Raw genomic sequence first — 57,671 nt, 5'->3', positions numbered from 1 at the left:
AGACCCCCAGAGTCCTGAGACTTTCGATAAGTGTAAGTTAAACTGGGAAAAACAAACCGAAGGCAAACACAAAATCCTTTGGGAATGGCACCAACATTTGATTCACCTGCGGCGGACAATACCAGCCCTTAAAAAACTCGACAAAAACAGTCTAGAAGTGTCCAGCATTGAAGCGGAAAAAATCTTATTTCTACGTCGTTGGACAGATGACAGCCAGATATTCTGCATTCTAAACTTCAACAGGCAAGAGGTAGCTTTTACGGCTGCACTTCCCCAAGGCAACGGTCACAAAATTTTAGACTCTGCTGATGAAAAATGGATGGGTTCAGGTTCTAGCTTGCCTGAAAAGATAACTTCAGAGCAAAAATTGACCGTTAAACCGCAGAGTTTCGCACTCTACGAATTAGAATAATTAAAAGTCGAGGCAGAGCCTCAAATACAGGCGTTCCTAGGCAGAGCCTAGGAACAAGAAACGGGAGGCAGAGCCTCTCTCATTCCCAGGCATAGCCTGGGAATGCAGTTCAGGAGGCTCTGCCTCATATATTCTTAAAAAAGAAAACCCTAAACAAGCAGGAGTAAAATTAACATGATGAGAATTCCCACAACAACTTATCGGATTCAATTTCATGGAGGTTTTAACTTTGAAGCCGCCAAACAAATCCTTAGCTATCTGGAAGATTTAGGAATTACCGACGTTTACGCTTCACCCATATTTAAAGCCAGAAAAGGCAGCTCTCACGGATACGATGTGGTTGACTCAAATCAGATCAATCCCGATTTGGGAACATCAGAAAATTTTGAAGCCCTCACATACGAAATCAAGAAACGGAACATGGGATGGCTGCAAGATATTGTTCCGAATCACATGGCTTACGATACTCAAAATTTGCTGCTGTTAGACGTATTGGAACACGGGCCAGATTCCGACTATTTTGATTACTTTGATATTGAATGGAATCACGCTTACGAACATCTCAGGGGTCGAGTGCTGGCTCCGCTGCTGGGCAATTTTTATGGAGAGTGTCTGGAAAATGGCGAGATTCAACTCAAATACAGCGAAATTGGGCTGAGTATCAATTATTATAGCTTACAATTGCCAGTAAGAATTGAATCTTATGCTAAATTTATCAGTCAGAATTTGGGGCAGTTAGCCAGAGAATTAGGCAGACGCCATCCAGATTTTATCAAGTTTTTAGGAATTCTTTATTTGATTAAAAATACCCCTTCAGAAACTAAAGGTAAAACCAGATACGATCAGATAGCTTTTGTCAAAGGACTGCTGTGGGAACTCTACAATCAAAATCCCCTTGTACAGGAATTCATAGATGAAAATATCAAAGTTTTTAACGGAGAAAAGGGAAATCCCGAAAGCTTTAATTTGCTAGACGAATTGCTTTCCGAGCAGTTTTACCGTCTGGCTTTCTGGAAAGTGGGGGCCGAAGAAATTAACTACCGAAGGTTTTTTACAGTCAACGAACTTATTTCGGTAAAAGTTGAAGAGATTAAAGTTTTTCACAAAAACCATGCTCTGATATTCGACATGGTTGATGAGGAAAAGTTTACCGGATTGAGAATCGACCACATCGACGGACTGTACGATCCCACAGAATATTTGAAACGGCTCCGGGAGAAAACCCCAGACACTTACATCACTGTTGAAAAGATTCTGGAACACGAAGAAGATTTGCCGTCATATTGGCCGATTGAGGGAACTAGCGGCTACGACTTTTTGAATTACGTAAACGGCGTTTTTTGTCGGTGCGATCGCGAGCAGCAATTTACCGAAATATATCAGAGATTTACTCGCTTGAACGTTCCCTACGAACAGTTGTTTTTAGATAAAAAAGGACTGATTGTTGAGAAAAATTTGGCGGGAGACGTAGACAATCTAGCTCAACTTTTGAAGAATATCTCTGGTCAATCGAGACAGGGAAATGACTTTACTCGTCCCGGTTTGGAAAAAGCATTGGCGGCTGTTTTGACAATTTTTCCAGTCTACCGAACTTATATCAATCAAGACGGTTTGAGAGAGTCCGATCGCACTTACGTAAAATATGCGATCGCCCATGCCAAACAACAAGTACCCCGACTCCTCAAGGAACTTAAATTTATCGAAACGGTGCTGTTACTCGAAGAAGAAGAAACTCTAACACCAGAACAAAAAGAGCAGCGCCGGCACTTTGTAATGAAACTCCAGCAGTTGACAGGCCCATTAATGGCAAAAGGCGTTGAAGACACCCTTTTATACGTCTACTATCGGCTTTTATCCCTCAACGAAGTGGGAGGAAATCCCAGTCAGTTCGGCGTGTCGCTGGTAGATTTTCACGAGTTCAACCAAAAGCAGCAAGTAGCTTGGCCGCACAAAATGAATGCTACAGCTACCCACGATACAAAACGCGGCGAAGATGTGCGAGCCAGAATAAACGTTTTGTCAGAAATTCCCGATGAATGGGAACAGCAAGTCAGGTCTTGGAGAGAGGTAAACTCTTCTAAGAAAGTCAACTTTGTGAATCGAATGGTTCCAGATACTAATGACGAATACTTCCTGTACCAAACTCTGCTAGGCAGTTTTCCCTTTGAGGGAATTGAAAACACTGATTATGTCGATCGCCTGAAAGATTATGTCATTAAAGCTGTCCGCGAAGCAAAAGTTTATACGGCTTGGCTGAGACCGGATAACGACTACGAAGCTGGTTTTATGACCTTTGTCGATAGCGTTCTCGAACCTTCGGAACAAAATCCGTTTCTCAACAAGTTTATACCTTTCTGTAAAAAAGTAGCTAATTACGGAATTTTCAATTCTTTATCTCAAACGCTGCTGAAAATCACGGCTCCGGGCGTTCCCGACATTTATCAAGGGACGGAATTTTGGGATTTAAGCCACGTCGATCCCGATAACCGCCGTCCCGTTGATTATGAGCGCAGAATCGAGGTTTTGCGGGAAATTAAAGAGCAAGCTCAGACGGATATTTTGCAACTGGTTGAAGATTTGATGGCGACGCGAGAAGACGCTAGAATTAAGTTGTTTTTGACGGCAAGAGCGCTAGACGCGAGAAAAAAATACTTGCAAGTTTTTCAATCAGGCGACTATGTGCCCCTGCAAGCAGTTGGCACGTTTAAAGATAATGTTGTTGCCTTTGCCAGAAGCTTTGGAGAGACTACCGTTATTGTCATTGCTCCCCGGTTTTTGACGGGAATTGTCAAACCGGAAGAAATGCCGATCGGCAAACAAATCTGGAAAGATACTAATTTGAAATTATCCGAACAAATGCCGTCGGTTTGGAAAGATGCAATTACAAATCAGGCCGTAGAAAGTAACGGTACGTTGGCAATTGGTGAAGCTCTGAGTTACTTTCCTGCAGCTCTGCTGATCGGTAAAAAATAGCAATTAAAAGCTGGAAAATTCAAGAATTTTCCGAGATTCCCAAGAGGCGGACTTCAGGCTCTGCCTCAACAATATATTCCTTCCGAGGCACAGCCTGGAAGTAAACGAGTAGGGACAGGGCAATGCCCTGTCCCTTTTCAGAATTGATATTAAACCTGATTGGAAGCCAAAAAACCGATCGCCCCTACCAACCAAACAAAATTTATACCACAAAGACGGCAAATACAACACAACGTATACGGTTTGCCACAATACCCGAATCGATCGCACACCGTACATTGGGAAGAGTAAAGAAAAGCAGTCAACAACTGTAGCGGTGCAAGCCTCACGGATGCAACCGTCCCCCAACAGGTTCGGTAAATACCCCTTCATCGCAAGGTCTACCGCCCGCAGTATAGAGATCAGCACCCTATCGAAGACTGTATTAAAGCAGGACTCACTACCCGTAAACCGCGAGGTAAAATGGCAGTCCTGAATAACCAGACTATCGCACAGATAAAACACCAAAATTTTGTAGAGATTGGAGCCGGAACACCCCTATGGGAAAAGTAGTTGGAATTGACTTAGGTACGACAAACTCCTGCGTCGCAGTTATGGAAGGCGGCAAACCCACCGTCATAGCCAACGCCGAGGGGGGTCGCACCACACCTTCTGTAGTAGCATATGCTAAAAATGGGGATCAACTTGTCGGACAAATCGCCAAGCGTCAAGCCGTGATGAACGCCGAAAACACCTTTTACTCAGTAAAACGGTTTATCGGGCGTCGGGTTGATGAAGTAACCCACGAAACCACTGAAGTTTCCTACAAAGTTCTCAAAGTCGGCAACAGCCTCAAACTAGACTGTCCCGCCCGTGGCAAGCAATTTGCCCCAGAAGAAATTTCTGCACAAGTTCTCCGCAAACTCGTAGAAGACGCCAGCAAATACCTCGGCGAAACTGTTACCCAAGCGGTAATTACTGTTCCCGCTTACTTCAACGACTCCCAGCGCCAAGCTACGAAAGACGCAGGAAAAATTGCCGGTATAGAAGTGCTGCGGATTATTAACGAACCTACAGCAGCAGCTTTAGCTTACGGGTTAGATAAAAAGAGCAACGAAACCATCCTCGTATTTGACTTAGGTGGCGGTACTTTCGACGTATCTATTCTCGAAGTGGGCGACGGCGTATTTGAAGTGCTAGCAACTTCTGGAGACACTCACCTCGGCGGTGACGACTTCGACAAAAAAATCGTCGATTACATCGCTAATGAATTCCAAAGAGCCGAAGGAATTGACCTTCGCAAAGACAAACAAGCACTGCAACGCCTGACGGAAGCAGCAGAAAAAGCCAAGATTGAGCTTTCGAGCGTTACCCAAGCAGAAATCAACCTGCCGTTTATTACCGCGACTCAAGACGGGCCAAAACACTTGGACACGACTTTGACGCGGGGCAAGTTTGAAGAACTGTGCTCGGATTTGATCGATCGCTCCCGCATCCCTGTTGAAAATGCGATCCGCGACGCCAAATTAGACAAATCTGCAATTAATGAAGTCGTCTTAGTTGGTGGTTCTACGCGGATTCCTGCGGTGCAAGAACTGGTCAAAAAACTCCTTGGCAAAGACCCCAACCAAACGGTAAACCCGGATGAAGTGGTCGCAGTCGGTGCAGCAATTCAAGCCGGCGTACTCTCCGGCGAAGTGAAAGACATCCTGTTGCTCGACGTTACTCCGCTGTCTCTCGGCGTCGAAACCTTGGGTGGCGTGATGACCAAAATCATTCCCCGCAACACCACTATTCCTACCAAGAAGTCGGAAACTTTTTCGACTGCTGTAGACGGCCAAACAAACGTGGAAATTCACGTTTTGCAAGGCGAACGGGAAATGGCAAATGATAACAAGGATTTGGGAACATTCCGCTTAGATGGAGTTCCACCAGCCCCCCGTGGCGTACCTCAAATTGAAGTTACTTTCGATATCGATGCTAACGGTATTTTGAATGTAGCGGCTAAGGATAAAGGTACTGGTAAGGAGCAATCGATTAGCATTACTGGTGCTTCTACTTTGCCCAGCAATGAAGTCGAGCGCATGGTGAAGGAAGCCGAATCGAATGCGGCTGCTGACAAGGAACGTCGCGAAAGGATCGATCGCAAAAACCAAGGCGATTCTTTAGCCTATCAAATTGAGAAGCAGTTGGCAGAATTGGGTGATAAAGTTCCCGCTGCTGACAAGACTAAGGTTGAAGGCTTGATCAAAGACTTGCGCGATGCGATCGCTACTGAAGATGACGATCGCATCAAAACCCTAACAACAGAGTTGCAGCAAGCATTCTACGCTGTCAGCAGCAACCTGTACCAGCAAGCAGGCGGCCCAACTGACGGCCCTGGCGGCCCTGGTGGCCCTGGTGGCTATGGAGACGGCGGCCCCACTGGCGGCGGCGACGACGTGATTGACGCCGACTTCACAGAAGGCAACAAATAGAAGGCTAAATTAAAAGCCCCCAGCTAGAAGCAAGAAACCCGGTTTTGAACAGAAACCGGGTTTCTGTTCTTTCAAAAACAAACCAAAGTCGATCGACTAAAATTACTAAAAATCTTGCTTGAGGCATAGAGACAAAACTAAAATGCTTCAGTAAATATCATAAACTAGCAGTAATATCCAATCCGTTAGCATCGGAATAGTAAATTCGAGTTCACTGTTGACTGTTTACTGTTCACTGTTCACGGCGTCAACAGTCAACCGTCAACAGTCAACATCATTCCGGTGCAACCGGAATCGATATAATATCGCAATCGAGAGCAATTAAATGTCACGTTCTCCTATACAAAATTCCTCCCCAAATACTCCCAGCCCATCTCATGTTGCATCCTTGCGCCGACTCCGCCGCATCAGCCATTTACTCGACAATGCAATTCCGATTCCCGGCACAAAATACCGCATCGGACTCGATCCGATACTGGGACTTATACCGGGCGGCGGCGATTTAATCAGTTCAATTTTTGCAGGATATGTTGTCTTCAAATCCGCTCAAATGGGAGTGCCACAAGAGACTTTAGTCAAAATGGCCACTAACATCGTATTTGATACAGTTGCCGGTACTGTACCCGTTGCCGGAGACTTGTTAGATGTTACTTGGAAAGCTAATGTCAAGAATATAGAATTGCTGGACGCTCATTTAGGTTCCCCGGAACCTGGGAAAAAAGCCGACTGGTTATTTGTGGCGGCTTTGCTGTTGGGTTTGGTGTTAATTGTCGGAGGCGTGATTTTCTTGAGTGTCATGCTTTTTGGGTGGCTATTCCAAGTAATTACAGGGCGTTAATCTTGGGTTGGATGGGCAAGATAAATCCCTCTCTTTATGTCATTCATAGTGATAGCATATAATCGGGAAAGTTCTCCTTAAAAATCATCTTTGAGGATGATTACGGGCATGGAAAAACATCTGGGTTTAACTACTCGTAGGGGGCGTTGCTTTTTTTTATGCCTCAACAAAGAGGGAAAACCTCACAGATTCGTAGATTACAAACAGGGCGCTTGGAAACGGGAGCATCTCACTTTTGCAGCAAAGCTCGAAATTGGAATTAGGAGTCAGGAGTCAGGAGTCAGGAGGAAAGAAGAAGAAGGAAGAAGGAAGGAGCCATAATAAGTGTTTTTACAAATATGAGATGCTCCCCTTGGAAACAAACCCAACACTTTTTTCGCAGCAATACTTAAGAAAAATAATAGGAGTATTAGCTACAAAAAAAACAGTGGCTGCAATCAATGTTCAATAAATAAATACTAAAGTGTGTCTGGGTTGAAAAATTCAACCAACCCCTACCAATAAAAGTTCTGATCCTCTTACGAAGAAGAGATATGTGGCAGAAATCTGAGATATTGCACCATTCTCAAGAACAGGCAAGATGCCTGTTCCACAAGAAAATTCACTCTGAGTAATAAAAAATATCTCTTAAGGGTATTGACAAATATTATTTAATGTGATTTTCAGTCTAAATATTCTTTTAAACTAGCTATTTACCCGATCGCCCTTGAGTCCGATATAGTGATATAATCCAGACTATAATATCAAATTGATATAAATGCTTGAATTATCAGCCCTTGGACTGCTACAGTTGCAACCCCTCCACGGCTACCGGCTAAAGCAAAAACTGGAGCTGTTTATGAGCAGTTGCATCAGCGTCAACTACGGAGCGATTTACCCGCTGCTGAAGCGCTTGGAAGAGCGGGGGGAGATTTCGGTAATAGCCGAAGAAGCCGGAGATGCGGGCTGTCCGCGCAAAATCTACGGAATTACCCCCAAAGGGCGCGAACTCTGGCGGCAAAAAATGCTCGAACACCCTCAAGAAAGCTGGGTTAACAGTGGTTCCCGGTTCCAAATCAAGTTTTTCTTTTTTGGCGACTTAGAACCGGCAGAACGGCTGAAGCTATTGGAACACCGCTTGCGAGCCTGTTACACCAGGCAAGACTACATCGAAAGCCTCAAGAGCGAATATCCACTAACCGATGACTATCAATTCGCCTCTCGCGATCGCTGCAAGTCAGTGCTGGCGTCAGAGATAGAGTGGTTAACCGAGCAACTAGCCAAGGAAAAAAGCGCGATCGCCGGAGTGCGTGACTCCCCAACCTTCGCTGAATCCGCCGACTCCAAGGGAAAATCCTTCCAACTCACCCACTCAGGTGACTCATAAGTAGGATGTGCAATCTTCCCTGCCATCGTAACTTTTGAGAAATAACAAGAAGCTTTCCTAAAAATAATCACTCCCTGGCTTTGCTAACTGCGATCGGACTAAAGCCCTGCACATACCTCAACCTCATTAAAAAGGTACTTTCCCGATTCCATCCTGTTTAAAATCGCTTGTCCTTATTCCCCCATGTTTGAGGGGAACGCCGGAAAATCAAAGATTTCGCCCAAGTCTCAGTCAGAAGTTAAAAAAAATCTAAGTGGTGCTGCCAATGAGTTATTCTAAATCCCCAGAATCCGTCGTTGAAGCTGAAGAGCAAAAACCTCCCACACCGGAACTGCACCCAACCGATGCCGACAGCGATCGACCAGAGGATTTTCCCCCCGTTGGCGATGATCGCCCTGAATCTGTTGCTAAACCCCGATCGCGCTGGCCTCTAATTGCCGCGATCGCGATCGCCACAGGCGCAGCAGGTTTCGGCTGGTACTCGTGGCAATCGGGTCAGAATCGCCCACCGCAACCGGCAGCAGCAGCCCAACCCCCAGCCATACCAGTCAAGCTCGCCGCCGTAAAAACCAGCTCCGTCGAAGATGCTTCCGAATTTGTTAGCAGCTTAGAAGCCAAGCGTTCAGTAGAAATCAAACCCGAAGCAGAAGGGCTAGTCACGGAGATTTTTGTCAAATCCGGGGACTTCATAAATAAAGGGCAAGCCATCGCCCGCATGAAAAGCGACAGCGCCCAAGCTGACTTGAGGCAATCCCAAGCCAACCTGATCCGCGCTCAATCCCACTTAGCCGAATTGCAAGCAGGAGCCAGGCCCGAAGAAATCGCCCAAGCTCAAGCCCAAGTCGCCCAAGCCCAAGCCAACCTCGCTCAACTGCGATCGGGCTCTCGGCCAGAAGAAATTGGTCAAGCCCAAGCCCGCGTTAGCCAAGCTGAAGCCGACCTCGCCGATGCCGAAACAGGTAGCCTCTTAGAAGAAATCGCCCAAGCAAGAGCGCAAATAGAAGCAAGCACAGCCGAAGCAAAGTTAGCCAGCCAGCAGCTTGCCAGATATCAGGCATTGGCAAAAGAAGGCGCAGAATCCGCGAACACTCTTGAGCAATACACCCAAAAAGAAGGCAGCGCCAAAGCCAATCTCCGAGAAGCTCAAAGGCGGTTCCAGCAGCGACAAAAAAACAGACAAGCCGAGATCGATCGCCGGACAGCAGCCTTGCAACAGCAGCGGCAAGCTTTGCAGCAATTGCAAAAGGGTTCGCGCCCAGAGGAAATAGCCAAAGCCGAAGCAGAAGTCGCACAAGCCAAGAGCAGATTAGCGCAGTTAGCAAATGGTACGCGCCAAGAACAACTCGATCAAGCTGAAGCGCAAGTTGCCGAGGCCGCCGCTCAAGTGCGCGGCTTTGAAGTACAACTACAAGAAACTGCGGTCATCGCGCCCTTCGCGGGAGTCATCGGCGACATACCAGTGAAGGTAGGTGATTACTTGCAAAAAGGTGATGCGATCGCCACCCTGACAGAGAACCAATTGCTAGACTTGCGGTTATCAATTCCTTTGGAACGGCAGCCTCAATTACGCTTAGGGCTGCCAGTACAAATGCTCGACGCTCAAGGTAAGGCGATCGCCCAAGGTCAAATCAGTTTTATCTCCCCGAACGTCAGCGCCAATTCTCAAACAATTTTAGCTAAAGCCACCTTTCCCAACCCCAGCGGCGAACTGCTTAATCTCCAGTTTGTAAAAGCTAAAGTCATCTGGAAACAGAGCCCCGGAATTTTAGTTCCAGTAACAGCAGTCACTCGCTTAGGTGGAGAAACTTTTGTCTTCACAGCTCAAAAGCCACAACAGCCAAAACCTGGAATGCCACCTTTAGTAGCGCGGCAAAAGTCCGTGAAATTGGGAACCATTGAGGGGAATAATTATCAAGTTATCGAAGGTTTGCAAGCCGGCGAAAAAATTGTTACGGCAGGCATCCTTAACCTGACAGACGGCGCTCCCCTTATGGCTCAAGAGGAAGGCAAAGGAGCCGGCGAAAAATTACCAGTAGAAAGCAAAAAATAAGGTATGTTGTTGCGCTTCTTCGCTCTTGATATGTGAATTAAAAGCGCTAAAGCGCAACGACGTACCTTACCTGAAACTACTTGATTGCTCCGCTATAAAAAAGGGGGCTATTTTAATTTTTGACTGAAGTGCAATTAGGAATTACCAATTATCAACTAACAACTACCCATTACCCAAATAATGTTTGCAGATTTCTTTATTAAACGACCAGTCTTTGCTAGCGTCTGCGCCTTAATTATTGTTTTGGTAGGCGCAATCAGCATTCCCACATTGCCGATCGAACGCTTCCCCGACATCAGCCCCACCCAAATCAACGTCACAGCTAACTATAGCGGTGCGAATGCTGAAGTTGTCGAAAATGCGGTAACAAACATCCTAGAAAGGCAAATCAACGGCATTGAAGGACTGAAATATCTAACTTCCAGTAGCACTAACAGTGGAACTAGCACCATTACAGCCACCTTTGATACTTCCCGCGACAAAGATATCGCCGCCGTCGATGTGCAAAATCGAGTTGCAGTTGCTCAACCACAACTGCCAGATGTCGTACAACGCACAGGAGTTACAGTTACAAAACAATCTAACAGCCTGCTGCTGGCTATAGGATTATTCACCGAAAATAAAGAATACGATACCATATTTTTAAGCAACTACGCCGACCTCTATTTAGCAGATACTTTAAAGAGAGTAAAAGGCGTGGGCGACGTGCGAATTTTTGGGGAAAGACGCTATGCTATGCGCCTGTGGATCGACCCCAATAAATTAGCTGCTCGTAATTTAACAATGCAAGATGTAACAAGAGCAATTAATGAACAAAACTTGCAAGTTGGTGTAGGAAGAATTGGTCAAGAACCCGCCCCAGAGGGGCAAATGTATCAGATCGATTTGACTGCAGAAAGTCGTTTAAAAAGCCCCACAGAATTTGAAGACATCGTTATTAAAAGCGAAGCAAATGGAACTTTAGTTAAGTTAAAAGATGTTGGGAGAGCAGAATTAGGAGCAGAAAATTATAACTCTTTCCTGCGGTTCCGAGGTAATGACGCGGTGGGTTTAGGGATTTACCAATTACCCGGAAGTAATGCTCTAAATGTTGCCCAGGCCGTCAAAGCAGAAATGGCAAAATTAGCTAAAAACTTCCCTCCGGGGGTGATACATAGAATCGCACTAGATACGACTCAATTTGTCCAAGAGTCAATGGCAGAAGTAGTCAAAACTCTGTTTGAAGCAGTCTTGCTAGTGGTGATAGTTATTTTTGTGTTTCTGCAAGATTGGCGCACTACGATTATTCCCACCCTCACAATTCCCATTTCCTTAATCGGCACATTTGCCTTTATCAAAGCTTTCGGCTTTACGATTAACAGTTTGTCTCTATTTGGTCTTACCTTAGCAACAGGTTTAGTGGTTGATGACGCTATCATCGTAGTCGAAAATATTGACCGTCTAGTCCGCCAAGGTATGAATGCCCGCCAAGCAGCTTCCGAGTCAATGCGGGAACTTTTTAGTGCTGTAATTGCCACTTCCTTAGTATTGATGGCCGTGTTCGTACCAGTGGCATTTTTCCCAGGGACAACGGGAGCACTCTATAAACAATTTGCCCTAACAATTGCTTTTTCCGTACTGCTTTCTACCTTTATGGCGGTTACTCTTACTCCCTCACTTGCGGCTATATTACTGCGCCCAAGTAAGAAGTTTGGCGGCCCGTTGGGTTGGGTGTTTAACCGGATTAATATTTTTCTGGATTGGACGCAAAAGAAATATAGAGATTCATTAATATTTTTAACACGATTTAAAACCTTTGTTACCCTGTTGTTTATTGCTTCTCTGGGATTCACCGCTTGGCTTTATTTAGCAGTACCGACAGCATTTATCCCAGAGGAAGACCAGGGTTATTTTCTGACAATTATTCAAGGGCCTCAAGGCGTTTCGCTGCAATACACCCAGCAGGTGATGGACAGAGTTGAACAAGAAATCCTCAAACTTCCTGAAGTTGTGGGGACTTTTTCTGTAGGTGGCTTTGGTTTTAGTGGTAACAGTTCCAACCAGGGGATTATATTTACTACACTTAAAGGCTGGGAAGAACGTCACGGAGAAGATCAAACTGTACAAGCGATTATTGGTAAGTTGCGGGGTAAGTTTTTCGCGATTCCAGAAGCTAGGATTTTCCCTGTAAATCCGCCTGCAATTCAAGGTTTAGGTCAATTTGGGGGTTTCCAATTTCAATTGCAAGACCGCAAAGGTAACAGCGGCTTAGACGCCTTAGTCCAGACTATGGGCGGGATTTTAAAGCAGGCAAATCAGACGCCCGGATTGCAGGCGGTATTTAGTACATTTGCAGCGAATACGCCTCAGTTAATTGTGGAAGTTGACCGCAATCGAGCTAAGGCTCTAGATATTCCCATTAATGATGTTTTCAGTACGCTACAAACGGCTCTGGGTGCTCAGTATGTGAACGATTTTAACCTCCAGCAGCGCAATTATCGGGTGTATGTTCAGGCGGATAAACAGTTTCGTGATAACCCTGAAGATATTGGGAAATTGTACGTGCGTTCTGGAAAGAATGAAATGATTTCTTTGAGCAATTTGGTGAAGATAACGCCGGTGGTGGGAGCGCAAAGTGTTAACCACTACAATTTATATAGGTCAATTGAAATTACTGGCACTCCGGCTCCGGGAGCGAGTTCTGGGCAGGCACTAAAATCGATGGAAAAGGTGTCGGCTGAAGTTTTGCCGTCGGGTTTTGGCTATGAATGGTCGGGGAGTTCTTTAGAAGAAATTGAGTCTGGCGGTCAAGCACCGATTATTTTCGGTTTGGGGCTGATTTTTGTGTTTTTGGTTTTGGCGGCTCAGTACGAAAATTATGTCGATCCTTTCATTATTTTGCTATCGGTGCCTCTGGCAATTTTGGGTGCACTTTTAGCTCAGTCGTTGCGGGGTTTGGCGAATGATGTTTATTGCCAGATTGGTTTGGTGATGTTGATTGGATTGGCTAGTAAAAATGCGATTTTAATCGTGGAGTTTGCGAACCAGTTACGGGAGCAGGGATATTCAATTGCTAAGGCTGCAGTTGAGGCTTCTCAAGAGCGTTTACGACCGATTTTGATGACTTCTCTGGCTTTCGTTTTGGGTATTTCTCCTCTGATTAACCCAGAAGGTGCGGGTGCAGCGAGTCGCCGATCGCTAGGGAATGCGATCGCGGGGGGAATGGTTGTTTCTACTGTCTTGAGTTTGTTTATAGTGCCGGTTCTGTATGTGGTGGTTGTCTCGGCTCGCGATCGCTTTAAGAAGCGCGATCGCCCGCAAAATCCGCCGGAGGATGGCACAATTTTGAACGGCAAAACAACTCCCCACGAGGAGATTGAACGCGATAAAGTATCGCCGTTGTAGTTGGTAAGTTGAAAAGGCGATCGTTTTGTGAGTCTCATTGGTGCGATCGCCCAAAACCCGCCAATCCCGCATCAAAACCCCCAAAGTCCCCAGATTAGTCCGGGGATCAATTCTTCAATCCCAAATCCCAAATCCCAAATCTAAAATCTAAAATCTAAAATCTAAAATCGATTGACGGCGGCCCCCATCTGCGGCTACGCTTGGAAGTGAGAGGTTGCTTGCTTGTAGAGGAGGCAGCCCGCGTCGCCCAAAAATCTAGTTGCACTGCCCAAAGCTGTTGGTAGCAGCAATGGACAGCTAACCGCCAAACTGATACCAGCAGTCTGGAGGCTAACGGAGTATCTTAACATCCTCTGTAGCCGCCCTGCTATGTGTTGAACTGCGGGGCGGCTGGGTTTTTGGGTTTTCCTAGAAAACCCAAAACCAGGAGAACATATTATGTCACAGGAATTCGTGCCTGACGACAACAAATCCGTTAGCGAAGCCCTCGAAGAGGATCGCCCAAATGACGACTCAGCAGCAGTATGCGAACAGGAAGTGGTGCTGTTAACCGTTGTCGGTTCGCCCAAGGGTGTCAGGGAAACCATACTCACTTTGTACCGACTAGGATTTGCCCAAGTCGGCGATTGGAGCCCCGTACAACGTGCAGCTAATCCGAAGCAGGTGATGAGCGTGCTGATCCGTCGTTCGCGGGCTAACGGTACACCGCCGAGAAAATCTGGACGGTAAGCTGCGCTGTCATTCTGAGTGAGTAGCTTAGGATTTACGCACGGGTGGTCAGAAACCGGGTTTTTACCAAATCTGCGCGCTGTAACGTGTCTTCTCGCAAAAACCCGGTTTCTTTGGTCGCAGTGCGTAAGTCCTGTATTATTTCTTCTTGTCTTTCCCTCGTAAGACTCGAACTAACTCAGTCATTGCACGGGTCAGAGTAGCGCTTGCACCAGTTAGAGTAGCAACAGCCAAAATTAATTCAGGTAGTGTTACCCAATATTGCGAAAATTGCGGTGTTTCAACTCGCCCAGGCGTTGTTGCAGGTTGCTCACTGTGGGTGATAGGTTGTTGATTTTGAGATTCCATCTTTTGACTACTCCGATATGTGTGATTGCTGGAGAAGTTCAATTGGCGCCAATTTGCTCTCACATCTCTAGAATCTCTGATGTACAAAGGTTTGAGCGTTCTAGTTTTGGCTCATATCTGTCGCTGCCGATCGAACTGAGCCAAAAATGAACCGCCCAAAAGCCATGTTTTGAGTAAAGCTGGTAAAAATCCTGAAATTATCAGGTATGAATCGAATATTTGTGCGGAATGCTTCATTTTAGATAGGTAATAATTTAGATTATTCTGTTAAATTAAATTTATTGAAGCATGGCTGTTTCTCTAAAAGCATCGAAAGAAGGACTAGAAATTGTCGATCGCGAAAGAAGAAAGAAAGGCTGGCAAGCAACAGCAGTTGCTTGGTATAGCGCGGCGAAAACTTCAGAAGCAACCTTGAAGCGATTTAGACGTAAAATACCTATTCAGCAAGATGTATTTGTTGCCATTTGTCAAGCAGTTGGCATAGAAAACTGGGAAGAAATTGTTGATAACACCCCAACTATGCAAACTGCATCATATATGGACTTTAGCGTCTATGACGATGCGTGGGTTGGGCGAGAAAGTCTGATTCAACAGTTGAGCGATCGCGTCACTTCTTCCTGTCGTGTCTTGCTATTGGTTGGCATTACAGGTATCGGTAAAACTGCTTTGGCTGAAAAGTTAGTAGAGGAATTGCGAGGAGATTGGACGGAACTCAGGGATAATTTTGAAGATGATAAAAAAGCTTCAGATTTTGCCAGTGTGGCGCTGGAATGGCTGGAAAAGTGGGGAGAAACTGTCCCAAAGGAGGAGCGTAAACCAGAGCAATTGTTACGGCGGTTAGTCAAACGCTTGCGGGAAAATCGGTATTTAATTCTCATAGATTCTCTTGAGTACCTATTGACAGGAAATGAAGAAGAGGGCTGGGGTGATTTTGCCGATGAGTGGTGGGGTAAGTTTTTTGTGAGTTTGTTGGCAGAATCATCTTGTCAAAGTCGGTTCATTCTTACATCTCAGGATTTGCCAACTAAGTTTGAAGCAGAGTGCGAACGCTACAGAAATCTCTGGTCTTGCCAACTTTTGAAAGGATTAGAAATCCCCGAACAGGTAGCGTTATTTCAAAAAGCTGAACTAGATGGCGATTTGGAATTACCGCATAGTCCCCTGCGAGTAATTGGGGAAGTTTATGATGGACATCCTTTAGCCTTGCGGACAATTGCTGGAGAAATTAAGGGTTCTTATGGAGGGAAAGTCAGGGCTTATTGGAAAGATAACAGTCGTTATATTGAAGAGGTAAAAGAGGCTATTGATGAAGCGCGTAACGAAGGAATAGTTCAAGGAGATGAGGATAGGTGGCAGTTAGCCTCATACACGAAGGTCTTGCGAAGGAAGATCAAAGAACGGATTGAGAAGACATTTGAAAGGCTCAAAAATGACGTTTATGATGCTTATGTTTTGTTTTGTATGGCTTCAATTTATCGATGCGAAGTCAAAGAAAAGTGGTGGGTGATTAATTTAGAAGACGAGGGTTACAGTGAGGAGCGGCAAAAAGCTGCAATGCAAACTTTGCGCGAGCGGTATTTAGTTGAATATGGCGGAATTGACGATGAGGATAATCGGCTGGTGGGACAACATAATTTAATTCGCAGTGTGGCGATAGACCATCGATTAATACTACCATAAGTTAAAAATATAAATTCACAATGACAAATAATGTAACACCATCTGGTGAGTTGGTTTTGAAAAAGTTAGGAATCAATCCTCATAATCTCCGTGCCGATTTTCTTACTCGGGAGCAGAGGCTTCAGTACAGAGCAGTTGTAAACTGGATCACGGATTACAAACCGAAGTCAGATGCTACTAATTTGGAGAAGGTGCGGGGGTATTTGGAAGCCTTTCATCATCTGGGTAAGGTAGAAGATTGGATGCGAAATAGCAAAATTATATCAATTCGACTAGATACACCTACCAAAGAGGAATTGCACCATCAATTATCACTGTGGGGCTACTACAAGGAATTGATTGAGCTTTATAAGCAAATTGTGGGCAAATTAAGCTCTAATCTGGATGCTGTTTTTCTCGCAAATCTGGGCAATGCTTACGATGCGCTAGGAAATTATACCCAAGCTATTGACTATTACCAACATGGTTTAACCATTTTTCGGAAAATTGCAGATCGTAAAGGTGAGGGCCGCGCACTGGGCAATCTGGGAGGCTCTTACCGTTCGCTAGGAAAGTATCTCGCAGCAATTGACTATCATCAACAGAGTTTAACCATTGCACGGGAGATTGGAAATCGCGAAGGGGAGGGAAACGCGCTAGTAAATCTAGGCAATGCTTATAATTCGCTAGGAAATTATCTCCAAGCTATCGACTATTACCAACAGGGTTTAACTATTTTCCAGGAAATTGCAGATCGCAAAGGTGAGGGAAACGCACTGGGCAATTTGGGTAATGCTTGCGATGGGCTAGGAAAATATCTCGCAGCAATTGACTATCATCAACAGAGTTTAACCATTGCACGGGAGATCGGAAATCGCGAAGGGGAGGAAATCGCACTGGGAAATCTGGGTAATGCTTACAATTCGCTAGGAAATTATCTGCAAGCAATTGACTATCACCAACAGAGTTTAACTATTGCACGGGAAATCGGCGATCGCAACGGTGAGGGACGCGCATTGGGAAATCTGGGAGTTGCTTACGATTCGCTAGGAAATTATCCTCAAGCCATCTACTTTCACCAGCAGCATTTAACCATAGCACGGGAGCTCGGAAATCGCAGCGGTGAGGGAAACGCACTGGGAAATTTGGGCAATGCTCACCGTTCGCTAGGAGATTATCCCCAAGCCATCGACTATCTCCAGCAGAGTTTAACCATTATCCAGGAAATTTGCGATCGCAACGGTGAGGGAATTATCCTGGGAAATCTAGGAATTGCTTACGGTCTGTTAGGAGATTATTCCCAAGCCATCCACTATCTCCAACAAAGTTTAACCATTGCAAGAGAAATCGGCGATCGTAACTGTGAGGGGAAGGCACTGACCAATCTGGGAAATACTTACCTTTCGTTAGGAGATTATTCCCCAGCCATCCACTATCTCCAACAAAGTTTAACCATTGCAAGAGAAATCGGCGATCGCAACGGTGAGGGAACCGCACTGTTAAATCTGGGAGTTGCTTACTATTCGCTAGGAAAATATCCTCAATCCATCAACTATTACCAACACAGTTTAACTATTGTACGGGAAATCGGACAACGCTCGGCCCAAGAGCGAACGTTACTTAATTTATGTAAAGCTTTCTCTGCTTTAGGAGACTATAACAAAGCAATAGAGTACAATAAGCAGCACTTAGCTCTCGTACAATCAACATAATAGTAACTGAAACTATTGATTTCTGATGAGAAAGCAAAACGCGATCGCCCCGCAGCTTATCCTCTCGGACGATCGCACTTATGGCATCAACCAACAGCAAACTCCGTAAATTTTCGTCTATATGGGGCTTTATAAGCCAAAACTATATCATGTTTGGGAACTCCAGCTTCTACTAATTCATTAGCAAATCCAATTTCTGTTCCATCCCGTTCGATCCAAATTTTGCCATCTTTAATTTCCACATAAATGATGCAACCAAATACTCGACTCAAATCTTCCCACCCGATATGCAACAATTGATAGCGAGATCGTTCCGTATCAAATATCAAATGCACTTCTGTCTTACTATTTAAGCGATTTTCTACGTGGTGTTTAAGAATCCTTTGTACCACTTCACTGTAATTCAATCCCTCCATTGCACAATCTCCTCTTGAGTTGGGTTGAAAATTAATAATTTTAGTTGATGTTCTACTATCACTCTTTGAATAAACCTACGACTAAAAAATTCATTGTAAACATCTTCAGGAACAGCCAAATACAAATTCCGCTCTGGTTCGGTCAATCTCAATGCTGAACGGTAGTTGAGACATTGACCGAGTGCACTGTGAAACTCTGTCACGTCTGAGGCTCCTAGAAAAGATTTTACCTCTACTGCAATCTTTTTACCAGTTTTTTCAGCGACGAGGATTTTTTCTGCAGTTAAGTCTATGTAAAAATCAACATCCTCAACTTCAATGAATAGATTTTCGTCAGTGATGATCCACCCATCTTTTTCGAGAGATGTTTTAACAGTATTGTGAAAAAAATCTTTAGCTGGCATAAATTAACTTGAGTTTTCAGCTACTTAAATTATAGTCAGGCTGACAAGCATATTCCCAAACTTGGCGATCGAGTACAGTAGGTAATCCCATCCTATAATATCCTAATTCACTTTAACTCAATCCCCCCACAGCCAGCACTCGCATCAAGTCCCATCAGGGGAGTGCCCGGAGTCATTTTGGGTATCTTTTCGCCGATCGCCCCCCATCGTGCAATAATGATATGACTTGCACAAAAGCTCTATTAGTAGGTAAATCTTGCCTACCTTACCGCTACATATAGCGTCTCAACTGTCAACCCGTGCAAGTTACCAATTAAACCGGCTGTTGCACTACACAAATTTTTCCTAATGGCTGAAGTCCCCCTAAATCCCGCAGAACTTGCAGAAGCCCTCAACGGCTTTACCGATATCAATTTCCAATTGCCTGACCCAGAAGACGAACAAATACCAGAGTTTGATTTTGAAAATCAGGTTGACAATGCCTGGAAAGTGTGCGATCGCTTCGACTTGCAAACCGACATTTGGCGGGGACGCATTCTCCGAACAGTTAGAGACAGAGAAAAAAAAGGTGGCGAAGGACGCGGCACAGGCTTTTTGAACTGGCTCAAAGAAAGAGAGATTGGCAAAAGTCAAGCCTATTCTTTGATAGAATTAGCTAATAGTGCCGATACTCTGATCCAGCAAGGAGATTTAGACCCAGATTCCATTAGAAACTTCAGCAAAAGAGCCTTTGTAGAAACCGCCAAAGCATCTCCCGAAGTCCAGCAAATGGTAACAGATGCCGCAGCAAATGGCGATCGCATCACCCGCCGCGAAGTCAAACAACTATCCGACGAATGGATGGCAATGAACTCAGATTTATTGCCAGAAGAAGTCAAAGAAAAAGCATCTACCGGTTCTCTACCTTCGCGCTACCTCGCTCCTTTAGTCAAAGAAATGGAGAAACTCTCCCCATCTCACCAAAGCGAAATTCAAAAAGAAGTAGCAGAAAATCCCGACGTAGATACTGTCAAACAGCTAACTTCCGACGCCAAGAACTTATCAAAATATCTCGACGCCGCCGCCCAAGTGCAAGCTCTCAATCAGTCTCACTTAGACATGGAAATGGCCTTAGAAGAATCTTTGCGAGTCGGCTGTTTGGGAACCACCGCCGACGTTGTAAAACAAGCCGCACAGCTAGAACAAACAGTAGTCAAACTCTACACAATTTGGAAGCGTTTAGGCAGTTTAGCAGATAGATTGTACGTAGATACAGGAGCAAGCACCCCCAATTTGCGGTTGCTTTTGGGATGCTTGGACAGTCTTTCGGGAGAAAAGATTGAAGTGGATTTCGGAGATGGAGAACGCTCTATTCGCTTGCAAATTTTCAGCGAATAGCTCAACCTTGACCGCAGATAAAAGCCAACATCCAGGCTCATTATCTGCGTCGAACCCTGTTCATCTGCGTTTAAAATTTCTGAGTTTTTTCCAAAGATAGCGGGGATGCAAATAACGCCGATATTTGGTAACTACTTCTTTCCCCAACAGCACTACGCTAATCCAAAAACAAACTTCCGCCCCAACAGCCAGAACGAAAGATAAAGTAGTTTTTTGGGTAATGTCCAGCGGCAGGAATGGCACAACAAAAAAGACTGCCAACCACGGTAGAAAAGATACGATAAATAAAAATAAACCGAGCTTTTGCATAGATTCACATACTACAGCTTTGATATCCCCTTTATCTGTTAGTCCACTTGGAGTTGACTTCACACCAATGTCAGCAACAGGCAAGATGCCTGTTCCACAAGAACATTTAGTATTTGTGGAACAGGCATCTTGCCTGTTCTGGAGAATGGTTCAACAAATGACTACAAACTTAATTGCCAAGCATCTCAAACTCAATTTTTAATCCCCGTTGCCGCAATCCCCCGAATAAACTGCCGCTGACCGGCCAAAAACAGCAACACCACCGGTACAGTTCCAATTACCACCGCCGCCATCAACAACTGCCAACTGCTAGTAAACTGTTCCTGAAACTCAGCCAAAGCTAACTGCACAGTTCGCAACTCCGGCCGCGTCGTAAACACCAGCGGCTTAAACAAATCGTTCCACTCCCCGATAAAGGTAAACAAAAACAGCGTCACCAAAGCCGGCCTCGCCAAAGGTAGCATCACCTGCCACAAAACCTGCCAGCGGTTAGCCCCATCCAGCATTGCCGCCTCCTCCAACTCCACCGGAACAGTCATAAAATACTGCCGCAGCAGAAAAATCCCAAAACCGTTAGCAGCCGTCGGCAAAATCAGCGCCCCGTAAGTATTCAGCAGATGGCCCCACTTCAAAACCAAGAAAATCGGAATCACCAAAAGCTGAAACGGAATTACCAGCGTCGCCAAAACCCCCAAAACTAGGGCCTGTCGCCCCCGAAACTTCAGTCTGGCCAAAGCATAACCGGCCAAAGCAGAAGTCACAACCTGAAAACCCGTCACTGCGATCGCCACTAGAGTAGAATTAAGGAATGCCAACAAAAAATTGCCCCGTCGCCAAGCCTCCTGATAGTTCGCAAAAGTCAAGCCTGTGGCCTTGACACCAACACCAGATGGTGATAAAGAAACCAAAAATACAGCAGCCAGTGGCAGCAGCACCAGCGCAGCCCCCGCCAGCAACAAAATAAAACTCAGCAGTTCGAGCGCTTGAGACCTGTCAAAGGATTTACCCATAAATTTGTGAATTAACCTAAAATAATAAGCCTGTGAGGTTCTCCAACCCGATCGCCTCCCAGAGGATTCCCATACAACATAATATGTGGTAGAGGGAAAGAAGGAGTACCCAGCGAGGAAGTTGTGGTTAGGATATAATGTTAGAGATAGATTTGGTACTGTAAAACCTTTAAAGGTGGAGACATAGACCGTATTTCTATCATCTATTTCCGGGCAAAAGATCGACTAACGACTAATTCCAGTAATTAGTAAATAGATAGCATTCTAGCGATAGTCTTTCTGGAGTGTTCGACGGCAAAAGTCCGGCAAACACGCACGCTTGACGCCAGTTTTTCCCGGAACGCCCAAGAAAAGTTCTTTGTCGAAAGCATCCTCAGCTATAATCTGTGATTTAGATGGGGTGCGTTCAAAATAGGTAAAGTGTACTGTCACTGACCCCCCATTTTAAAGGGGTTTCCAAACATCCCGCAAGCTTATATAAGGAGACTACATATCTATGCCCCAGCTTGAGGCTAGCCCAACAATTGACTTTCAAACCGAAACTTACAAAGATGCTTACAGCCGCATCAACGCCATTGTTATTGAAGGCGAACAAGAAGCTCACGATAATTACCTGACACTGGCCGAACTGTTGGCTGACAAAAAAGCAGAGTTAATTGGCTTGTCCAAGATGGAGAACCGCCACATGAAAGGCTTCCAAGCTTGTGGCCGGAATCTTAAAGTCACGCCCGACATGGCATTTGCCAAGCAGTTCTTTTCGGAATTGCACAAAAACTTCCAGACGGCAGCGGCCCAAGGTCAGATTGTAACTTGCTTGTTGATTCAATCGCTAATTATCGAGTGTTTTGCGATCGCAGCTTACAACATCTACATCCCCGTCGCCGATGACTTTGCTCGCAAAATCACCGAAGGCGTCGTCAAAGAAGAATACAGCCACCTCAACTTTGGGGAAGTCTGGCTGCAAGCTCACTTTGAGGAATCCAAAGCGGAACTAGAAGCCGCCAACCGCCAAAACCTCCCCATCATCTGGAAGCTGCTAAACGCTGTCGCAGACGATGCCCGCGTCTTGGGAATGGAAAAAGACGCTTTAATCGAAGACTTTATGATTGCCTACGGCGAAGCTCTAGGCAACATAGGCTTTAACAACCGCGATATCATGCGGATGTCAGCACAAGGCCTCGCAGCCTAGTTAATTGGGAAATAAGGAATGGGAAAAAAATTAAAAATTAAAAATTAAAAATGGGATAGCTCATTTTAAAATATAAATTTTTAATCTTCCCATCTTCCATCTTCCATCTTCCATCTTCCATCTTCCATCTTCCTTCATTTGACAACTTAATGTTTGGTCTAATCGGTCACTTAACCAGCTTAGAACACGCCCAATCAGTAGCTAACGAGCTGGGCTATCCAGAATATGCCGATCAAGGTCTCGATTTTTGGTGCAGCGCACCGCCCCAAATAGTTGATCATATCACGGTAACAAGCATCACTGGACAAAAAATAGAAGGGCGCTATGTGGAGTCCTGTTTTCTGCCAGAAATGCTAGCCACTCGCCGGATTAAAGCAGCTACTCGCAAAATCCTTAATGCGATGGCACACGCTCAAAAAAACGGGATTAACATCACTGCTTTAGGCGGCTTTTCTTCAATCATTTTTGAGACTTTCAACTTGCAGCAAATTAAGCAAATTCGCAATCTCAAGTTGGAGTTTGAACGCTTCACCACTGGTAACACTCACACGGCTTATATCCTCTGCCGCCAAGTAGAAGAAGCAGCCCCTAAATTGGGGATTGAACTTTCAAAAGCCACGGTAGCCGTTTGTGGTGCTACTGGCGATATTGGCAGTGCTGTGTGTCGCTGGCTCAATGTTAAAACAAATGTAGCAGAATTGTTGCTCATTGCCCGCGACAAAGAACGATTACAAGATTTGCAATCGGAATTGGGCCGAGGCAAAATTATGGACTTGGAAGAAGCCCTCCCCCAAGCCGATATTGTAGTCTGGGTAGCCAGTATGCCCAAGGGAGTAGAAATTGACCCTAAGACATTGAAGCAACCATGTTTATTGATTGACGGTGGCTATCCGAAAAATCTGGCAACTCAGGTTCAGCATCCCGAAATTTACGTACTCAATGGCGGGATTGTGGAGCATTCCCTCGATATTGAGTGGAAAATTATGAAGATTGTCAATATGGATGTACCGGGCCGACAGTTGTTTGCCTGTTTTGCCGAATCAATGCTGCTGGAATTTGAAAAATTGTATACCAATTTTTCTTGGGGACGGAACCAAATTACTGTGGAGAAGATGGAGCAAATCGGTCTGATTTCTGTCAAACACGGTTTCCGACCTTTATTAATGTCAGTTTGATGTTGACAGTTGACAGTTGACAGTTGACAGTTGACTGTTGACTGTTGACTGTTGATAGTTGGGGGGAAGTAAGAGAGAGGGTATGGGTTCTTCCGTATTTAGTGTGCCAAACTATTAGTTTAAGTAGTTAAGCTGTTCTGCCTTTAAATTGTATGTCAAAAAAAATTAAAGTCTTGTGGGGAGTAGGGGTTGGGCGTCCCGCCCGCCCTGAATATACAGTTTAAATGCGCGACAGCTTAAAACCCAAGCTAGGTATAAATAAAACGAAAGAATTGCTCTAAATCAACTAAAGTAAGACCGGAAATCCTTGCTGTGTAAAAACTTAGGCCATTAATTTTACATAAATTAGCACAGTAAGTACGGAAGACCCAGGGTATGCGCTTTAACCTATTATATTAAAAAGTGAAACGAAGCTGGAACCCCAGGTTTTTAAGCACGGTACGAAGCACATCACAATTTAAAATTCAAAACTTCCCATTTTTCCCTCTTTTTCAGCATCCCCTGACAGGGTAGGATCTCGAAAGAGTCGATCGACAAAACCTGACAAAACCTTCCTTATAGAAATTATCCGCGTGCCAAACCCAGACCGTAAACCCTTACTCTTAGATTTTGAAAAGCCCCTGGCCGAACTCGAAACCCGAATTCACCAGATTCGAGAACTCGCCGCAGAAAACAGCGTCGATGTCACCGACGAAATTCGCAAACTAGAAGCGCGTTCCGCCCAACTGCGACAAGAAATTTTCAGCAGCTTGTCCCCCATGCAGCGGCTGCAACTCGCCCGTCACCCGCGCCGCCCCAGCACCCTCGATTACATTCAGGCAATTAGCGACGAGTGGATCGAGCTTCACGGCGATCGGCGCGGCGGAGACGACCCGGCCCTCGTCGGCGGAATTGCCCGCATAGACGGGCGCCCCACAGTCATCATCGGCCATCAAAAAGGACGCGACACAAAAGACAATATCGCCCGCAACTTCGGCATGGCTGCTCCCGGTGGCTACCGCAAAGCCCTGCGGTTGATGGAACACGCCGATCGCTTCGGAATGCCAATTTTCACCTTTATCGACACTCCGGGGGCTTGGGCGGGCTTAGAAGCAGAACAGCTCGGACAGGGAGAGGCGATCGCCTGTAACCTCCGAGAAATGTTTCGCCTCGACGTTCCCATTATTTGCACCGTCATTGGCGAAGGTGGTTCCGGCGGCGCATTGGGTATCGGTGTCGGCGAGCGACTGTTGATGCTGGAACATTCCGTCTACACCGTCGCCACCCCCGAAGCTTGCGCTGCCATTCTCTGGAAAGACTCTGGTAAAGCTAACTTGGCCGCAGAAGCTCTCAAAATCACTTCCTGGGACTTGAAAAACCTCGGCATTCTCGATCAAATAGTACCAGAGCCGATCGGCGGCGCTCACTCGAATCCCCTCAAAGCTGCGTCCATACTCAAACAAGCTTTGTTAGAAAACTTAGCAGAACTAACACAGCTTACCGGTCAGCAGCGACGCGAGCTGCGGTATCAAAAGTTTCGCCACATAGGTGTATTCACTGAAATTTCGGCTTGAGCCGATCGATTCAGAGTGATCAGTTATGAGTTAAAAATTCTTAACTTTAAACTCATAACTCACAGCTCATTATTCTGCGGATCTGTCAGCAGTGTTATAATTTCTCAGGTGACACCGGCTTAACAGTTCTTAATGTTCATCTCATAATTAACTGTTATCACCCGCAGCAGACAGTTGTCTAATGGGCCTCAGAAGGCTGCAACGCTGTAGGGAGTTGCCGACCGAAAGTATTAGGACACTGAATGAACCATCCAACAACAAAGCAGGCTCTGATTACCGGAGCCAGCAGCGGTATTGGCAAAGCGACGGCTCTAGCGTTCGCCGCCGAGGGCATAAATCTGGCCTTAGTTAGCCGAGAGTCGGAAAACTTAGAAGCCGTTGCCGCAGCAGCCCGAGAAGTCGGAGTGAAAGCAGAAGCTTATCCCTTAGACTTGGCAAAAATTGAGCAAGTGCAAAGCAGCATCAGCGCGATCGCATCTCAATTGGGTTCCGTAGATATCCTAGTCAACAGCGCTGGCATGGGCTACACCGGCTCCTTAACGGAAACGTCTTTAGCCGACTGGCAGAACGTTCTAGACCTCAATCTTACTAGCGTTTGGCAGTGCATTCTAGGAGTTTTGCCCTCCATGCGCGATCGCAGATCGGGAATCATCATCAACGTTTCCTCGATCGCTGGCACCCAAGCCTTCCCCAACTGGGGAGCCTACTGCGTCAGTAAATTCGGTCTCATGGCTTTGTCTAAAACCTTAGCCGCCGAAGAACGGGCTCACGGAATTCGGGTAACAGCAATCTGTCCGGGTTCTGTCAACACTCCCCTGTGGGACACAGACACCGTGGACGCCGACTTCGATCGCACCGCCATGTTAACCCCAGAAATCGTCGCCCAATCAATTCTGCACGCAGTTCAGTTGCCAGCAAGTGCAGTAATTGAAGAAATCACGCTCATGTCCAACGCAGGAGTTTTGTGAACTTGAGATTTTAGACTGCTGAATTTTTCTCAATTCAACAATCTTTGAATCTCTAGCTATATCGCCCAATCCAAAATCGAAAATCTAAAATCTAAAATCGATTCACCCTCACACCAACTTGTTATGACTATTGCATCTTCCACCGATTCCAATGGCTCGAACTCACTCTCGACTGACAGCATGAAACTGTTACAAACCGCAGAGAACAACACCCCGCGCATCCCCACTCGCCCCGATCGCAATTCCTCGAACGGTCAAGAATCCAGCGTGCCCATAGCTTCAGAAGTAGGCCAAGAAGAAATGATGGAGGCCGTTCGGACAATGCTGCTGGGAGTAGGAGAAGACCCCGAACGCGAAGGATTGCTCAAAACCCCAAAACGGGTAGCAGAAGCAATGCGGTTTCTCACCAGCGGTTACAGTCAATCCCTCGAAGAACTCCTCAACGGCGCTATCTTTGACGAAGGTCACAACGAAATGGTACTGGTGCGAGACATCAGCGTATTCAGTATGTGCGAACACCATATGCTGCCGTTTATGGGCCGAGTTCACATTGCTTACATTCCCAATCAAAAAGTAGTGGGATTGAGCAAATTAGCCAGAATTTCCGAGATGTACAGCCGCCGATTGCAGGTGCAAGAACGTTTGACGCGCCAAATTGCCGAAGCAGTTCAGACAATATTGGAACCGAAGGGAGTTGCTGTAGTCATGGAAGCCAGCCATATGTGCATGACGATGCGGGGTGTGCAAAAACCCGGTGCTTGGACGGTTACGAGTGCCATGTTGGGCGTGTTCCAAGAGGAACAGAAAACTCGCGAAGAATTCCTGAATTTGATCCGCCACCAACCGGCATTCTTTTAGTCCGTTGATAGTCGATCGATTGACATTTGATAGTTAACAACAGTTAGGAGTGCGAGCGTCTTCGCTCGCGCATCCGAGTTATATTGTGTCCGGTCGATGGACAGTGATAAGTCAGGTTCGTAGTAAGGACTGAGCGTCCTTCTTTTTGAGGACTGAGCGTCCTCACTACAAACCATTTTTATTAATTCCAATTGCTCGGACTTGATATTACATCAAGTCCGATCGATTAACCGTTGTGTAATTAAAACAAAAAACTGGTTCTAATTACAAAAATGACTGTATCTGGATTTCGCTTGTCGTGGTTGGGAGCTGTCAGCCAAATTACACCAGGAGTAATTGAGATATTATCATTGATTTGATACCTGTAGAATCCCTCAATGTGAAAGCCGACATCGCGATCTTTTCTCTGTCCTGGAGACACTCCAATAGCTTCAGCGAGAGCGCTATTGCTCGTGCCAGCCAATCGAGGTTGCATGCCAAATACAATCCCTCCTTGATTGCCTTCTTTAATCAAGTCGGGAAAATTGAGATTCACAGCATAATTCCAAACATCAGCATCTCCTTTAACATCACCTAAAGCGCGAGCTTTCTGATAACCCAACCACCCACCAACTTCAAAGCGACGGCTCAATCTGTAATTAGCTTGGATTGCATAACTATTAGCAACAACTGGATTATTAAAAGCACCTTCTCCATTGACTTGAATTATCTTGGCCGCATTACTTCCAGCTAGAGTGTCTGTTCCAAATTTAGGAGAATAGGAGTTGATGTAGAGGACACCAACTTTGAGGCGATCGCTAGTATAAAGTAATTGGGCAAAGGCTGTATAACCTCCATTAAATAATCCCGAACCGCGACGGGGACTGGAGACGCTACCTGCTTCGCCAAAGTAACCCCCATCTATTCGGAAATTGTTACTTAGATTGAAATTAAAGCCAATACCTCCCTCTCCAGCAGTAGGAACATACATCGGATTAACTTGACCGAAGTTAGAGATACCAGCAGTAGCTGGATCTATAAAAGGTGTAACCGTATCGGTAAGGAATGAGGCATCGACTGCCAGAGCGTTCAGATAAATTCGCAGGCGATCGCCAACAGGAAATTGATATTCTAACTGGCGAAGCGTTACAGTATTTGGGTCGCCACTAATTGTTACGAAGCGAGTTTCATCCGATACTCCAGCCGAAGCAGCAGCAACACTGCCTCCAAATGTTGCTCCTGTATCGAATAGTTTGATATTGTGCGACTGAAGTTGAACTATCAGATTGTCTTTTCCTGTAAAACTGGTGTTTAAAGTTAGTCGCAGCCGATAATTGAAAGAGGGGTTATTGACATCGCTGGCATTCTCGCCAAACGCGTCGCCCAAGAAGGTAATTAGTTGACCGCTAAGTTTGGTTGTTGTGGAAAATTGGTTAGCTTCTAATTCGGAAGTGCGGGCTTCCAAAGCGTCAACGCGACCTCGCAAGGTTGCCAATTCGACAGCAAATTCTTCCTGCAATTTCTGGATAGCAGCTAATTCTTCTTTCTTGACTAGATTTGCTGTTCCTGATGAGATTAGCTCGTTCATTCTATTCAAACAAGCATTGAGACCCGCTGCAAATTCGTAGCGAGTCATCGCTCGATTGCCTCGATAGGAACCGTCGGGATAACCTTGCAAACAGCCGTAACGTTCTACGAGCGATCGTACTGCTTCAAATGCCCAATCAGTTGGTTGTACGTCCGATAGTTGAGAAACAGATGTTATCTGTCCTAAAGGTTCTATTTCTTCTGTTAATTCTTGGATTTCCTCTATAAAATTTACAGTCTCCTGAGATGGGGGCTGCGCTACTTTGGATTCTGTAGCGAGGGCTGCATTATTCGTAAATAAAACATGGCTCAAACAAGCTAAACCAAACATTAGGGGTTTGTTGCAAATCTTAGTCATACTTCCTCTTTTTTTAAGTTGTACAGCTTTAATATCCCCATAGATTATATGATTTTTGATTGAATTTTGGAAGACTTTTGCAATAACTTGTAACAACCTAATATAGTGTTTTTCAGTAACATGAGGTACATCGGTAATGGGTAATTGTAAGGAGTTTTGAGTAGCGGATGGGGGCAAGTATGTTTTGAGTTTTGACAGTTATTAATTCAAAACTCACTGGGGCGGGCACTCAGGGGGAACGCATCTTATTGAACACTGTTAATCAGTGGTGAGTATATTTTGAGATAAATTCACCATTCAAAGAAGCTACCGACACGCTTTGTAATGACTTTAGTAAGAAAACAGTAACTGATTAATGGTGGTTTTTACGCTTCTGCTAATTTTGAGACAATAAAACTATTACAACCACTGTTTCCAAGTTGTATAAGAGTTAATAATGAGTTATTCGTGAGAATTTAGTTAACTGCAACAGCGAGGATTTTGGTCAAATAGTCATCATCCCACCCGGCTCGAAGTCGCTTATTTTTTGCTCCAGTTTTTGAAGTTTTCTCTTGATTCAAAAGATTGAGCGAGATGTGTCTAATCATAGCAAAATTTTGCGGAGCATTATCTTTTATAATCCGACACTCATCTTCACGAAAACCCACATCTAATACCCAATGTAAAGAATTTTTAATTCCCCAATGGCTGCGGACGGATTCACCCAATTTTTGAGAATTATTTGGTAAACTACTAATGTAATAACGAGTTTCAAGAGTTGTTTTTCCCTTCACTATTCTCACGGATTCTATCATACCTATACTCTGAAATTTCTCCCATTGATTGTCGGGGTCAATCAGCTCTTTGATGTCACTTAACATGGTTGTGATGTAGAATTTCTGAGCGACCGTGCTTACTCTCTTTATTCGACGAATAAGCTGTATGTATAAATCCCGAAAATCCTTGTCTAATTGCTTGTTTAAACAACTCTTCTACTCTGGCATACAAGGAGGGTTGGTTCTTTTTTAAGGTGATTACATAATCTTCTTCTTGTTCGACAATTGACTTCACAATTGACCTCTGACAGCCCATAGCATCAATCGTGACAATGCTTCATTTAATTCTAATACTTTGAGTAAAGCCGGAATAGCTGTGATTTCATTAGACTTTTTATCAACCTTAACTTGTCCTAAAACTAATCTTTGACTCGTCGCCCAAGCACTGACCATATGAATTGCTTTCTTATCTCCTCCCCGTGAGTAAGAATGGCGAAGAGTTTTGCCATCAATTGCGATTACTTCTCCGGGATTGAAGCAACTAATAGATTGAATCCAACTCAAAAAAAATTTCTGAAATTGCTCCGGTTTGAGCCGAGAAAATACTCGCGCAATTGTATCATGTGAAGGTATGCCATTCGGCAATTCTAAAATTTTCTTTAACCATTCGTATTTAGCTCGCCCGTAACTTTCAATATCCACCCATGTATCAGCACCACAAATCACGGCACAAATTGAGAGGGTGATAATATCAATTAATTGATGATGTTTCGTCCGCTCAATTCTTGGATCTTCTAACTAAGAAAAATGGTCGGCGATGGTGATTTTAGGTTGAAGTTTCATACAGGTAAACCCTAATTAAATGTTTTGTAATTACTCAATAATTTTTCTCCAATATACCAGATTCTGTTAACATGAAATTTAGATGCGTTCGCCCTGGCCAAGGCGGGTCAATCCGCTCGAAGTGAAAGTGAAAGGGGAGGGACTTAATGCCTCCCATGTCATGTCATAAATGACTATACTTTTACCAGCTATAAAGGATTCTTGACGCTCCTCGGACTGAAGTCACGAGGATTCTTAAGATGTTTCCAACTTAATATCCCTGTTTCCAGGGTTCCCAAACTCCTCACGTTTGCTCAATCGAGCGTGAGGATATCTTTTGGGCGTTTAGGCGTTAACGCCAGGTAACGCGAGAGTCCCCGCGTACCAAATTCAAAGCTCGATCACGAATAGTTTTTGCCGCACCGATATCGGCGTGTTCGTGGTATCCGCATTCAGTGCAGATGAACTTTTCACCATCTCGGTTAGACTTTTCGGTATGACCGCAATTCCGACATTCTTGGCTGGAGTGTTTGGGATTAATTTTAATTAGGACCTTTCCTTGCTTTGCAGCCAGATACTCGATCTTCAAAATTAATTCGCCCCACCCTGCGTCAGAAATAGAACGGTTTAAACCTTTCTTTCTTGATTGCCCATTTCTGAGAAACCTACCTGTTTTTTCGTCAACCTTCACCCGACATCGACGCATCATGCCGGAAACGTTCAAGTCCTCCAAAGCAATCGCGTCAATATTGCGGGCCACTATTTTGTTGGCAATTTTCCATTGGTATGCTTGGCGCTTGTCGCTAATCTTTTGGTGAAAAAGCCCTAGTTTCTTAGCTGCTTTCTTGCGATTTTTACTGCCCTTTGCTTTTCGACTAACCCGTTTCTGTCTAATCTTTAAAGTTCGCTTAGCTTTTTTGGTGGTTGAAAACTTTGGATTTTCAATTTGATTGCCGTCTGAGAGATGGACTAATTTTGTAATTCCCATATCGCCGCCAATCACTTTAACCACATCCTTAATAGGTCTTGTCGTGTAGTCGGGGACAGACTTGTCCTCAATGCGGACGGATATATACCAGCCATTTTGGCGCTTCCTTACCGCACAAGCTTTAATGGTAAAGCCGCTGGGAATTGGGCGCGAGTTATAAAAACGCATCCAACCTAACTTTGGTAAGTAGATTTTATTGCCTTGTATTTTTACTCCCATCACGAAGGTGAAGGAAGTAAAGTTGCTACGGTTCTTGAATTTAGGAAAACCACGCCCGTCGAAGAAATTCTTATAGGCAGTGTCCAGTCGTTTGACGTTCTGTTGTAGAACTGTCGAATCTATCCCAGCAAACCAGGGTCTAGCTGCCTTTAATTCGGGTAACGCGGTGATTTGAATGTCGCCTGGATTTCGTCGAGGGTTTTTAACTTTCCCCTCTTTATCTGTTTTGTCTATTTTCCAAGGTTCCCCAGTGGCACCGCTTTTACTAACACAAGTCGTCAGCGGACAGGCTTCACTTTTTGTCCTGATGTCGCAATAGTTACCTTGAATGAACTGTTGACTGTATTGAGTGATTCTGTCATTGAGACACCAGTTTAAATGGCTTCGCAACATATCCACCCAATTGGACATTTTTAAGACTTGTGTTTGATTTGGACGCAACTTGTATACATAGTTTGTTAACAAGTTAAAATCCTACTTTTTGAGCTACTATCAGTTTACACCAAAACAACGTTCTCTCTAAAATTGTCATATATCTTTATGGAAGAGATTCAATATTTACTGTTACTAGCAAAGCCGTCCTATAAGGACGGGGTTTTAGACCCAATTCTTTGATAAAAACTGGTACGTCACGTCGCGTTCAAAACATTGTCAGAAATCGCAATAACTTTAAAATCTTAAATCAAAAATTGGCAATCGGATGACGATCGCCCGTCCAGCTTTTAAAATGGACGGGTGATTAATCCTTTTTGACCAATGAATCCTATCAAATTCGGTACAGATGGCTGGCGCGGCATCATTGCTGACGATTTTACATTCGATCGCGTAGCGTTAGTCGCTCCCCTAGCGGCACAAGTTCTCGCACAAACCGATGGTAGCGATCGCAGCAGCGGTACCGTAATTGTCGGTTACGACCGCCGATTTCTGGCTGAAGAATTTGCCTTCACAGCGGCTGTTGCCGTCCAAAACGCAGGATTTGACGTGCTGCTGAGCGAATCCTACGCCCCCACTCCAGCTTTCAGTTTAGCTGCCAAACAATTAAATGCTTTGGGTGCGATCGTCCTGACCGCCAGCCACAATCCCGGTGCATATTTAGGGTTAAAAGTCAAGGGCGGATTTGGCGGTTCAGTTTCCCCCGAAGTTACTCAACAGATAGAAGCCAAACTCGAAAATCCGGCGGCACTTTCAGAAACTCCCGGCAAATTAGAGAATTTCAATCCTTGGCCGGCTTACTGCAAAACCTTGCGGCAAATGGTAGATATTGAGGCGATTAAAGAAGCGATCGCCAGCGGCAAAATTACAGTATTTGTAGATGTAATGCACGGTGCCGCCGCCGGAGGATTAGCTCAAATTTTAGAAGTTCCGGTACATGAAGTCAACAGCGATCGAGATCCGCTGTTCGGCGGCGGTGCACCCGAACCTTTACCCCGCTACCTGTCGCAGTTATTTCGGGTGATGCGTACTCACCAGCGAAAAAGTTCTGGTTTGTCCATCGGATTTGTATTTGACGGAGATAGCGATCGAATTGCAGCCGTTGACTCTAGCGGCAACTTCCTCAGTTCACAAATCCTAGTTCCCATCTTAATCGAACATTTAGCAAAACGGCGCGGCTTGACCGGGGAAGTCATCAAAACAGTCAGCGGTTCAGACATAATTCCCAAAATTGCCAAGCTGTACGACTTGCCATTATTTGAAACGCCGATCGGTTACAAGTATATAGCCGATCGAATGTTAAGCACCCAAGTCTTAGTCGGCGGCGAAGAATCGGGAGGAATTGGCTACGGTACACACATCCCCGAACGAGATGCTTTACTGTCAGCGCTGTACTTGTTAGAAGCCGTGGTCAAATCCGGGGAAGACTTAAGCGAAATTTACAGCCGACTGCAACAAGAAACAAGCTTTACCTCAGCGTATGACAGAATCGACTTACACCTAGCCAACATGGAAGAAAGGTCGCGTTTGCTGTCGCTGCTGCAAAATCAACCCTTAACAGAAATCGCCGGCAAAGCAGTTGTAGATTGCAACAAAGTTGACGGATATAAATTCCGTTTAGCTGACGGAAGTTGGCTGTTAATTCGGTTTAGCGGAACAGAACCCGTGTTGCGGCTGTATTCAGAAGCAGCGACATTGAAAGAAGTCATGCAAAACTTAAACTGGGCGAAAGCTTGGGCGCATAATTAATCGGATTTTTTAACCGCAGATAAACGCAGACAAACGCCGATAAATTGATATCAAATCTCTCTTTCTCTGTGTCCTCTGCGCCCTCTGCGGTTAAAAAAAGTATTGCCCTAGCCATCCTCCCATCAATTGTGAACTCTTTCTCTTCCCTTCTCTTCTCTTCTTCGCGTCCTTCGCGTCTTCGCGGTTCGTTAAAAAATCTTACTCACAATGAAATACTATTGCTATATCAGATTAATTTTAGGATAAAAGAAGATGGCTTACAGCGATTTCAGCCTTGCGAGAGTCAAAAAAGATTTTGGATTAACCTTAGATGAAAGTCGCAATTTATTTGCCGATACAAAACCAGTTTTACCCTCCGAAATTTTAACAACAATCCTGATTGATTATGTACCGCTAGCCACTTTTATTTCCACAGAAAAAGCTCGATCGGAATTTTTGATTGCCCCGATATTAGCAGAAGTTCGGCGATTGTCAAACAAACGAGTTTCTCTTTTTTCCGGTAAGGATTTTACTGTAGATCCAGAAAGAGGTTTGCAAGGATTTTGTGATTATATTATTAGCGGTTCTTCAGAACAATTGTTCATCAGTGCTCCGGTTATAACAATTTTTGAGGCCAAAAAGGAAGATATTATTGGCGGTTTGGGTCAATGCGTGGCTGCAATGGTAGCGGCTCAATGTTTTAATCAAAACCAAGACACTGAGGTCGATCGCATTTACGGCGCGGTGACGACGGGTACTAACTGGAAATTCTTGATTTTGGAGGAAACTACTGTTTATATCGATCCGATTGAATACTATATTCAAGATGTTGATAAGATTTTGGGAATTTTGTTGCAACCATTTCCCCAATATGTTTGTTAATATGGAGCCGTAAGTTTTAACAGAAATAATGACCGATCGCAAATTGCTAGTTGTAGCTACGGGCAATCCGGGTAAACTCAAGGAAATGCAAGTTTATCTTCAGGATTTGGGATGGGAATTGGAGCTCAAACCGGAAGAGTTGGAAATCGAGGAAACAGGCGAAACTTTTATTGCTAATGCTTGCTTGAAGGCGTCTGAAGTGGCGAAAGCAACGGGCAAATGGTCGATCGCCGACGATTCTGGTTTAATGGTAGATGCACTCGACGGCCAACCTGGGATTTACTCGGCACGCTACGGGAAAACCGATGCTGACAGGATATCTCGACTTCTCAAAGAATTGGGAAGCGAACAAAACCGGGAAGCACAATTTGTTTGCGCGATCGCGATCGCCCGTCCCGACGGTACAATTGCCTTGCAAGTAGAAGGAATTTGCCGAGGCGAAATCCTCCACACTCCTCGCGGTACGGGAGGTTTCGGATATGACCCCATTTTCTACGTACCCGCACAGCAACAGACTTTTGCCGAAATGACACCGGATATCAAGCGATCGCACTCTCACCGCGGCCGAGCCTTCCACGCCTTATTACCACAAATGGCGAACCTTGTCAACCCATAATGACGAAAAAAGCTAAAACATGGGGTTACTGTGGCATTGGATATTGACACTTAGGTCTCAAAATTAAACAGGAAAGAGGTTTTTCGTTGGCAATGACAGTTACCAATGCCCAATGCCCAATGCCCAATGCCCAATGCCCAATGCCCAATGCCCCAGTATCTTAGATTGCCTCCAAGTTCTTTTCCCCAGTCCGAATCCGAATAATTTGTTCTACAGGAGAGATGAAAATCTTGCCGTCGCCAATCTCGCCCGTGCGGGAAGCCGCGATAATTTTATCAACCACCATGTCAACCTGATCGTTTTCCACAACAATCTCGACCTTGAGCTTTTGCAAGAACTCAACGGTGTACTCAGAACCGCGATAGCGTTCTGTCATGCCCTTCTGACGGCCAAAACCTCTAACTTCAGAAACAGTCATCCCCACAATACCAGCATTGACGAGTGCGATTTTCACTTCGTCTAGTTTAAAGGGGCGAATAATAGCTTCAACCTTTTTCAAGTTTCTCACTCCTAACAGTTAGTACCTTCGTTATATTACTTAAGCGGCGTGACATCTTTTAATATCACGGCCAACAGCAAGTATTTTGTCAAGTATATTACCCTATCTTGTACTCGCGATGAAATGCACGCCAACCTTTAACAATATTCTCGGATTGGCCGGGGGCGCGGGATCTCGGCTCCGGCCGATCGCGGTAGAGTTAAGAAGACTGCAGCAGCCGTCCCCCGCCGATCTGCTAAAACAGAAAAAGAACCTAGGAGACAGGAGTTTTCCGAGTTTCCGCTTTGCTATGTGAGATTTGCACGTATTGCTGAAAACTATAATTGCCAGAGGCGGTCAGTTAAACTATTCCTATGCACCCAGCTAGCCCTCCCCCTGACCGCAGCGGGCTTGATGCCCTACTGAGAAATCGCCCCTTCCTCGCCTTGTGGACGGGCCAGTTATTGGCCCAAGTGGCGGATAAAATCTTTTACGTATTGCTGATTATTTTGCTGAAAACCGGCGACTACCGACCCTGGCCTGTTTCTTGGCAACATTCGGAAAATTCTATGCTGTCAGCGGTGATGATCGCCTACACCGTGCCGGCGATCGTATTTGGTTCCGCAGCCGGTATCGTCGTAGACCGCTTTTCCAAAAAGCAAATGCTGATTGCCTGCAACGTGATTCGAGCCGCGTTGATTGTAGCTTTGCCGTTTTTGCCCAAAGCTTTTGTCGTTTTGTTGACGATGACGTTCTTAATCTCTACCGTAACGCAATTTTTTGCTCCGGCAGAGCAGGCTGCAATCCCCCTGACCGTAGGGCGAGAGGGACTGATGTCGGCAAATGCGCTGTTCGCCTCGTCCACAATGGGCGGGATTATTGTCGGGATGACGATCGGCGAACCGCTGTTTAGTTGGGTCAAACACAGCTTCGGAGCAGCTTCTCAAGAGTTTTTGCTCGGCGGGTTGTACCTGATATCTGCAGCTTTGATCTATACCATGCGGATCAAAGAAGCTCATGCCGGCAGCAGTGGCAAAAACGTCCATCCTTGGCAAGACCTCAAAGAAGGTTTGCGGTATTTGAAACACAATCACCTTGTCAGCAACGCAATGGTGCAGTTGACGATTTTGTATTCCGTGTTTGCTGCGCTTCAGGTGCTGGCGATCGCGCTTTCAGGCAAAATAGGTCTCAAAGAAACTCAATTTGGCTTTTTGCTGGCTGCAGCGGGAGTCGGAATGGTCTTCGGCGCAGCCTTTTTGGGACACTGGGGTCATCGAATGCACCACAAACCTTTGCCTTTAATCGGTTTCTTGATGATGGGTTTTGTATTAGCAATGTTTGCCTTTACTCGACAATTATGGGTGGGATTCGGATTGAGCGCTCTGTTCGGTTTTGGGGCTTCCTTAATTAACGGCCCGATGCAAGCTCTGATTCAAGAAAAAACTCCCGAATCTATGCAGGGAAAAGTTTTTGGCTTGGAGAACAATGCGATTAATATTGCTCTGAGCTTGCCTTTAGCACTGACCGGCCCGCTGACGGATGCTGTCAGCCAAGCCGTCGGCTCGGATGACCTCGGCTTGCGGATCGTGTTGCTGAGTTTGGGCTTTTTGGTCTCGGTGATGGGCATGGCAGCTTGGAAACATACTCGCAAAGTCTTGCAGGATGTTCTGTAAACTTTGCCAAGAAGGAAGTTCGGCAACGGATTGTGTAACGGATGTAACGGATGTCAGGAAGAAGGAAGAGGGAAGAACAGGGGATTGGCGTCAACTTAAGGTCAAAGGTAGTACCGATCTACTGTTTGACCGAAAGCATCCAGGATACAAGCCCCCGGATTCATTCCGAAAGCAGACTCAGGACCCAGAAATAAAAAACCTGTATCCGATAAAGGAGCCCCCGAATTTATCCGTGGGGTCAATGCTAAAATCTAAAATCTAAAATCTAAAATCTAAAATCGATTGACGATGATTGTCCCGATCCCCTGAGAGTCGGAGGGAACCGGAGTATTCTCTTTAGTTTCCCTTCTTAACGGGAATGGGAGCGGGATCGACACTCGCGTCTAAACAAGATTTATCATGGGTTTTAGGCTAGTGTTGACACCAATGGTAAGAGGGAAGAGGGCTTTGTTTCGGCGATCGATCCATAACATAGCAACCGCCCTGATGATTAGGACGTTCTTAATTGCTGAAACGATTGTTTTTCTTGTCGAATGCCGAATCACGAATGCTATACAAGCGTCATATCACGGTAAACCGGCATAGAAACCGCGATTTCCTCTGTTTATTTTCTTCCTCTGCTGTTCCACAATGTCTCGATCGGGCGAACCCTCTCCGAGCGCGAAATCTTTCGTAAAATCTCACCACTTAAATTTTCATAGTTTCATTAATTAAGATTAAAGTAGTAGAAAAGCTTTCATTAAAAATCATAATTAGTTTAAGGAAGGAAATTCTGTGCAACTAAAAACTAAAGTGACCATCAGACGTGCAACTGGTGGATTTGCTCTAATTGACAGCTTGATCCGCCACGGCGTCAAGCATATTTTTGGTTATCCCGGCGGCGCAATTCTGCCGCTTTACGACGAACTCTACCGCGCTGAAGAAACCGGGGCTATCAAACATATTCTGGTGCGACACGAGCAAGGCGCGGCTCACGCGGCTGACGGATACGCCCGCGCTACCGGAAAAGTTGGGGTGTGTTTCGCTACTTCCGGCCCCGGCGCAACTAATTTAGTGACGGGGATTGCGACGGCCCACATGGATTCGATCCCGATGGTTATTATTACCGGTCAGGTTCCCCGTCCGGCGATCGGCACTGATGCGTTTCAGGAAACAGATATTTACGGGATTACCCTGCCAATAGTCAAGCATTCCTATGTAGTGCGCGATCCGAGAGATATGGCGCGAATTGTGGCAGAAGCTTTCCACATCGCGAGTACAGGGCGGCCGGGGCCTGTTTTGGTTGATGTACCCAAGGATGTGGGTTTAGAAGAATTTGACTATCTGCCCGTGGAACCCGGATCGGTGAGAATTCCGGGCTACAGGCCCACGGTGAAGGGAAATCCCCGGCAAATTAATCAAGCAATTTATTTGCTGCAGGAAGCAAAGCGTCCTTTGCTTTATGTGGGCGGCGGGGCGATCGCAGCGGGGGCCCACGAGGAAATTAAGGAACTGGCCGAACTTTTCCAATTGCCGGTGACGACAACGCTGATGGGCAAAGGTTCCTTTGACGAAAACCATCCTTTGTCGGTGAAAATGCTGGGGATGCACGGCACTGCTTACGCTAATTTTGCCGTTACCGAGTGCGATTTGCTGATTGCTGTCGGGGCGAGGTTTGACGATCGCGTGACGGGCAAATTAGACGAGTTTGCCGCGCGCGCTAAGGTGATTCACATCGATATCGATCCGGCGGAAGTGGGCAAAAATCGCGGCCCTGACGTGCCAATTGTGGGAGATGTCCGCCAAGTTTTGCTCGATTTGCTGCGCCGCTGTCGGGAAACTGGAGTTTCGGGGAAGGCCGGACAAACTGCGGAATGGCTGCACAGGATCGATCAGTGGAAACAGGACTATCCGTTAGTTGTGCCTCATTACCCAGACATTTTGTCTCCGCAAGAGGTGATTTCGGAGTTGGCTACTCAAGCGCCGGATGCTTACTACACAACAGATGTCGGTCAACATCAAATGTGGTCGGCTCAATTCTTGAACAACGGGCCGCGCCGCTGGATTTCGAGCGCTGGTTTGGGCACGATGGGTTTCGGGGTGCCGGCTGCTATGGGCGCGAAAATGGCGCTACCCAATGAGCAAGTGATTTGTATTGCTGGCGATGCTAGCGTGCAAATGAATATTCAAGAATTGGGAACACTAGCACAATACGGCATTAATGTCAAGATTGTGATTGTAAATAACGGCTGGCAAGGCATGGTGCGGCAGTGGCAGCAGGCGTTCTACGGGGAGCGTTATTCCTCGTCGAATATGACTGTGGGGATGCCGGATTTTGTGATGCTGGCTGAAGCTTATGGCGTGAAGGGGATGCTGGTTTCGCAACCGGAGGAACTCAAAGATGCGATCGCTCAAATGCTCGCTCACGAGGGCCCGGTGCTGATGAACGTCAAGGTGACGAGGGATGAAAACTGCTATCCGATGGTAGTTCCAGGTAAGAGCAACGCTCAAATGGTTGGTTTGCCCGATCGTAGCAAGTTGCAATCTGCGGAGTTGATTTATTGTCCGAGTTGCGGCGCGAAGAATGTTTCCAGCAATAAGTTTTGTCCTGAGTGCGGGACAAAAGTTTAAGTGAGTTTATGAAGTAGGGACTTAGGCAGTGCCTATTAGTCTCAACTTAAGTTCAAACGTAGTCATAGACTGCTGTTTATCGTCGAGGCCAGATCCCCCCTAGCCCCCCTTAAGAAGGGGGGAACCGGAGCGAGCTCAAAGTCAACCCCTACTCCCCTTCTTAAGGCAGGGCTGTTTCATTCTCCCCAAAAACATGAATTTTGTAGGGGTAGTGCCCCCGTGCCTACCCCCGATCTAGAGGATTCGATCGGCAGATCAGACCAAGAGGGCCGGCACGGGGGCACGGCCCCTACTGAGAATGAAACAGCCCTGCCTTATTAAGGGGGATTTAGGGGGATCTGGCCTCGGATAAAAGCGAGAGAGACAAGCGCTCTCAAAGTCCCCCTTATTAAGGGGGATTTAGGGGGATCTGGCCTCGGATAAAAGCGAGAGATACAAAGGTTTCAGACTTAAGTTGACACCTATCGGCAATGCGATGTCCTTACCAGGCTCTGCTGTTTCACATTTAACACCATCTCCGCTGGCATCGCATCGAGAGCTTTAATGTGTAATCTCTAAGCATATTTTATGAGCCAGTGTCTAAACCCTGATTGCCTATTCCAAAACCAGTCTGGCTTTACAAAATTCTGTCAAAAATGTGGGAATAAACTGCTATTGGGCGATCGCTACGGAGCCCAAAAAATTATTGGACAAGGGGGATTTGGGCGCACTTTTTTAGCCGTTGACGAGTATAAACCATCTAAACCTCCCTGCGTTATTAAACAATTCTACCCCCAATTTCAAGGCACTTCTAGTATCCAGAAAGCTGCTGAGTTATTTGAGCTGGAAGCAGTACGCCTAGAACAGTTGGGTAAACATTCTCAAATTCCCGAATTGTTAGCATATTTTAGTCAAGATGGACGGCAGTATTTAGTCCAAGAATTCATCGACGGTGAAAATTTAGCCGAAGCACTAGAATCTAAGGGATATTTTAGCGAAACGCAGATTCGCGACTTGCTTAATAATTTATTGCCAGTATTTGAGTTCATTGATTCCCGCCAAGTAATTCACCGAGATATCAAGCCAGAAAATATTATTCTTCGGCCAGATGGCCAACTGGTTTTAGTTGACTTTGGAGCCGCGAAATATGCGACACAAACGGCTCTAGGGCTAACGGGAACGAGAATCGGGACGGCTGGATATATGGCACCAGAACAAGCCAACGGCAAAGCTATTCATGCGAGTGATATTTATAGTCTGGGTGTCACTTGTCTGTGTCTGTTAACTCAGGTTGAACCGATTGATTTATTCGATGATAGCGAGTTTGAGTGGGTGTGGCGAGAACACTTAAAAACATCTGTCAGTTCGGAACTGGGTCATATTTTAGATAAAATGATACAACCGGCTATTAAAAAACGTTATCAATCTGCTACTGAAGTTTTGCAGGCTCTTGCTTCTCAATTACCTCAATTATCAGCTCAAACACCTCCACCGACACCGCCACCAGACTCGCTTAAATCAGCGCAGGGTGTTGACTATACTCGTCTGCGGGATTTATTAGCAGCAGGAAAGTGGAAAGAGGCGGATCAGGAAACACTCAAAGTGATGTTAAAAGCTGCTAGACGGGAGAATAAAGGTTGGTTAGATGTGAAGTCTATCGAGAATTTTCCTTGCGATGATTTGCGGACGATCGACCAGTTGTGGGTAAAATATAGTCAGGGTCGCTTTGGTTTTAGCGTCCAGAAAAAAATTTGGTTGGAAGTGGGCGGCAAAGTTGATTGGGATACTGAAAAGAAGCTAGGCGATCGCGTCGGTTGGAGAAAAGGAGGCAGTTGGTTGGACACAAAAAACCTAACCTATAATAAACAAGCACCAGAGGGCCACCTCCCTAGGCAACTGTGTGGGTGGTGGGGTGGGTTCCGGGGTTTGGGTGTGAAGTGGCGTTATGGTTCTTCTCTCGCATCGAGAAATGTAAGCTGTAATATATAGCGATTTCAGCCCTTTGTTAAGCCTTTTTTTAAGGATATTTTTCTACGAACTTATCGGAGTTTCGTCAGTTCAATACCTGCTAGTTATATTAATAATAAATGCCAATAAAAGTCAGAGATATCATTAAACAACTAGAGGCAGGATGCAAATAAAATTTGTGGTTTCGTCAAATATAGGAAAATTCGCGGGAGTGGCAAATGAATCTTTATTTGGGAATAGATTTCGGCACGACTGGCGCGCGATCGACTGTCATAGACTCCCAGGGTACAATACATTGTGAGACCGAATATACTTTTGCCAACAACGGGCAACAACAGCCTGAATTGCCCTCGGTGTGGCAAAATGCGCTGTGGGATTCGATCGAGCAAATTCCCCCAACAATCCGCAATCAGGTAAGGGCGATCGCCATTGACGGTACATCCTCCACTGTCATGCTGTGCAATACCGACGGTATACCAGTATGCGAACCGATTTTATACAATGATGCGCGCGGTGCAGCGGTGACAGAGAGATTGCGGGCGATCGCGCCGGATAACCACACAGTATTGAGCGCTACATCGAGTCTGGCAAAACTCCTGTGGTGGCAGGAGGGCGGGCACGGCTGGTGGCAGGAGGGCGGGCACGGGGGCACCGCCCCTACAGTTTTCCTGCATCAAGCTGACTGGCTGGCTTTCCTGCTGCACGGGAAATTAGGAATTAGCGACTATCACAATGCTTTGAAACTCGGTTTCGATGTTGATACTTTGTGCTATCCCAATTGGCTGATAGAGGGAATTGCGGGCGGTGCAACTCCTGAATTGCCGCAAGTTGTCGCACCGGGCACGCCTGTGGGGGAAGTGAGAGCTCAAGTGGGCGATCGCTTTGGTTTTCCCCGTGATTGTATGGTTTGTGCTGGCACAACCGATAGCATTGCAGCATTTTTAGCAAGCGGTGTCAATTTACCAGGGGAAGCAGTAACTTCTCTCGGTTCTACACTAGCAGTCAAACTGTTAAGTCATACCCGCGTAGATGATTCTAGATACGGGATTTACAGTCATCGTTTCCCCCCCTTTTGTAGGGGCGGTGCCCCCGTGCCCGCCCTGGCAGGCGATTTGTGGTTGGTTGGAGGTGCTTCTAATACCGGAGGTGCGGTGCTGCGGCATTTTTTTACTGATATTGAGTTGGATAATTATAGCACACAAATTGATCCAGAACAAGAGAGTTTGCTGGATTATTACCCATTGTTGAAAAAGGGCGATCGCTTTCCGATTAATGACCCGAATTTGCCGCCCCGACTCGAACCGCGTCCCACTGATTCAGTGCAATTTCTGCACGGTTTGCTAGAAAGCATAGCGCGGATTGAAGCGCGGGGATATCAATTATTGCAAGAATTGGGGGCAACTCCTTTGACAAAAGTTTATACTGCTGGCGGCGGGGCAAAAAATTCGGTTTGGAGTGCGATTAGAAAGCGTTATTTAAAAGTACCTGTAGTAACGCCAATTCATACTGCGGCTGCTTATGGAAGTGCGTTATTGGCGAAGCAGGGAACGCAAATTTAAAGGTGGAAAATTTGGACTGATATCGCTCTCGATTCAAACTAAAATGATAGGAAGCCAACATTCTAATATATTGTGTTAAGTTGTTATCCCTAAAAATTAAGGACAATGGCAAAGCTACCTGATGACATCCTGAACACAATTTTCACATTGCAGCGGCGGCTAGTGGAAATCCTCAACGAGACAACCGCTACAGAATACATTTTAATGCAGCAGTTTGGCGAGACAGAAGCGACACTCCCCGAACTAGAATCTCTTGATAATGTTAAGGAAAGGTTGAGAAACCCTTACAATCGTTTGTACAGGCTTTTGCAGCAGGTAGCAGAATCTCAACCCGCTGCGACTGCGGATACGTTAAACTTTCTGTATAGAACGATAGAACAAACAGAGGCGGCTGTCGATGCCTCAGAAGCAACTCTCCGAGAAATCAAAATGGATTGGAATTTGCCATGAATCAACAACCTAGAATCCCCGACGCTGAAACCAGAAAGCGACACGTTGAAAAGATGCGTGAAGTCTGCCAACAGCTTGACGCTTTGACTCTAAACCTGGATGAATTAATCGCCATATTTGAAGCTGATAACCGCCGCCAGCGTCGAGAACGTTTGGCGGGTAAATACAGGCGTGTGGAATCTCAGGTAGTCGAATAAGATATGAGATGTTGCATCATTGTTAATAAGTCTTTTATGAACAGCCAAGATGCCTGTTCCACAAAGAGTGAATTTTCTTGTGGAACAGGCATCTTGCGATGTTGCATTATTGTTAATAAGTCTTTTATGAACAGGCAAGATGCCTGTTCCACAAAGAGTGAATTTTCTTGTGGAACAGGCATCTTGCCTGTTCTTGAGAAGGGTGCAAGATGTGAGATAAGATCGATCGAGGGGCGATTCCCTACGGGAGAGTCTTGAATCATTTCTTTTGAGTCCCCTCTGTTCGGACGCAAGGTTGTGTAGTAACGGTTTTAACCGCCGACTCCGATCGGGAGTTTTCAACCCGGATTTGATATATGCTAATTTTGGCGCACCATCCACACTAAAAATCCCAATATTTTATCTACGGGAGGTAGCGGATAGTCGGTAAGATCGATCGTCACTATTTGCCCTTCCAGCTTGAGAAACCGCCAAGCTGTGCCGCTGGAAACGCTGCCGTAGATGGCTGATATCGAGATCCCTTTCGCTTCATTAAACCTCTGGGCCGCCACCATTTCAGCAATACATTGACCCAAACCTACTTTCAAATCTCCTTTTTTAGCTTCTACCATCACAATTGCTGGGGCTTCAATGTCTAATTGTTCGGGGGAACGGCTGATGAGAAAATCGCAAACTCCTGTAAGTCCCACAGCAGCATCGACATTAAATTCCTCACCCGAAAACACGCTGATTTGTTGGTTCAGAATCCTGCGAACTTCCAGCAATACAGGGTTGATAATAGCTTCAGAACGGGCTTTTTCTGTGCTAGTAGCGATCGCCCAAGGCAAATTTGTCTCCAGCATGGTCTGCAAGGCTGTTGCGGGTGCGATCGGCTCGATTTCCGGCAGAAATCTGATTCCTTCGACTGCTGTGAGATTGAAGGCTTCTTTAACTTTGCCGATCGTTGTAAATTGACTGTAAGGCATAAAATCTGATGTTGTTTTTATTTCTGCTTTTCTATTACACTCGCTGCAACTTAGCTGTTCTCGGATCGATGATTTTTCTGCCCAAACCTGAAAACTTAATTGCCAGGTTAGTTTTATCGCCTTCCCCTAAAACGTGCGTAATTTCTCCAACTCCAAAAGCATGATGAAAAACCCGATCGCCCGTTTGCCAATCCGCCGATTGTCCATTGTTTCCCGATTGAGAACTCCCGGAATTAGCTGCTGAATTATTACTTTTTCCCTTAGATGTAGCCGTTTTCCCCGCTTTAGTTTTCTTCGCACTTCCAGCCAGCAAATGTGTCGGTAATTCCCCTAAGAATAGCGAAGGGGTGCAGTGTTCCCGGAAGCCTCCCCAGAGGCGGCGTTCGCGAGTGTGGGTGAGAAATAGCAATTCCTGGGCGCGAGTGATGCCGACGTAGCACAAACGGCGTTCTTCTTCGATCGCTTTCGGGTCGTCCAAACTGCGGAAATTCGGAAATAAACCCTGTTCCATTCCGACTAGAAATACCACGGGAAATTCTAACCCTTTTGCTGAGTGCAGCGTCATCAGCGACACGCGGGAATCTTCTTCCTGCAAGTCATCTAAATCGGATGCTAAAGATGCTTTTGCTAAAAATGATGTTAGCGTCGGTTCTTCGTTTTGTTCTTCAAATTGTAGCACCGCATTGTACAATTCTATGACGTTTTCTATGCGATTTGTGGCTTCGTCGGTTCCTTGATTTTTCAAATCTTCAATGTAGCCTGAATCTTGGATAATTCCTTGGACAATTTGCGAAGCCGGTAGAGTTTCAATTTGCGATTGCCAACGACCAATCATTTCGGCAAACTTAATAATAGCTTTTGCCGATCGCCCTGCGAGAGTATTGACAGAAGATTCATCGCTGAGGATTTCCCACAACGGAATGCCCAATTGAGTTGCAGCGTCTTCGATTTTGGAAAATGTGGTATCCCCAATGCCGCGACGGGGAGTATTGATGATGCGTTTGAGGCTGACGCTATCGTCGGGATTGGCGAGCGCCCGCAGGTATGCTAGGATATCTTTGATTTCTTTGCGATCGTAAAACTTCAGGCCGCCGACAATATTGTAAGGAATGTCTAAACGCATTAACGCTTCTTCAAAGGAGCGAGATTGAGCGTTTGTGCGGTAGAGAATCGCAAAGTTACTGCCGTTTTCGTATTCGGAGTTTTGGCGCTTCAAGGAATGAATTTGACCTGCTACAAATTCCGCTTCATCTAATTCGTTGTCGGCGCGCCAGACAACAATCGGAGCTCCCGGTTCGCGAGTCGGGCGCAGAATTTTCTCGATCCGTTCAGTATTGTGTTCGATCAAGTGGTTCGCGACTTGCAGGATGTTTTCGCGCGATCGATAATTTTCCTCTAATTTTACCATCGTCCGAGTTTTTTCGTCGGACAAACTATCTCCAAAATCCTCTTGAAATTCCAGCAATATGGTATAATCTGCCATCCGAAAACTGTAAATTGATTGATCGACATCGCCCACGACAAAAATCGAGCGGTTTTGCCATTTATCGAAGCTTTTCGGGTCGGCGTTATTTGTCACCAACATCCGAATCAAATCGTATTGAGTGCGGTTAGTATCTTGGTATTCGTCAACTAAAATATGGCAAAACTTTTTATGCCAGTAACTTAATACTTGCTCGTTTTGGCTCAAAAGTTTAACGGGGACGAGGATTAAATCGTCAAAATCTAGGGCATTGTTGGCTGCTAAAGCATCTTGGTAGCGACTGTAAACATCCGCAATCACACGGCCTCGATAATCCGGTTCTGCTGCTAGGTATTCTTGAGGCGACAAGCCTTTATTTTTAGCGTTGCTTATGATATAGCGGACTTTGCGCGGGTCAAATTTCTTGTCGTCGAGGTTCAGGATTTTGGTGACAATTTGCTTGACGAGACTTTGAGCATCTGATTCATCAAAAATCGAAAAGTTTTTCTTCCACTGGCGGCCTTTTTCGTCTTGGTATTTTTCAATATCGTAGCGGAGAATGCGGCCGCACAAAGAGTGAAAAGTCCCCATCCAAATGTGTTTGGTAATTCTTTGGTAAATTTGCGATCGCAATTTCGTCTGCACATCCGGGGCTAAGTCTACCAAAGGTTTGCCATATTCGGCTTCAGCTTGCTGAGTTGCCAGCAATTTCTCAATTCTTTCTTTCATCTCCCTGGCGGCTTTATTTGTAAATGTCACCGCCAGAATATTTTCAGGATCAACTCGATGCGTGCGAACTAAGTTAGCAACTCGGTAAGTTAGAGCTCGGGTTTTGCCGGAACCAGCGCCCGCTACTACTAACAGCGGCCCGTTATAATGGGCGACTGCTTGGCGCTGAGATGGGTTGAGGTGGCTGAGGAAATCAGTGGTTTGAGTCATAGCTAGAAAGTTAGTTTAATTTTTTAAGGGGTAAATAATACTTGGTATGCGATACTGCGAGTTTTTTTAACGTAAGGTGCGCCTAGCGCACTCTATATTATAACTAGAACGGTGATTTTTAAAACTTTAAATATTTTTGGCTCAAAGGAGTTGTTTAAGGTAAGGTGCTCGGCGCGCACTCTACACAATAACTAGATAGGTGATTTTTTTTAACGTTTAAATATCCGTGTCAGCCAAATTGCTGCTAATATTCCCAAGCCAATCCAGATGGCAATAATCACAACAGCGACAGCCCTATTTATCGGTTTTCCCCGCTCTATTTCTACGGCTGCTTTTTCCCGACACTCGGCTAAAACCTGTGGCGGAATCATCTTCAGTACCAGCCAAATTCCCAAGGGTACAATTATCAAATCGTCCAAGTAGCCGAGAACTGGTATGAAGTCAGGAATTAAGTCGATCGGGCTAAAAGCGTAGGCCACCGTAAGGCCGGCTAAAATTCTGGCGTACCAAGCTACTCTCTGGTCTGTACTGGCTAAATAAACGGCGTAAGTCTCTTTTTTTAGTCGGCGGGCAACTTGTTTTAAGGATTGCATTTTTTAACAAATTTACCGTTTTTTAATAATATTTAAAAGGAAGGAAGAGTGGCGCAGGCATTGTCAGGAACCAGGTTGGTTTATATATTTATCGTTTCTCAACCTCTTATTTTGCCCCGAACACCGGGTTTCTTTGATCGAGCCTCCTGCGGACATTATAATAACTCACAATTTCTTCAGAATTACTGACTATTTTTTTAGTTGCTAAAAATGTAACAACCCGGATATTTAGCAATTTCAGTGAGAAGGTAAAGTATAGCATCTGTTGTATGTGAGGAGAATCAAGTTTATGAGTTCAAATTTGCAACGTCGCGATCGCATTAAATTCCGTAGTCTGCTAACAGCGTTGTGTTTAACCTTAACTCTCGTCAGTTTCGTGGGATTAGATCCGGCGGCGGCTCAAGAACAGCGGATCAGAACGTTGACTGTTACTGGGCGGGGTGTGGAAGCGATTCCTACAACTCAAACGCAAGTGCGGCTGGGGGTTGAGGTTCAGGGGAAAACGGCGGCCGAGGTGCAGCAGGAAGCGGCGAGACGATCGTCCGCTGTGGTAGAGTTGCTGCGATCGCGCCAAGTCGAAAAACTCGAAACTGCCGGCATCACCCTCAGCCCGACTTACAGCTACGAAAACAACCAGCAGCGCTTGACGGGCTATACGGCGACGAATACCGTCAGTTTTCGGATTAATACTGCATCTGCCGGGACTTTGCTCGACGATGCGGTGAATGCCGGAGCCACACGCATCGACGGTGTGAGTTTTGCCGCCGCCGAAAGTGCGATCGAATCTGCTCGAAAACAAGCAATCAAAAAAGCAACTCAAGATGCTCAAGCGCAAGCGGATGCAGTCTTTAGCGCCCTCAACCTGAAGCGGGGAGAGATTCTGGGCATTCAAGTCAACGGTGCTAGCGCGCCGCCTCCTATGTACCGGCAGTTTGCTGCCGATCGCGCTGCTGCTGCTAATGCTACAACGCCAGTGGTGGGAGGGGAACAGCAGGTAGAAGCTTCTGTGACTTTGCAATTTGGATATTAAATAGTTAGGGGTTGAACTGGCCACATCAGCTTGACCCTAACTATTTCTCGATTTATCAAGCAGCTTTTTCTACAAAAAACTTTAGCCGTTTTAACCACTTCTGCCAGTAGTCTAGAAACGGAATCTCTCCTTCTTCAGGGGGAGAGTTCCTCAATAAATAGACTCTCTGTTAAAGCCTAGGCGATCGCATTTCTCATACACAGAAAAGAGTGGAATCTTTTCTCAGATCCACTCTCTGTTAAACTCTCTTAGTGCTAGCTTTAACAAGCTGGAGTTAAGTCCTTACTTTACCTACTCCTTAATGATTCTCTTGTCATGAATGACCACTTTGTCCTTGAGTTCAGGATTGCCGGAGATGTGAATATCGCTATCCTTATTTTCCTCTGCGTCGGATTCGGCTAGATATTGGGCAGATGACTTAAAATCCTGCGCTGCAGGTTTAGCAGATGGGGTTGCATTTTGGGCCGAGGACCTAAAATCAGGCACTGGAGGTTTAGCAGATTCGGCTGCATTTTGGGCCGATGATTTAAAATCATGCGCTGCACCTTGAGGAGATGGGGTTGCATATGGGGCAGATGACTTAACATCCTGCTTAACATCCTGCGCTGCACCTTTAGCAGATTCGACTGCATTTTGGGCAGATGACTTAACATCCTGCTTAACATCCTGCGCTGCACCTTTAGCAGATTCGGCTGCATTTTGGGCAGATGACTTAACATCCTGCGCTGCACCTTTAGCAGATTCGGCAGCGCTTTGAGCAGATGACTTGATTGATTCAGCTACACTCTTGCCTGATGACTGAAGCGATTCGGCTGCGCTTTTTATAGAGGGCTCAACTGCTTTCGCTGTATCTTTTACAGTCGATCTCAGATCCTTAGTTGCCCCCTCAATTTCCTGAGCTACAGCTTTGGCAGAAGGCTTAATTTCATCGGCAGTGCTCTTAATAGAGTCCGCTGCACTTTGTACAGAAGGCTTGATACCTTCGACTGTCTGCTTGACTGAATCTTTTACTTCTCTAATCGTAGGTTTGACTTCCTCGGATGCACTCTTGACTGCATCTACTACAGAAGGCTTCGCTTCCTTAACTGTCTGATTGACAGATTCGGCTATACCTGTAATCGAAGGCTTAGTTTCCTCAACTGTCTCCTTGATTGCTTCTGCTGTAGCTTTGATAGATGGTTTAACTTCCTCAGCAGTTTCCTTTACTACTGTCCCTAGCTCTTCTACAGTGTGTGTAATACCGTCTGCTACAGCGTGTGCTGCATCCCCTAAATTATCTACAGCACGGTTAACCGTATCAGCAGTACCTTTACCAATCATAGCGCCAGCAACTGAGCCTGCTACAGCACCAATAATGCCTCCAGAGCGAGCACCGAGTATACCACCGACTGCTGCTCCAGCTATCCTCGCGCCAAGGCCTGAGCCTGATGATTGATCTTCCGTTGATTCTGCATTTTCGTTAGTCTGAGCCTGAAGCTGCTGGTTCTCGCTATTGTCAACATTCTTTTCCTGGGAGTCACGATTGGCTTCAGGCTGGTTAAAAGGCGGCTTGTTATCAGTCATGGATATGCTTGGGTATTACTACTACATTCACTAGACTAACTATTTACTTCTAATAAAATCTACTGCCTAAGAACTAGATTTGGACTGTTACTTAAGAAGTAGATTCTTAAAGGTACTGACCGCTAGCGCGGTAGCGGCTCGCAGGGTAAGCTCATCTAATTTGGTATAAAGCGTACTTGACAAAAAGGGCAATATATAAAGGAACATCCTGTCAATAGCGGTTCTTTTGAACCCATTTGAGATATTTTGACGATGGACAGACAACGAGCGAAAATAACTCATGTATACAGAGTTGTTAAGAGATTAAGTATTTATATCTAAAACTAAGGAAGGTTTATTAAATATCTATTATAATGACAGGTGTAAATGCTTAATAACTATTGGATTAAAAAGTTGATTGTCGATTATAAATTAACGTTTAAGAACAATAAAACTATATTTCTTATAAAAAATAATCATAATAAATGATTTAATTAACTGATTTGTTTTGTATACGTTGCTGATTTACGGTCTGAAAGGCTAAATATGCAAGTCATAGAAACCAGTATCCACAAAGCTTCGGGATTTTCAACTGATTTTTTTCATACCCTGATTAAGTAACGCCAGATTTGGGAGTGATCTAACTCACGAACGAGCTCTTTGAACAGCAACTTGACCGCTTTAGCCACCAGAGGCGATCGCACTTACGTGTAATTGGGCATAAGTTCGATCGATCCCTAACTTTTAGCGTGACATACGGCACTTTGCCGTATATAATGGATAAATGAGATAAACCGTATTTTGTATGACTAAAACTACTAAATCGGAACCGTCAGCCCGATTGGAGGCTCGTATCAGTCCAGAGATTAAAGCCCTTTGGCAAAAAGCTGCTGACTTAGAAGGACGTACCTTAACAGATTTCGTCATCGCCAGCGTTCAAGCAGTCGCTTCCAAAGTTATTGAACAGCACCAAAGACTGAAACTTGACCTTGACGACAGCGAGGCTTTCGTAAATGCCCTCCTGAATCCAACCCAGCCGAATCAAGCTCTCAAAGCAGCAGCCTTGCGCTACAAACAAGTGATGGGCGATGGTACTCACAATTGAACTCTTAGATAGCAGCAGACATCACAGAGAGCTTTTTTGTTGTGGACAAGATAGTTTGGACAACTACATCCGTAAACAAGCTTCTCAGGATCTCAAAAAGAAAGTCGCAATCGTATTCGTTTTAGTGGAGTCTTCCAACACTGATGTAATTGCCTATTATACGCTTTCTGCATACACAATTGAACTCGCAGATTTGAATGAATCTTTTGCAAAAAAGCTGCCCCGCTATCCCCTTCTACCTGCTACATTGCTCGGTCGTTTGGCAGTTGATCGTACTTACCAAGGTCAACATCTCGGTGAGTTGATTCTGATAGATGCTTTGACAAAAGCACTCTTGGCAACTGCACAAGTTGCATCTCTCGCTGTCATTGCAGAAGCTCTGGATGAGCCAGCAGCCAATTTCTATCAAAAATATGGTTTTCAAAAGTTTAAACAAAACCCGATGAAGCTTTATCTACCAATGAAATCGGTTGAAGAACTTTGTCAAACTTCTAACATTTAGTTGATTTTGTTAAAAACCGATCGCCCATCCCACTCTCCAGCCCCGCCAGGGCAGACGCGCGATCGCACTTACGTGTAATTAGGCATAAGTGCGATCGCCCCCAACAACCCCCAAAACTTCAATTACTACCGGATCGTCGATCGAAGTGACAGAGATCGACTAAAGTAAACAGAAATTATTATGGGCGGTAATTAGAGTGATTGAGACTTTAGCAACAGGAATCGCAGCAGCCGGTTCGCTGCTAGCATTGGGCGGATTGGGCCTAGAGTTGAACTATCGCCGGACTGGGAGTGCAAATAAACTAGAACTAACAGCCGGAGAATGGCACTTAGCCATCTCCGAACCCAACCGTTATCTTTTAGTCGGGGAAATGGAGTTCCGCAACCTGACACAGCGATTTGAGATTATGTTGCCGGAAGTGCGGGCACAGGTAAAACTGCTGTCAGACGGAAGTTTGGATGGCGTTACCTCCGAGACAAAGGTGATTCCTTGCCACAAAGACGCAGCAGCCAGAGCAGACGATTACTGGTTCGGCTATATTGTTAAAGCCCAAAAAACCACGAAAATCAAAGTTTCTGTAGACATTCAAGGGCAAGATTTAACCAAATTGCAGTCAGCTTGGGTGCAAGTACATTACGTCACCTACGGCCCAGGCGGGCGCATCCCCAAAGTCCGTAACGTAGTAGTTCCCCTGCAATTTCCCAACTCGGACACCGTACCCATCGCCAGAAATGTCGGAGTGGCAGAAGTCTTGCCGATTCGCACTCACATACTGGCAGAATTGGACAATCCCGTCGAAATTGTCAAGCGGTACGTGCTGCCGCGCGCCCAGAAAGGCGATATTGTCGCCCTGGCAGAAACTCCCCTAGCTTTGATGCAGGGACGCTATCGCCATCCCAGCGAAGTCAAACCCGGATGGGCGGCAAAGCGAGTGTGTTTGTTTTTCTTGCCCACGTCGAGTTTGGCCACGGCTTGCGGAATGCAGACGTTGGTTGATGTAGTCGGCCCTTGGCGCGTAGTAGCGGCATTTGCGATCGGCGCTGTGGCTAAAATATTGGGTAAACCGGGAGTCTTTTACCAACTTGCAGGCGAACAAGCAAGGCTGATCGACGATGTTACCGGGACTTTGCCTCCCTTCGACCAATTTATTGTCCTAGGCCCGGACAATCCCCAGCAAGTTGTAGAAGAAATTCAACGAGAAACCGGACTTGCGGCGGCGATCGTAGACGCTAATGACTTGAAAGCAGTTAAGATATTAGCAGCGACCTCCGATTTATCGGTAACATTCTTAGAGCAAGCCTTGCGAAGCAACCCCGCCGGGAATGGTGACGAGCGAACACCGGTCGTTTTAATTCGACCTCTGCCACAAAAATCTTGAGTTGAAAACAGAAAATTAAAAATTCAAAAAGATGATTTGAAATTTTTAATTTTCGATCGCGCAAGAAAGGGAGAAGAATCAAAAGTTATAAGTTTTGATCTCAAAATTTACCCATTCAAAACTCAAAACTTCCCTAACTCTTCCCCTTTCTGAATTTTTATTTTTAAATTTCCATTCTCCACTTTTATGCTATGACTTCATTTCCCTCCCAAAACCAAAACCAGGTTGTGATTCGCCCGTTTCAGTATCGCGACATCGAGGTGATGGAACAACTGTGCGCGGAAACAGCCGAAGAGCCAGAAAACCGCAAGGGCGCAAGCTGCGACGTGGTACTAGGTAGAAAGTTGCAGCAGATTCGTCGCTGGTACGGACTACTAAAGATTTTTAGCTTGTTTCCCAACCCTTGTCAGTCCCTGTTCCGGGCCCACGTTGCCGAAGAAGAGGGGAGCGTTAAGGGGATAATTCAGATTTCTCCTTTCAACCGCACCCGCAGCACTTGGCGGATCGATCGCATAGGAGTAGACCCGGAAGCCCGCAGCAAAGGAATTGGTTCCATGCTGCTGCGGTACTGCTTTGAGGCAGTCTGGGAGGCGCGGACGTGGCTGTTGGAAGTGAATGTCGGCGACAAAACTTCCTTGGCTTTATATCGGCAAAACGGGTTTCAGCCTTTGGCCCAGATGACATACTGGACGATCGCCCCAGAACGCCTGCAAGAAATGGCTTCCTCGACGCCAGATTTGCCCAACCTGCTGCCGGTGAGCAACGCAGACGCTCAGTTGCTCTACCAACTGGATACCGCGTCTATGCCGCCGCTGGTGCGCCAAGTATTCGATCGCCACATTCAAGATTTCAAAACCAGTTTTTTCGGCGCTTTAGTCGAAGGTGTCAGACAGTGGCTGGCCAAAACCGAGGTAGTCAGCGGTTACGTGTTTGAACCCCAGCGCAAAGCCGCGATCGGCTATTTTCAGGTGCAGCTATCCCGCAACGGCCAGCAACCGCACGTCGCCCAGTTGACTGTACACCCGGCCTACACTTGGCTTTACCCAGAACTACTGTCCCAGATGGCGCGGCTGGTTCAAGATTTCCCGGTTCAAAGCCTGCAACTGGCTTCCGCTGACTATCAGCCGGAACGGGAAGCTTATTTAGAGCAATTTGGAGCAGTGCGCCTGGAACACAGTTTGCTGATGTCTCGATCGGTGTGGCACAAATTGCGCGAGTCCAAGTTAGTTTCTCTCGAAGGACTCCAGCTATCAGAAATGCTGCAAAGCTTCCAGCCAACTCGCAAACCCGTACCAGGCCGGATGTCCTGGCTCGGCCCGATGGCTGGGGAAGCAGCAGCAGGGCCCGCGTCGTCTGAGATTAAACCGCTGTTGGCTGACTCAGGAAACAGCCAAACGAATCAAGTTAACCCCTTGAACTTCCAAAATTCCGAATCCTCGGCAACAGATAGCAGCAGCATTTTGCCTCTAAAATTGCCCGAATTGCCTCTAGACGAAGGCTCCCAAGAGAAAAGTTAATACTTAATAGTTAAAAGCAGAAGGTAAAAGGTAGAAGGCAGAAAAAAATAGAATTAATCATCAAAGAAATTCCTTTTTTCTTCCCTAATCCCAAAATATCCCTTCTGCTTTTGATTGATATCAACTTAAGATTACCTATTTTTTTCTTACTTTCTTCTCTTATTCCTTCGCGTTCTTAGCGTCTTCGCGGTTCGTTAAAAAAGATTATTTCCGCAAAAAAATAGTAAATCTAAAATCTAAAATCTAAAATCTAAAATTGCTTGATTGATAATGTCCAACGATAAATTATGGATTTCAGCACTGGGATTAGATATCGGCCTCAAACGAGTTGGCATCGCCGGGTGTGACGGCACTGGTTTAATAGCTACGGGCATTACAACACTGGTACGATCGTCCTTCGATCGAGACGTAGCTTATCTCCGAGAGCTCGTGCGAGAGCGGAGAGTGCAAATTTTGGTTGCAGGCTTGCCCTACTCTCTGGGCGGAGAATTGGGTGCTCAAGCCCGACAGGTGCAGAAATATGCGAATCGCATCGCCTCCGCCTTAGAGCTCCCCCTAGAGTACGTGGACGAGCGCCTGACTTCGGTTGAGGCAGAGGAATTGATGAAAGCTTCAGGGATTTCGCCGTCGCAAAATAATAAGGGTGCGATCGATCGCAAAGCCGCAGCCCTGATTTTGCAGCAGTGGCTAGACGAGCGGAGGCAAAATATCTCCGCCCTTCCCAATCCTTGATAGCTGGTAACAAAGGCGTGATATCCTGGTTGTGCAAGTTTGCTACGCACACCTGTAACCCTTGACAAACTGGAGAAAATTCTGCTGTACCCTCGGTACTGAAGAAGCACAAAATCGTGATTTGTCCTCAGTGTCGCTTGCTGACTCGACTGAGATTTAAACGCTGCACTCCTCGCCTGTCGAAAAGGCAGCGAGTCTCGCGGTTTAAGCTTGTGGACTGGCGATCGCCCATTTAGCCAGAATATCGCCACGAAAATTCCCAATTGTCAAGCAAACGTTACTGAATTATTGACGGAAAACTAAGATACACGCGATGTCCTCATCCCCATACCGCAAAAAAGAGAATGGCAATTCCAACGAAGAGTCCGTCACCCTGACGGATGAAGTTGGGCGATCGCTGACTTGCAACATAGAATATTCTATGAATCTCGAAGGTCAAGAATACGCTTTGCTGCTTCCGATTGACTCACCCGTAGAAATTTTTACTTGGCAGGGAGACGAGACGGACGAAGCAGCAATTCCTGTAGAAGACGAGACCGAAATTGACAAAATTTTTGAGACTGCTAAAGTTGTCCTGCAAGAGCAGAACTTGACGCTCCGACGCACAGCGGTGACGCTGACTGTGGTGGGCGAATTGCCGGAATTTCCCGAAGAGGATATGGCATCTGATGTCGATCCCGATGAGGAGTCGGAGTTCGAGGAGCTGATGTGGCTGACGAGTTTCTACCACGAAGAACAGGAATATGCGATTTATACGCCTCTAGACCCGTTCTTTATCTTGGCTAGAATGGATGACGACGGTAAGCCAGAATTGCTCTCGGAAGAAGAGTTCCAAAGGCTGGAACCGATGTTACCTATGCTGGAAGACCAGTTCTTTGACGAGCTTGATTAGATATTAATTGCAGGCACAAGCCCTGATGGCAAAAAGCAGAATTTTTTACTATTTTATAAAAAAGTAAACTGCTCGCCCGATCGAACTTTTTCGAGGTGGCCGCTTCTGCCTTCGCGATCGGGCTTTTGAATTGGGCCGCGTGAATTGGGTCTTTTAAAGGGCTTGTATTCGTAACTTTTCGGTCATCAATCGCAGGTCATCAGTCATTAGTCGCTAGTTACCCGCCGCTTATCCAGGACAACGGACTATGAATAAAGAACAAATGACAAAAGGCAGCGCGCGCGAGAGCCGAAAAGGTACTCCGCAAGTCTCTAAATGGTTGTTTTATCTGGCGTTGCTGCCGGTAATCTGGGGGGTTTGCGCTTGGCAAGGCTGGGCTTGGTGGAGCTGGGCTTCAGCGGCGCCTAAAATAACATCCTCATCGGGGAATCCGGCAGAAGATCCTGCTGTTTCGATCCAAATCCCGGAGGGTACTCCCAGTCAAAAAATCGGCCGGGATTTAGAGGCAGCGGGGCTGATTCGATCGAGCTCGGCATGGAATATGTGGG

At 45.8% G+C, this 57,671-nt stretch carries 48 protein-coding genes and 1 pseudogene (2 of these 49 only partly in view); 34 read left to right on the top strand and 15 right to left on the bottom strand.

Translation table 11 applies throughout. The features are described 5' to 3' along the window. The 8 genes from treZ to QUB04_RS02180 form a co-directional block, all read left to right on the top strand. Nucleotides 1–412, top strand: partial view of a malto-oligosyltrehalose trehalohydrolase gene (gene treZ, locus QUB04_RS02215; RefSeq protein WP_333280472.1) — the final stretch only. It extends 1,412 nt beyond the left edge of the window; only the last 412 of its 1,824 coding nucleotides appear in the window; its start codon lies beyond the left edge, outside the window; it ends in the stop codon at nt 410–412. Between the two features lie 177 nt (nt 413–589). After that, nucleotides 590–3,385 carry a malto-oligosyltrehalose synthase gene (gene treY / locus QUB04_RS02210; protein ID WP_333280520.1) on the top strand — a complete coding sequence of 932 codons (2,796 nt, stop codon included), beginning with the start codon at nt 590–592 and terminating at the stop codon, nt 3,383–3,385. Nucleotides 3,386–3,924: 539 nt separating this feature from the next. Next, on the top strand, nt 3,925–5,841 hold the full coding sequence (dnaK, locus tag QUB04_RS02205) for a molecular chaperone DnaK (RefSeq protein WP_333138758.1): 1,917 nt from the start codon (nt 3,925–3,927) through the stop codon (nt 5,839–5,841). A 325-nt stretch (nt 5,842–6,166) separates the two neighbouring features. Beyond that, a complete protein-coding gene (locus QUB04_RS02200; protein ID WP_333280470.1) occupies nt 6,167–6,679 on the top strand; it encodes a DUF4112 domain-containing protein in 513 nt (170 codons plus the stop codon). 108 nt (nt 6,680–6,787) lie between these two features. Further along, on the top strand, nt 6,788–7,000 hold the full coding sequence (locus tag QUB04_RS02195; protein WP_333280468.1) for a hypothetical protein: 213 nt from the start codon (nt 6,788–6,790) through the stop codon (nt 6,998–7,000). A 436-nt stretch (nt 7,001–7,436) separates the two neighbouring features. Beyond that, nucleotides 7,437–8,045 (top strand): PadR family transcriptional regulator, encoded by a 609-nt coding sequence (locus QUB04_RS02190; protein ID WP_333280465.1) that lies wholly within the window; start codon nt 7,437–7,439, stop codon nt 8,043–8,045. 265 nt (nt 8,046–8,310) lie between these two features. Further along, nucleotides 8,311–10,095: an efflux RND transporter periplasmic adaptor subunit gene (locus QUB04_RS02185; protein ID WP_333280462.1), complete on the top strand. Its 1,785-nt coding sequence runs from the start codon at nt 8,311–8,313 to the stop codon at nt 10,093–10,095. A gap of 180 nt (nt 10,096–10,275) precedes the next feature. Next, nucleotides 10,276–13,479, top strand: coding sequence for an efflux RND transporter permease subunit (locus QUB04_RS02180; protein WP_333280460.1), 3,204 nt, complete (start codon nt 10,276–10,278; stop codon nt 13,477–13,479). Nucleotides 13,480–13,673: 194 nt separating this feature from the next. Here the strand turns inward: QUB04_RS02180 and QUB04_RS02175 are convergent, their stop codons facing one another. Beyond that, complete coding sequence (locus QUB04_RS02175) at nt 13,674–13,829, bottom strand: hypothetical protein (RefSeq protein WP_333109569.1); 156 nt, start codon at nt 13,827–13,829, stop codon at nt 13,674–13,676. An 88-nt stretch (nt 13,830–13,917) separates the two neighbouring features. Between QUB04_RS02175 and QUB04_RS02170 the strand changes: the two genes are divergently transcribed. Next, nucleotides 13,918–14,208 (top strand): hypothetical protein, encoded by a 291-nt coding sequence (locus QUB04_RS02170; protein ID WP_333138746.1) that lies wholly within the window; start codon nt 13,918–13,920, stop codon nt 14,206–14,208. 138 nt (nt 14,209–14,346) lie between these two features. Here QUB04_RS02170 and QUB04_RS02165 read toward each other — a convergent pair whose 3' ends face one another. Further along, nucleotides 14,347–14,556, bottom strand: coding sequence for a hypothetical protein (locus QUB04_RS02165; RefSeq protein ID WP_333138743.1), 210 nt, complete (start codon nt 14,554–14,556; stop codon nt 14,347–14,349). Nucleotides 14,557–14,844: 288 nt separating this feature from the next. Here QUB04_RS02165 and QUB04_RS02160 point away from each other — a divergent pair, with 288 nt between their 5' ends. After that, on the top strand, nt 14,845–16,236 hold the full coding sequence (locus QUB04_RS02160; protein WP_333280458.1) for an ATP-binding protein: 1,392 nt from the start codon (nt 14,845–14,847) through the stop codon (nt 16,234–16,236). Nucleotides 16,237–16,256: 20 nt separating this feature from the next. Continuing rightward, the gene (locus QUB04_RS02155) at nt 16,257–17,927 is read left to right on the top strand and encodes a tetratricopeptide repeat protein (protein WP_333280456.1); all 1,671 of its coding nucleotides are present in this window, start codon (nt 16,257–16,259) and stop codon (nt 17,925–17,927) included. A gap of 86 nt (nt 17,928–18,013) precedes the next feature. Here the strand turns inward: QUB04_RS02155 and QUB04_RS02150 are convergent, their stop codons facing one another. After that, entirely contained in the window at nt 18,014–18,319 is a 306-nt protein-coding gene (locus tag QUB04_RS02150) for a XisI protein (RefSeq protein WP_333280454.1), read from the bottom strand. Nucleotides 18,320–18,330: 11 nt separating this feature from the next. Continuing rightward, the gene (locus QUB04_RS02145) at nt 18,331–18,747 is read right to left on the bottom strand and encodes a XisH family protein (RefSeq protein ID WP_333280452.1); all 417 of its coding nucleotides are present in this window, start codon (nt 18,745–18,747) and stop codon (nt 18,331–18,333) included. A gap of 348 nt (nt 18,748–19,095) precedes the next feature. Between QUB04_RS02145 and QUB04_RS02140 the strand changes: the two genes are divergently transcribed. Further along, a complete protein-coding gene (locus QUB04_RS02140; RefSeq protein WP_333138731.1) occupies nt 19,096–20,124 on the top strand; it encodes a hypothetical protein in 1,029 nt (342 codons plus the stop codon). 60 nt (nt 20,125–20,184) lie between these two features. Here the strand turns inward: QUB04_RS02140 and QUB04_RS02135 are convergent, their stop codons facing one another. The 3 genes from QUB04_RS02135 to QUB04_RS02125 form a co-directional block, all read right to left on the bottom strand. Then, nucleotides 20,185–20,517 (bottom strand): transporter suffix domain-containing protein, encoded by a 333-nt coding sequence (locus QUB04_RS02135; RefSeq protein WP_333280450.1) that lies wholly within the window; start codon nt 20,515–20,517, stop codon nt 20,185–20,187. A 107-nt stretch (nt 20,518–20,624) separates the two neighbouring features. Next, entirely contained in the window at nt 20,625–21,443 is an 819-nt protein-coding gene (locus tag QUB04_RS02130; protein ID WP_333280448.1) for a carbohydrate ABC transporter permease, read from the bottom strand. 264 nt (nt 21,444–21,707) lie between these two features. Continuing rightward, nucleotides 21,708–21,875, bottom strand: a complete 168-nt coding sequence (locus QUB04_RS02125) for a hypothetical protein (RefSeq protein ID WP_333280446.1) — start codon at nt 21,873–21,875, stop codon at nt 21,708–21,710. Between the two features lie 64 nt (nt 21,876–21,939). Here QUB04_RS02125 and QUB04_RS02120 point away from each other — a divergent pair, with 64 nt between their 5' ends. The 5 genes from QUB04_RS02120 to folE all read left to right on the top strand — a co-directional run bounded on the left by QUB04_RS02120 (nt 21,940) and on the right by folE (nt 27,186). Further along, a complete protein-coding gene (locus tag QUB04_RS02120) occupies nt 21,940–22,632 on the top strand; it encodes an aldehyde oxygenase (deformylating) (RefSeq protein ID WP_333045307.1) in 693 nt (230 codons plus the stop codon). A gap of 149 nt (nt 22,633–22,781) precedes the next feature. Beyond that, a complete protein-coding gene (locus QUB04_RS02115; protein WP_333280444.1) occupies nt 22,782–23,807 on the top strand; it encodes a long-chain acyl-[acyl-carrier-protein] reductase in 1,026 nt (341 codons plus the stop codon). 572 nt (nt 23,808–24,379) lie between these two features. After that, nucleotides 24,380–25,360: an acetyl-CoA carboxylase carboxyl transferase subunit alpha gene (gene accA / locus QUB04_RS02110; RefSeq protein ID WP_333138720.1), complete on the top strand. Its 981-nt coding sequence runs from the start codon at nt 24,380–24,382 to the stop codon at nt 25,358–25,360. A 242-nt stretch (nt 25,361–25,602) separates the two neighbouring features. Further along, a complete protein-coding gene (locus QUB04_RS02105) occupies nt 25,603–26,328 on the top strand; it encodes an SDR family oxidoreductase (protein ID WP_333280441.1) in 726 nt (241 codons plus the stop codon). A gap of 123 nt (nt 26,329–26,451) precedes the next feature. Continuing rightward, nucleotides 26,452–27,186, top strand: a complete 735-nt coding sequence (gene folE, locus QUB04_RS02100) for a GTP cyclohydrolase I FolE (RefSeq protein WP_333280439.1) — start codon at nt 26,452–26,454, stop codon at nt 27,184–27,186. Between the two features lie 241 nt (nt 27,187–27,427). On the opposite strand, the gene QUB04_RS02095 is transcribed toward folE, so the two are convergent. The 3 genes and pseudogenes from QUB04_RS02095 to QUB04_RS02085 form a co-directional block, all read right to left on the bottom strand. Continuing rightward, the gene (locus QUB04_RS02095; protein ID WP_333280437.1) at nt 27,428–29,110 is read right to left on the bottom strand and encodes an iron uptake porin; all 1,683 of its coding nucleotides are present in this window, start codon (nt 29,108–29,110) and stop codon (nt 27,428–27,430) included. A 455-nt stretch (nt 29,111–29,565) separates the two neighbouring features. Beyond that, nucleotides 29,566–30,708: pseudogene (locus tag QUB04_RS02090) on the bottom strand (ISAs1 family transposase). Between the two features lie 331 nt (nt 30,709–31,039). Next, nucleotides 31,040–32,305 carry a transposase gene (locus QUB04_RS02085; protein ID WP_333280435.1) on the bottom strand — a complete coding sequence of 422 codons (1,266 nt, stop codon included), beginning with the start codon at nt 32,303–32,305 and terminating at the stop codon, nt 31,040–31,042. A gap of 345 nt (nt 32,306–32,650) precedes the next feature. Here QUB04_RS02085 and QUB04_RS02080 point away from each other — a divergent pair, with 345 nt between their 5' ends. The 3 genes from QUB04_RS02080 to rdgB all read left to right on the top strand — a co-directional run bounded on the left by QUB04_RS02080 (nt 32,651) and on the right by rdgB (nt 35,552). Beyond that, nucleotides 32,651–34,075, top strand: a complete 1,425-nt coding sequence (locus tag QUB04_RS02080; protein ID WP_333280433.1) for a phosphoglucomutase/phosphomannomutase family protein — start codon at nt 32,651–32,653, stop codon at nt 34,073–34,075. 252 nt (nt 34,076–34,327) lie between these two features. Then, nucleotides 34,328–34,936, top strand: a complete 609-nt coding sequence (locus QUB04_RS02075) for a hypothetical protein (RefSeq protein WP_333280431.1) — start codon at nt 34,328–34,330, stop codon at nt 34,934–34,936. 28 nt (nt 34,937–34,964) lie between these two features. Further along, complete coding sequence (gene rdgB / locus QUB04_RS02070) at nt 34,965–35,552, top strand: RdgB/HAM1 family non-canonical purine NTP pyrophosphatase (RefSeq protein ID WP_333280429.1); 588 nt, start codon at nt 34,965–34,967, stop codon at nt 35,550–35,552. Between the two features lie 160 nt (nt 35,553–35,712). On the opposite strand, the gene QUB04_RS02065 is transcribed toward rdgB, so the two are convergent. Next, nucleotides 35,713–36,051, bottom strand: coding sequence for a P-II family nitrogen regulator (locus tag QUB04_RS02065; protein ID WP_006633346.1), 339 nt, complete (start codon nt 36,049–36,051; stop codon nt 35,713–35,715). A gap of 353 nt (nt 36,052–36,404) precedes the next feature. Between QUB04_RS02065 and QUB04_RS02060 the strand changes: the two genes are divergently transcribed. From QUB04_RS02060 to QUB04_RS02035, 6 genes are all read left to right on the top strand, one after another. Then, a complete protein-coding gene (locus tag QUB04_RS02060; protein WP_333280427.1) occupies nt 36,405–37,703 on the top strand; it encodes an MFS transporter in 1,299 nt (432 codons plus the stop codon). A gap of 774 nt (nt 37,704–38,477) precedes the next feature. Beyond that, nucleotides 38,478–40,313: a biosynthetic-type acetolactate synthase large subunit gene (gene ilvB, locus QUB04_RS02055; RefSeq protein WP_333280425.1), complete on the top strand. Its 1,836-nt coding sequence runs from the start codon at nt 38,478–38,480 to the stop codon at nt 40,311–40,313. A 567-nt stretch (nt 40,314–40,880) separates the two neighbouring features. Then, nucleotides 40,881–42,281: a serine/threonine-protein kinase gene (locus QUB04_RS02050; protein WP_333280423.1), complete on the top strand. Its 1,401-nt coding sequence runs from the start codon at nt 40,881–40,883 to the stop codon at nt 42,279–42,281. 197 nt (nt 42,282–42,478) lie between these two features. Then, on the top strand, nt 42,479–43,819 hold the full coding sequence (locus tag QUB04_RS02045; protein WP_333280421.1) for an FGGY-family carbohydrate kinase: 1,341 nt from the start codon (nt 42,479–42,481) through the stop codon (nt 43,817–43,819). A 105-nt stretch (nt 43,820–43,924) separates the two neighbouring features. Continuing rightward, nucleotides 43,925–44,269, top strand: a complete 345-nt coding sequence (locus QUB04_RS02040; RefSeq protein WP_333280419.1) for a hypothetical protein — start codon at nt 43,925–43,927, stop codon at nt 44,267–44,269. Then, complete coding sequence (locus QUB04_RS02035; protein WP_015174854.1) at nt 44,266–44,466, top strand: hypothetical protein; 201 nt, start codon at nt 44,266–44,268, stop codon at nt 44,464–44,466. Before QUB04_RS02040 ends, QUB04_RS02035 begins: the two co-directional genes overlap by 4 nt. A gap of 359 nt (nt 44,467–44,825) precedes the next feature. On the opposite strand, the gene QUB04_RS02030 is transcribed toward QUB04_RS02035, so the two are convergent. The 3 genes from QUB04_RS02030 to QUB04_RS02020 form a co-directional block, all read right to left on the bottom strand. Next, entirely contained in the window at nt 44,826–45,431 is a 606-nt protein-coding gene (locus QUB04_RS02030; RefSeq protein ID WP_333138692.1) for a hypothetical protein, read from the bottom strand. A gap of 34 nt (nt 45,432–45,465) precedes the next feature. Next, nucleotides 45,466–47,832 carry a DNA helicase PcrA gene (gene pcrA, locus QUB04_RS02025; protein ID WP_333280417.1) on the bottom strand — a complete coding sequence of 789 codons (2,367 nt, stop codon included), beginning with the start codon at nt 47,830–47,832 and terminating at the stop codon, nt 45,466–45,468. 209 nt (nt 47,833–48,041) lie between these two features. Then, the gene (locus QUB04_RS02020; RefSeq protein WP_333280415.1) at nt 48,042–48,425 is read right to left on the bottom strand and encodes a YkvA family protein; all 384 of its coding nucleotides are present in this window, start codon (nt 48,423–48,425) and stop codon (nt 48,042–48,044) included. Nucleotides 48,426–48,714: 289 nt separating this feature from the next. On the opposite strand from QUB04_RS02020, the gene QUB04_RS02015 reads away from it, so the two are divergent. Further along, complete coding sequence (locus QUB04_RS02015; protein ID WP_333280413.1) at nt 48,715–49,455, top strand: SIMPL domain-containing protein; 741 nt, start codon at nt 48,715–48,717, stop codon at nt 49,453–49,455. A gap of 291 nt (nt 49,456–49,746) precedes the next feature. Here the strand turns inward: QUB04_RS02015 and QUB04_RS02010 are convergent, their stop codons facing one another. Further along, entirely contained in the window at nt 49,747–51,018 is a 1,272-nt protein-coding gene (locus QUB04_RS02010; protein WP_333280410.1) for a hypothetical protein, read from the bottom strand. Nucleotides 51,019–51,802: 784 nt separating this feature from the next. On the opposite strand from QUB04_RS02010, the gene QUB04_RS02005 reads away from it, so the two are divergent. The 7 genes from QUB04_RS02005 to mltG form a co-directional block, all read left to right on the top strand. Then, nucleotides 51,803–52,102, top strand: coding sequence for a DUF1778 domain-containing protein (locus QUB04_RS02005; RefSeq protein ID WP_333051545.1), 300 nt, complete (start codon nt 51,803–51,805; stop codon nt 52,100–52,102). A 55-nt stretch (nt 52,103–52,157) separates the two neighbouring features. Continuing rightward, the gene (locus QUB04_RS02000) at nt 52,158–52,604 is read left to right on the top strand and encodes a GNAT family N-acetyltransferase (RefSeq protein WP_333280408.1); all 447 of its coding nucleotides are present in this window, start codon (nt 52,158–52,160) and stop codon (nt 52,602–52,604) included. 196 nt (nt 52,605–52,800) lie between these two features. Then, a complete protein-coding gene (locus QUB04_RS01995; RefSeq protein WP_333280406.1) occupies nt 52,801–53,982 on the top strand; it encodes a F420-0:Gamma-glutamyl ligase in 1,182 nt (393 codons plus the stop codon). Nucleotides 53,983–54,173: 191 nt separating this feature from the next. After that, nucleotides 54,174–55,499 (top strand): GNAT family N-acetyltransferase, encoded by a 1,326-nt coding sequence (locus QUB04_RS01990; RefSeq protein ID WP_333280404.1) that lies wholly within the window; start codon nt 54,174–54,176, stop codon nt 55,497–55,499. Between the two features lie 270 nt (nt 55,500–55,769). Next, nucleotides 55,770–56,231 (top strand): Holliday junction resolvase RuvX, encoded by a 462-nt coding sequence (gene ruvX, locus QUB04_RS01985; RefSeq protein WP_333280402.1) that lies wholly within the window; start codon nt 55,770–55,772, stop codon nt 56,229–56,231. Nucleotides 56,232–56,544: 313 nt separating this feature from the next. Continuing rightward, complete coding sequence (locus tag QUB04_RS01980) at nt 56,545–57,123, top strand: DUF3727 domain-containing protein (protein WP_333051560.1); 579 nt, start codon at nt 56,545–56,547, stop codon at nt 57,121–57,123. Between the two features lie 247 nt (nt 57,124–57,370). Beyond that, nucleotides 57,371–57,671, top strand: partial view of an endolytic transglycosylase MltG gene (mltG, locus tag QUB04_RS01975; RefSeq protein WP_333280400.1) — the start only. It continues 824 nt past the right edge of the window; only the first 301 of its 1,125 coding nucleotides appear in the window; its start codon is at nt 57,371–57,373; the stop codon falls past the right edge of the window.

This window comes from Microcoleus sp. D2_18a_B4 (assembly GCF_036702475.1).
Classification (GTDB): domain Bacteria; phylum Cyanobacteriota; class Cyanobacteriia; order Cyanobacteriales; family Microcoleaceae; genus Microcoleus.
The sequence above is the reverse complement of the archived record's forward strand: the minus strand, read 5'-3'. Positions and strand labels throughout refer to the sequence as shown.

Coding starts and splice junctions, on each gene's coding strand:
- QUB04_RS02085 (WP_333280435.1), bottom strand. CDS start 32,305: ATGTCCAATTGGGTGGATATGTTGCGAAGCCATTTAAACTGGTGTCTC.
- ruvX (WP_333280402.1), top strand. CDS start 55,770: ATGTCCAACGATAAATTATGGATTTCAGCACTGGGATTAGATATCGGC.
- QUB04_RS02175 (WP_333109569.1), bottom strand. CDS start 13,829: ATGTTAAGATACTCCGTTAGCCTCCAGACTGCTGGTATCAGTTTGGCG.
- QUB04_RS02015 (WP_333280413.1), top strand. CDS start 48,715: ATGAGTTCAAATTTGCAACGTCGCGATCGCATTAAATTCCGTAGTCTG.
- QUB04_RS02200 (WP_333280470.1), top strand. CDS start 6,167: ATGTCACGTTCTCCTATACAAAATTCCTCCCCAAATACTCCCAGCCCA.
- QUB04_RS02160 (WP_333280458.1), top strand. CDS start 14,845: ATGGCTGTTTCTCTAAAAGCATCGAAAGAAGGACTAGAAATTGTCGAT.
- QUB04_RS02105 (WP_333280441.1), top strand. CDS start 25,603: ATGAACCATCCAACAACAAAGCAGGCTCTGATTACCGGAGCCAGCAGC.
- rdgB (WP_333280429.1), top strand. CDS start 34,965: ATGACCGATCGCAAATTGCTAGTTGTAGCTACGGGCAATCCGGGTAAA.
- QUB04_RS02050 (WP_333280423.1), top strand. CDS start 40,881: ATGAGCCAGTGTCTAAACCCTGATTGCCTATTCCAAAACCAGTCTGGC.
- QUB04_RS02170 (WP_333138746.1), top strand. CDS start 13,918: ATGTCACAGGAATTCGTGCCTGACGACAACAAATCCGTTAGCGAAGCC.
- QUB04_RS02145 (WP_333280452.1), bottom strand. CDS start 18,747: ATGCCAGCTAAAGATTTTTTTCACAATACTGTTAAAACATCTCTCGAA.
- QUB04_RS02060 (WP_333280427.1), top strand. CDS start 36,405: ATGCACCCAGCTAGCCCTCCCCCTGACCGCAGCGGGCTTGATGCCCTA.
- QUB04_RS02030 (WP_333138692.1), bottom strand. CDS start 45,431: ATGCCTTACAGTCAATTTACAACGATCGGCAAAGTTAAAGAAGCCTTC.
- QUB04_RS02005 (WP_333051545.1), top strand. CDS start 51,803: ATGACTAAAACTACTAAATCGGAACCGTCAGCCCGATTGGAGGCTCGT.
- dnaK (WP_333138758.1), top strand. CDS start 3,925: ATGGGAAAAGTAGTTGGAATTGACTTAGGTACGACAAACTCCTGCGTC.
- QUB04_RS02165 (WP_333138743.1), bottom strand. CDS start 14,556: ATGGAATCTCAAAATCAACAACCTATCACCCACAGTGAGCAACCTGCA.
- QUB04_RS02080 (WP_333280433.1), top strand. CDS start 32,651: ATGAATCCTATCAAATTCGGTACAGATGGCTGGCGCGGCATCATTGCT.
- QUB04_RS02010 (WP_333280410.1), bottom strand. CDS start 51,018: ATGACTGATAACAAGCCGCCTTTTAACCAGCCTGAAGCCAATCGTGAC.
- QUB04_RS02095 (WP_333280437.1), bottom strand. CDS start 29,110: ATGACTAAGATTTGCAACAAACCCCTAATGTTTGGTTTAGCTTGTTTG.
- QUB04_RS02115 (WP_333280444.1), top strand. CDS start 22,782: ATGTTTGGTCTAATCGGTCACTTAACCAGCTTAGAACACGCCCAATCA.
- QUB04_RS02045 (WP_333280421.1), top strand. CDS start 42,479: ATGAATCTTTATTTGGGAATAGATTTCGGCACGACTGGCGCGCGATCG.
- QUB04_RS02040 (WP_333280419.1), top strand. CDS start 43,925: ATGGCAAAGCTACCTGATGACATCCTGAACACAATTTTCACATTGCAG.
- QUB04_RS02035 (WP_015174854.1), top strand. CDS start 44,266: ATGAATCAACAACCTAGAATCCCCGACGCTGAAACCAGAAAGCGACAC.
- QUB04_RS01980 (WP_333051560.1), top strand. CDS start 56,545: ATGTCCTCATCCCCATACCGCAAAAAAGAGAATGGCAATTCCAACGAA.
- QUB04_RS02130 (WP_333280448.1), bottom strand. CDS start 21,443: ATGGGTAAATCCTTTGACAGGTCTCAAGCGCTCGAACTGCTGAGTTTT.
- QUB04_RS02120 (WP_333045307.1), top strand. CDS start 21,940: ATGCCCCAGCTTGAGGCTAGCCCAACAATTGACTTTCAAACCGAAACT.
- treY (WP_333280520.1), top strand. CDS start 590: ATGAGAATTCCCACAACAACTTATCGGATTCAATTTCATGGAGGTTTT.
- pcrA (WP_333280417.1), bottom strand. CDS start 47,832: ATGACTCAAACCACTGATTTCCTCAGCCACCTCAACCCATCTCAGCGC.
- QUB04_RS02195 (WP_333280468.1), top strand. CDS start 6,788: ATGGAAAAACATCTGGGTTTAACTACTCGTAGGGGGCGTTGCTTTTTT.
- QUB04_RS02155 (WP_333280456.1), top strand. CDS start 16,257: ATGACAAATAATGTAACACCATCTGGTGAGTTGGTTTTGAAAAAGTTA.
- QUB04_RS02020 (WP_333280415.1), bottom strand. CDS start 48,425: ATGCAATCCTTAAAACAAGTTGCCCGCCGACTAAAAAAAGAGACTTAC.
- QUB04_RS02190 (WP_333280465.1), top strand. CDS start 7,437: ATGCTTGAATTATCAGCCCTTGGACTGCTACAGTTGCAACCCCTCCAC.
- QUB04_RS02075 (WP_333280431.1), top strand. CDS start 34,328: ATGGCTTACAGCGATTTCAGCCTTGCGAGAGTCAAAAAAGATTTTGGA.
- folE (WP_333280439.1), top strand. CDS start 26,452: ATGACTATTGCATCTTCCACCGATTCCAATGGCTCGAACTCACTCTCG.
- QUB04_RS02180 (WP_333280460.1), top strand. CDS start 10,276: ATGTTTGCAGATTTCTTTATTAAACGACCAGTCTTTGCTAGCGTCTGC.
- QUB04_RS02185 (WP_333280462.1), top strand. CDS start 8,311: ATGAGTTATTCTAAATCCCCAGAATCCGTCGTTGAAGCTGAAGAGCAA.
- QUB04_RS01990 (WP_333280404.1), top strand. CDS start 54,174: ATGACTTCATTTCCCTCCCAAAACCAAAACCAGGTTGTGATTCGCCCG.
- QUB04_RS02140 (WP_333138731.1), top strand. CDS start 19,096: ATGGCTGAAGTCCCCCTAAATCCCGCAGAACTTGCAGAAGCCCTCAAC.